Source organism: Apibacter sp. ESL0404 (genome assembly GCF_019469245.1).
In the GTDB taxonomy this organism is placed as follows: domain Bacteria; phylum Bacteroidota; class Bacteroidia; order Flavobacteriales; family Weeksellaceae; genus Apibacter.
The window spans coordinates 1,730,141-1,787,811 of sequence record NZ_CP048267.1 but is presented as its reverse complement, the minus strand read 5'-3'; the positions used below and the strand labels follow the sequence as shown (position 1 = coordinate 1,787,811).

The window sequence follows — 57,671 nt, the reverse complement described above, 5'->3', positions numbered from 1 at the left end:
GACTGCAGGCATCTATAAGGATTTCATCGATCCTTGTTGGCTTAAATGTTATTTTAGAAGGATCATAACTGGCTTTTGCCAGATCAAGCAAATTATTAGATAATTTAGTGATTTTTTTAGCATCTGATAGGGCGTTTTTCAAAATCCTTTGATATTCTTCCGAAGTTTTTTGATGATGTAAAGAAAGTTCCAGTTCAGCAATAATGGCTGCTAACGGGGTTCGTAATTCATGGGAAATATTGGAAACAAAATGTTTTTGCGTTTCAAAAGAATTTTCCAACCGATTCAGCATTTGATTAAATGTAATTGCCAATTCGGAAAGCTCATCCTTATCAGGTTTGGTTTTCAATCTAACCGTTAAATGATTGGCTGATATTTTTTTCATTTCCGTGGTTAGATTTTTAATCGGTTGGAATACTTTTTTAGAAAAATAATATCCGACAAGGATGATAAAAAGTGTGGAAAATATAAAGATAATACATGAATTTCTCAATAAGGACTTGAGTTCATTGTATCCGTATTGGTCATAGGCAGCCGCAGTGATTATGTATTTATTGTTATTATAGGAATAGATAAGTCCTATTACTTGCCAGTCGCCCTGATGAAATTTGATCTCTCCTTTGGAATAAATTTCATGAATCATATCAGGAGTTTCTTTCACAAAATCAATATCTACTGCATCATGATAGAGAAGATGAAATTCTTTATCGTATACAGCTACTTCAACTTCTTGAATTGTTTGATAATTGTTATGATAAATTTGTTGAAGAGTTTGTGGGGGTACTTTCGCTTTAAAATAAAGATTTGCTTTGGTTATGGCTTCTTTTTTTAATAAAGAATAAAATTCATTGTCTCTGTTTTGTTTGGCTGAAATATAAATGATAGTGGCAAATATCAGCAATATGGATGCTGTAATCAAAGAAAACAATAGGGTGATCTGAGTACGAATTTTCATGTATCGGATTTTAATATAAATCCCATACCGGAGCGCGTGTGAATAAGTTTTTTTTCAAAATCTTTATCTACTTTTTTTCGTAAGTAGTTAATATACACGTCTATAAAATTAGTTCCCGTATCAAAATGAGTGTTCCATACTTTTTCGGCAATTTCCGTTCTGGAAATAATTCTGCCTTGATTTTGTAATAAAAATTCCAGGAGTTTAAATTCTTTTAGGGTAAGATTTAATTCTTTATTGCTTCTCTTCACAATTTTCGTCTGCAAATTCATTTCCAGATCACAAAATTTTAAGATAAATCCTAATTTATTTTTGGATGATCTTTTTAACAGAGCTTTTATTCTTGCTGTCAACTCTCTCATTTCAAAAGGCTTGACTAGATAATCGTCCGCTCCGGCATCAAAACCGTCAATTTTATCGTCGGTAGTTCCCAATGCAGTTAACATGATAATGGGAAGTTCCGGTTTTAACATTCTTATTTCTTTACAAAGAGCTATTCCATTAATTTCAGGCAATATAATATCCGTAATTATCAGGTCAAAATCATGGCTGAGAAACAAATCTTTTGCCGATAAACCGTCATAAGCTAAGGTTGCAGTAAATCCTTGTTCCTTAAGACCCTTTTTTATCAGTTCCGAAACTCTTAAATCGTCTTCAACTAATAGAATATTCATAATTGCAAATGTACCTTTTCTTTTTATATTAGATAAGGAATTATTGGCTTAGTAATGTTCTCTATAAAGAAAAGTAGTATCTTAGTTTAGCTTTTATAAATATTTAATTTATTCCTTTTAAAAACAAGAATAAAAGTGAGATAGTAAGATTCTTAGGCTAAATTAGGTTTAAGCCAATATTGTGCGTCTTCAAGTTTTATTTCTTTACGTTTAGCATAATCTTTAACTTGTTCTTGCGTAATTTTCCCTAATCCGAAATAGTTAGATTGTGGATTTGCAAAATAATATCCCGAAATTGAAGAAGCCGGATACATTGCAAGACTCTCAGTCAATTGTACTCCAATACGATCCGTAACATCCAACAATTCCCAAATAGTGAGCTTTTCTAAATGATCCGGACAAGCAGGATAACCGGGAGCGGGACGTATGCCTTGATATTTTTCTTTAAATAGTGATTGATTATCCAAGATTTCATCGGGAGCATATCCCCAAATTTCTTTTCTTACCTTATGATGCATGTATTCAGCCAAGGCTTCCACAAATCTATCCGAAACAGCTTTTATCATAATAGCCGAATAATCGTCATGGTTTGTTTCGTAATGTTTGGCCAAGGCTTCTGCTCCAAAAATAGAAACAGCGAAACATCCTATATAGTCGTGTAAATTTTCTTTGTTTTTAGGTAAAATAAAGTCGGATAGGGCTAAGTTTGGTTTTCCTTCTGACTTTACAGATTGCTGCCGTAAGGTTCGAAATGTATGAATTAGTTTATTGTCATTCGAGTAAATTTCAATATCGTCTTGTTCATTGGAATTGGCTTTAAATAATCCAATTACGGCTTTGGGTTGCAATAGTTTTTCAGCAATTACTTTTTCAATCATTTGTAATGCATCGTGATATAATTTTGTGGCTTCATCGCCGGTTACTTCATCTGAAAGCAAATCGGGATATTTTCCTGTCAGTTGCCAAGTTCTGAAAAAGGGTTGCCAATCGATATATTCCGTTAGATCTTCCAGGAGTATGGAAGAAAAAACCTGTACACCTAGCTGTTTGGGTTTACAGGGAATGTATTGATTCCAATCAATAGTTAGTTTATTTTTACGAGCTTGTTCTAGCGTAAGATATTCTTTTTCAGTACTTCTATTTAAATAGCCTTCTCTTAAATGGGCATATTCTTCTGATATTTTTTTCTTAAAATCCTCGCTTTGTGAAGAGAGTAAAGAAGATGCAACGGTAACAGATTTAGAGGCATCTAAGACATGAACAACTGTATGACTATATTTAGGGGCAATTTTTAAGGCGGTATGGATTTTTGAAGTAGTAGCTCCTCCAATCATGACCGGAAATGAAAGATTTCTTCTTTCGAGTTCTTCAACCACGTGGATCATTTCATCTAAAGAAGGAGTAATTAAACCGCTAAGTCCAATCAAATCCACCTTCTCACGGATGGCGGTTTCGATAATTGTTTCCTTAGGAACCATAACTCCTAAATCTATAATTTCATAGTTATTACAAGCCAATACGACTCCGACTATATTTTTACCGATATCATGAACATCACCTTTAACGGTAGCCATTAGTATTTTACCGTTAGATTGAGATTCTCCGTTTTTTTCTGCTTCAATGAAAGGTTGCAAGTATGCAACAGCCTTTTTCATTACTCGAGCAGTTTTAACCACTTGAGGAAGAAACATTTTACCTGCTCCAAATAACTCGCCAACCGTATTCATTCCATCCATTAAAGGACCTTCAATTACATCCAAAGGTTTATTGGCTTGTAAACGGGCTTCTTCAACATCTTGTTCAATGTAGTCCGCATTGCCCTTTATCAAAGCAAATTCCAATCTTTTTTCAATCGGCCACGACCTCCATTCTTCTATTTTTTGCTCTTTTGTATCCTTATTTTCAACAATAGTTTCTGCATATTCTATAAGCCTTTCGGTAGCTTCTTCATCTCTATCAAATAAGACGTCTTCAATTTTTTTTAGTAATTGCGGTTCAATCTCTTGATAAATGGCCAGTTGGGTGGGATTGACAATTCCCATATCCAATCCGTATTGGATGGCATGATATAGAAATGCTGCATTAATCGATTCCCGAACTTTATTATTTCCTCTAAACGAAAAGGATACATTACTTACTCCTCCCGAAACGAAACACCCCGGAAGATTTTCTTTCACCCATTGAGTTCCTTCAAAAAAATCAAGTGCATTTCTTCGGTGTTCTTTCATTCCGGTACCTACCGGGAAAATATTGAGGTCGAAGATGATATCATAAGGGTTAATGTTTAATTGATGAACCAAAATATCATAGGAGCGTTGAGATATAATTTTTCGTTTTTCCAAATTATCGGCTTGTCCTTCTTCATCAAATGCCATAACTATCATAGCCGCTCCGTATCGTTTGATGATTTTGGCTTTTTTTATAAATTCTTCTTCTCCTTCTTTAAGGCTGATGGAATTAACTATTCCTTTTCCTTGAATGTTCTTTAATCCGGCTTCAATGACTTCCCAATTTGAAGAATCGATAACGATAGGAACTCGTGCTATATCGGGTTCAGAAGCAATCAAACGTAAAAAGGTAGTCATAGCTTTCACGCCGTCAATTAAGCCTTCATCCATGCAAATATCAATGATCTGAGCTCCTCCATCCACTTGATCTCGGGCAATTGAAAGAGCTTCATCAAATTTTTCATTTTTTATCAGATTTAAAAATTTACGCGATCCGGTAACATTGGTCCTTTCACCGATGTTTATAAAATTGCTTCCAGGATAAACAGTAAAAACTTCTAATCCTGATAATTTTAATGTATTCTGCATGGGGTAATTCAAAGAATTAACAAAGTTACGATTATTTGTAAGGATTATAAATCGAATATTTGGAATTTAGCACAAATACTTTATTTTTGGATTTAAAAAATTAACAAAATGAAAATTCTAAAGTGTGTTTTTCTTGTTTTTACAAATTTGTTATTGGCTCAAAATTATATTCCTATTGACACTCTTGATAAAACTGCTAGAGAATTGGCTGCTTCTTCTTTTGAAAATTCAGCCGGTGAGTGGGTAAAATCGATTCAGAATAAATATCCTAAAAAGATAGGAAAATTAATGGCAAAAAATTATGAGGAATTTAATAAAGAATTTGAAAAGAAGATTAAGGAAGGGACATTTATATATGATTCTCGTTTTTCTTCTTACGTGGATTCTATTTTTAATCAATTAAAAAAAGGAAATTCTAATCTTCCTCAAAATTTAATTTTTTTAATTTCTAAGGATCCGAGTTTAAATGCTTATTGTTTACCCAATGGAACCTTTGTTTTAAATATGGGCTTATTTTATTGGTTGGATAATGATGATGAATTTGCATCTGTTTTAGCTCACGAATTGAGTCATGATATGTTAAAACATTCTTTGAAAACAGAAGAAAAAAGAGTCTCTGATCAATTATCTACCAGCACCAAAAATCAAATTAAAAGTATTAAAAAGCAAAAATATAATAAATCCAGTGCAGCTCTTGATCTTTTTAAAGCAAAGCTATATGCAACCGGTGAGATGAGAAAAAATAATGAATACCAAGCAGATTCTTTAGGTTTTGTATTGCTTAAAAATTCACCTTTTAATGAAATGGTTTTTATTGATGCTCTTGAATTAATGGCTGAATACGATTCTGTTAAACTTAAGGGTGTTAAAGAAAATATTTATAGAAAAATATTTAATTTACCTAATCAACCTTTTAATGAGAATTGGTTTAAAACGGAAGATTTTTCAAATTATGATTATTCTTTATATCAAGAAAAAATTAATAAGGATTCAATTTCCACTCATCCGGAAATTGAGGATAGAATTAAAAAATTAAAATCAAGTTTTACTTTTGTTAATAAAAATTCTATAAAGAATAAGCCATCTAAGGAATTTGTTGAGTTACAAAGGATTGCTCATTTTGAACAAATTCCGTCTATGTATTTCTTTGAAGAATACGGCAAAGGAATCTATTTGTCATTAATACAATTACAAAAGAATAGTAAGGATTTTTATTACAGAGAATGGATGGGTAAGTGTTTTGAAAAAATATATGAGGGAAGAAAAAATTATAAATTAAACAGATATTTAGAAAGGGTTGATCCTGAAAATCAAACGAAAAGTTACCAAAGATTTTTAAATTTTATGTGGAATTTGTCTTTAGATGAAATCAAAAATATTTCCGATTATTATAACAAAAAAACATCTACTTAGTAGATGTTTTTTTTAACTATATTATTTATTTTAATAATTAATTTTCTCTAATCGTATCTGATTATATTTGTCTTTTTCATTATACTCCCTTAACATTATATAGCCTTCTTTAGCTACCATCGGTAAAATAGTAAACTTATCTTCTTTGGAATAGATGGTTATAGTTTCTTCTTTTAGTTTTCCATCAATAATTGTATTGACTCCTAAAATCCATGTTTTATCAGATTTTAAATAATCTATAAAAAAGAAAGCAACTCCATGGTCATTTTTGATATATTGGGAGAATAAATAATCTGAAATGTATCCTTTTGAAAGCTCTTTATGTATGGTAGAAATTGATTTATTATTAAATGAAGCGTCCATATTGAAAAGGATAAAATCAGTTGTTTTTTGCCTAGATGTGGTGGCTAATTTTGTTATATCACCAAGAATAGGGATTGGTAAATAAACACCTTCTTTTGCGGGTTTGTATTTTTCAGTTAAAATTGATATAGATCCATCATTAAATATAAAAAATTGGATGGGTCTCAGTTGGTAATTACTTTCCACTCTACCGTTTTTATCAACATCAATTTTGCTTTTGAATTCATCCCATTGGGTATATTTTTTTGAAACCACTTTTCCGGTTTCATTTAAAACTATTTTATAATATCCTAGATTTTTATCTAAATTAAAATCGGTTTTTTTACTGTATTTGGAATAGTTTCCGGTTAATATGAGCTGTTTATTAGCTTCCTTTACATATAATGTATGCGAATATTCACTTTTATTATTTTCTAAAATATATTCAAATTTCTTTTCACCTTTTGTTGCATCTAAAGCAACAATTTTAAATTCTTCGGGATATTTTGAGTTATGTTGGGATTCTAACAAATAAATAAGGTTATTTGAAATACTACGAACTGTAAGTTGTTTGAAATTATTCTCTTTTCCTACAGGATTATATTCATAACTCCATAATAGTTCTAGTTTAGTATTGTAGAAACGTATGTTTTTGTTTGAACCGAATTTAACAAAGGATTTTTCAATGATGAAAATAGAATTGTGTTTGTGGTCTACATAAAATATTCCACTATAATCTATGTGTTTCATCATTTTTCTATAATCTTTAAAAGTTTTAGGTATTTCAACTATATTACCGTTTTTGTACCAGTATTCGGGAGAAATTGTTTTGTTTTTAATAGTGAGTATATTGAAAGAATTGATTGTTAAACTAAATGCGGGATGGTTAAGTTTATATTTGATCAATATTTCATTATCATTGATAAGGGAACAATCACTATATTTTCTTTTTACAAATCTGCTGATTTTTCTAGTAAATGTATTATTAGAAACTTTATTAAGATTTTTATCAAGAATCACATATTCTATTTTTTCATTTTCTTTATCTATTTTTCCTTGATCAAAAAAGTAAATATATCCATAAACTTTACTCTCTTGAGTGTATAAAATCTGACCGTAGACTAATTCTCCATCGGCTAAATTAGCTAGATCTTGAGTTTGAGCAGAAAAATAATAAGTTATAAAAAATAATAATAAGGTAGTCCAAATTTTCTGTTTCATATTTAGTTAATTTATTTGAATTCATTATGTTAAAATATTTTTTTTTAAATACATAATATTTACCAATTTCTTTTTAAGCTGTAAATTAATTTATCATTGAAAAAATATTAATAATTAAGGTTTAGATATTTTTAATGTATATAAATTTAATTTTAACTAATTGTATGTTAATATTGTAACAAATAAATTATATTTAAAATTCAAAAATAATAAAAACTTATTTTAAATATTAAATATTCAATTTTATAAATAGTATTTATTTTGAATAATTATTTTATAAATGGTGATAAATTTGCTAAAAATCAATTATTTTGCTGTAAAAAAATTTCATTATATATTTTAATGTAAATATTTTTAAATTAATGGTATTTTTATGTCTATTTATGATATATTTGATTTTTTTAATTTAACTTATTTATTATTGATTTAAATTGTAATTAAAAAATCAATAAAGTTTCTTTAAGTCCACTGAACGTTAGTTTCCATAGAAAATTAAAAAATGATTTGTCTTTACTTCTTTCTACTTTTTTAATTTTCGACATTTTTAAGGAGTCTTTTGAATTTTTTATTAAGGCAAGATTTGCTAGAGAAGAAAGGAATTTTTTTTCTCTTTCACCATCCTTTTTATATAGGGTAATTTTTAAATTTTTATAATTCATACCGAATGTACCGTTTCCAACTGTATTATTGCCATTAAAATTAAAGGAAACTTTTTGGATATCTCCGTTTGCCGATATATGTAAATAAGGTTTTATAAATGGATTCAATTTATCGGCAGGAAGTCCGTATAAATTTCCTTTAACGGTAAAATTATCCGATTTATTTAATGTATTAAATTTCCAACTGGCAGATAGTTTTCCGGATTTCATGAAAGTACTTTTAAATTCTATGACTACATCGGGTAAATGAGAAACATTATATCCACCGGAAATATTTTTGATTTTTGCATTGATGTTGGTAAAGAAAATTTTTCCAATATTGTTAGTAAGGGATTCTTCTTCATACGTTAAGGAAGAATTATAAAAATGAATTTCTTTAATATTTAACTTAAATTTTAATTTTCTTAGTTTTTCGCTGAAAAAAGGTTTGTAAACAGGTTTGTAAACATTGTCAGGAATGTCGTATTGATGGATAGTGGTTTGCATATTATCAACGATGACTTTAGGAGCAATAAAATCGATTTGTTTATCTAATGAACCCCAATTTATTTTGGGAATTACAATTTTGGAAAGGTTCACCGTATAAGCATCAATACCCTTTTTTTTCATAAAATTCAATTGACTTTTTTTGGGCCGTATATTTATAGTGTTTGCATATAGGGAAGTATGGGAAAGTAACAGATGGTTCATTTGTAACGTATGAGATCCCATATCATGGTAAATATTTTTACCTGTTATATTGAATTTTGAAAAAGAAAAAGGGAAACCGAAGGTATGGATATCGGATGAGTCTTTTACCTTAATGTCGTATAGTGAAAGATTTAAATCTTTTATTGATGTAGTGAGTGTTGTATTGGCCGCATTATATTGATGGATGGAGGATTTGCTGATTAAAAATGTATCTAAACGAATTTCTGTATCCAGGTCGTACGTGTTGAAATGTATATTTTTTGATTTGACTTTAACTTTTGGATTTTGAAATATTGAAGCTTTCATTTCATTTATAATCAGAGAAGAAGCTTGTAAACTGAATTTATTGTTATTCAAATCCCACTTTATCCTCGGGAGTAGTATATGATCCATATTGATTTTATAGAGGTTTTTGCTTACTTTTTGTGCTGCAAATTTTTGTGGAGATATAGTAGGAAGAATGTTTAAATTCTTTGCTTCAAATTTATTGTCAGATAAAATCATTTTATCTATTTTGAAATTATAAAATTTAAATCCCGTATAAAATATATGGTTTGCTTCCAATTGAAAATTTGAGTAGGAGAAAGGAATATATTTTTTTGTATTAGTAAATATCGTATTGATATTAATATCATGAATCGAATAATTAATGTTTCCCATTTCCAATAATGAGTTATTAGCCGAATTATAGTATTGAATATGTGAATTAGCTATGATGAAATTTTTTATCTCAAGAACATCGTCGAATAAATAGGTAAATTTGCCTGCATTGTTTTTAGCTGATTTAGTTTCATAAGGTTGTTTTATAATTAAAAAATTATCATATAATTTTAAACGTTCCAGGGTGATTTTATCATTAACCTTGTTGATTATTTTTAGAATTTCGATATTTACATTATTGCTTGTTAAATGATTATTGAAATTTAATTTCGATTTAAGTATTTGGATGGTATCAATACTCAAATTAAAAGGGATTATACGGTCTATATGCTCCGTAATGTTTTTAGGTTTTGAATTTGAATTTTTTTCAATGATTGCGATATGAGTGGAATCAACTTCAATTTTAGAGGTTTTAAGATAAAAGTAACCGTTTTTATCATATCCCCAATCTAAATTTTTGACCTTTGCGGTCGGGACCTCTATAGAAAGTAAAGTTTTTTGAAAATAATTTCCGGTTTTAAAATTCTCTTCGGATATATTCGGATATAAAAGTATTTGATTGGTTTCAAGAAATCCGTTGGTAAACTTAAACTTTTTTAATTGTAATTGGTGAATTTCATCGAGCTGATAAAATATATCTGATACATCTAATTTTACTTTATCGTAAGTAAGCGGTATACGTTTTTCATTATCCACCATATCCCATAATACCCCGGAAAGATGAAGGTTTAGATTTCGTAAAGATGCTTTTTTAGCTCCGTCTGCCTTGTCGTAAAGAGCTAAATTTCCTTTATTAATTTCAAATTTTCCTATTTGAATTGAATTTCCCAGCTTGTATTTTACTAAATTATTTTTGTGATTTAATGAATCGGCATATTGTTTACAAATGATATCCGGTTGGTCAATTTCGATAAGATCTGCCGCTAAATCTTTAAATAGTAAAAATCGTATAAACTTTACCCCGTGTATTACAATTTTCTTTACTTTGATGGTATAAATCCCCTTTTTGTAGGTCTTGGGAGCAATATTGATATCACTTATGTTCATTTCTCCCTGGAGGAGCGAATAAGTAACATCAGAATAATTAAAATTATAGGGTGTATCATTTCTTTTAGAAATGAAATCAGGTAAACTGTTTTTAATCCAACTATTAATTCCGAAGTTAAGTACAACTCCCAGAATAAAGAGAGAAATTAATCCTAATGAAATCTTTTTCCATTTCATACAATTGGATTCTTTTTTATCAAATATATATAAAAAATAAATCCAATATTAATAAAATAAAAATAAAAGTGAATTATTGGATTAGAAAAGTAAATGATAAGTTGATTTTGATTAGTGAAAAATTTAAATCATTTTGAAATATCAAGATTATATCTGTATTTTTTTTGAATAATTAGTTGTAAGCATGATTATTAACTTAAAATTGATAATTTAATGAACTTAAGATCAATTTTTAAATAATCTAGTTTTTTTTGTGAAATATAAGAAATACATTTGCAGCAAATTTTGCACTAAAAATGAGGGCAGCAAGGTATATATTATTACGCTTACCAAGAAAGTCAAAAGCACTGGTTGGAAAATATGGAAAAGGATCCTTTTTTAAAGGATCATTGAGCGCAATCATTTCATCCATGACCTATGGATTAATTCCTTTATTTAGCATTCCTTTAATGAAAAAAGGATTGAATTTTGATACTGTGTTGTTTTATCGATTTTTATTAGCATGTATTGCTGTTGCAATACTGATGAAAATAAAAAAAGTACATTTTTCAGTTTCCTTGAAAGAATTTAAAGCATTAACAGTTCTAAGTTTACTTTGTAATACTTGTTCACTCTTTTTCTTTCTATCCTATACGTATTTAGGAGGAGGAGTTACCACTACCGTCCATTTTTTATATCCTGTTTTTGTTACCATCATTATGGGAATCTTTTTTCGTGAAAAAATTTCCGTTAAAGGTTTTATATCAATACTATTGGCTGTTGTTGGTGTTGCCCTTTTATCTTTGGGGGAGGGAATAGGTCACATCAATTTCAAAGGAATTGTGTTTGCTCTTTCAGCAGCAATATTTTATGCATTTTTCCTGGTATTATCCGTTAAATCAACGGTAAAAGATATGCCAGTGCTTAGATATACCTTTTATATTCAAGTTATTGGAGTGGTTTATCTTCTTATATTCTGTTTATTGACCGGTTCTTTTCAATGGTTTCCGGTAAAAGATACTTCATGTGTTCTAAATATAACATTATTAGCTTTAATTCCCACCATAGTATCAATTATAACTTTAGTTGAGGCAGTTAGAAGAATAGGATCTACTCTTACCTCAGTTTTAGGTGCATTTGAGCCCATTACCGCTGTTATTATAGGAGTAGTAGTGTTTTCAGAACCCTTTTCCTCAATAATGTTAGTTGGTATTCTCCTCATAATAATGGGTGTTTTTGGGATTATAGTATCTCAAAAAAAGTAATGATATGATTTAATTTATTCTTACAATATTAAACAATACAAGTAGCAGCATCAATTTAATTTATTACTAATCTGTTAAATTTAATAAAAAATCTATTTTCTGTAATCATCATATAAAAAAATCCAATCGGAATGTTTAAAATAATCCCAGCTTACATCTGCTAAATCAATTTTTGGGTCAATAAACCTCTTATAGGGATGAGCATTCACGGATACTTGAGTATCGGCATAAATTTCTACATCTTTATGACGCAATTTGAAATCCTCTTTTATATATTGAGCCGCTTGCCATATAAAGTCAGGGTAACAATTGATTCTAAGTATTTGTTTATCAGTAAATATATCCTGCATACGAAACGGCAGAATTTTTTTAGTTTTTTTATCAATAACAGTAAAATGTGTTGACCCATTACGCTGTCTCAGCATCATTCTCCAACTTAACCGATGCCCCTCTTCAGTCCAAAATACATTTCCTTTAATGAAATAATGACGTATAGGTAAAATCAGTTGAATAGTGAAATAAATTACTAAGAGAAAATACACCGTTTTTTTATTAGAGTAATCATATTTATTTTCTTCGAAAGAAAGTTTTGGGTGCTTTTTGAAAAATATTTTACGGATGGTTTCCGGAGGATAGAAAAAAACGGTAAAGCTTAAGGCAAAATAGGGGAAAATTCCTACGTTTAGAATAAACGAATTAGCAAGATGAAAAATTAAACAGGCAACTAAGGCTAACGTTCGGGTTTTTTTCCAAAGCATTAAAGGAACAACCAATCCGTCAAATATAATTCCAAGATAAGCTATAGAAATATAAAACCATTTTTGGGTGAAAAATTGACCGATTAAAGGGATATTAGTTTTATTGGAATATAATAAACGCGTAAAAGTTCCATCTAACCAATCAGGATAAAGTTTAGCAATACATGCAAAAAAATATAAAATGGATATTTGAAATAATAAAACGAATGAGCACCATTGAGGCATGGTCAAAGATCTTATATTTTTATTTCTTCTTGAGTCCAAAGAATAATAAGCATTCGCAGGTAAAAAGAGCATAATAATACATATTAGAATTAAAAAATAATAATGATTATTATAGGCTGTTTTTTGCATTAAATATTGAGCCGTCCACAATATAGTAAAGCATAAAAGACTTAAACGATATCTATAACCCATCATAACCAAAAGTCCCAATATACCTAAACAAATAAAATATAGATACATACCATATCCCGGTAGAGGGTGTAACCAAGTAAAACCTATAAACGGAAAAAAGACTTTAGGAGTAATTAAATTGATGTTTACCCAACCTGTTAAAATTGCTCCCCAAGTTTCTGCCAATAGCAAAAATCCAAATAGTATACGGAATACAATCAATGGCGAATTATCTATTTTGCGAAATAAACTTTGTCTTGATAGTACCATGCTAATTTTATTTGTTATACAATAAAGATAGTAAATAAAAAGTAATTCAAAATAAATGATCTCGAGTAAATTTAATAATGATATAAGTTCAATTGCTGAATGGATTCTTAAAATAAGAAAAAAATATTTAGTATTAACTACCTTAGGATTTCCAAATAATGATCAAGTAAGGCTGCTAATGCAAAGAAAGCATTTAACTGTTACCAATGATGACCTGGTAAGGAAATTTAATTTTGATTAGATTTTATTATAATATGCATGATTTATTACAATTGAGCACAGCATTTAACTTTTTAAAAATTTAAAGCGGCCATACTATGACCGCTTTATTTGTTTTCACAGCATAGAAAGAATATCTATCTGTGAATGCTCAAAATTATAATTATAAGATAAAATAAATATTAATGCAAATATAGTAAATTTATTTTAATATGCTACAATAAATATTTATTTATATATTTAATTATTATAATTAATAGAATAAATAAATATATTTATTTAATTATTCTATGGTTATTGTACGTTGAATAAGCGGCTATACAATAAATATAAATTATAAATTTATTTTATAAAATTTTAATTATTAATCATAATGATATAAAATAAAAAAAATTAATTTTTAAATTTAAAATTGTATGCCTTTTAAAAATGTATCATAAACAATTAAGGTTGTTCGCTAGTATATATGAGATAATAGGGCTATAGAAAGATGAGTATTTGATAATAATTGTAACTATTTTACTAAAAAATAAAAAATTTGAATGTAGTAAAACTACTGAAATTAGTTCTTTTTGCGTTTTTTCAGTTGTACAAGTTTTTTTCTAAAAATTTGTACATCCTTATATTCAATTTTTAAAGTAAGGTATAAGAAAATAAAAAATAAAATATTACCAACCCCAATTCTCACAGCCATGCGATTGCTGCAATAATAGGCAATAAAGCTTAACAATGAACTTCCGCCTATATAAAAAATCAGTTTTCGATAATTGTAGGGTATAGGATACTCTTTTTGGCCCCAAAAATAGGATATAAGCATCATGGTTAAGTATGACACAAAAGTTGCAATCGCACACGCCCAATAGCCAAGATCCGTATATTTCAATCCAATAAAATTTAAAATAACAGTTATGAATGCGCCAATTCCTGATATAATAGCACCATAATGAGTATTGTCAGATAATTTATACCAAATGGATAAATTGAGATATATTCCCAGAAATGTAGACCCTATTAATAAAACAGGCACAACCTGGAAGCCGCTCCAGTAGTCGGTGTTTCTAATATAAAGACGACCGATCCAATCTAAGTTGGCTACTAAGAATAATAAAATGAAGGCACTAAATATAGCATAATACTTCATTAAAGTAGCATACGTTTTTCCTGAATTTTTGTCGTCAGCATGAGAAAAAAAGAAAGGCTCAACCCCCAACAGGTAAGCAGTCTTAAACAACGTTATAAAAGTAGCAATTTTGTATACAGCGCTGTAAATACCCATTTGAACTTCGGCTATGCCTTCCGGAAGGAGATATTTAATAAATTGTCGATCCATTGTTTCATTAATAATTCCGGCTAGACCGGCAATGGTAATTGGCCAAGCATATTTTAACATCTTTTTCCATAAAGAAAATTCAAAAGCATATTTGCCATCAAGCATGGTAGGAATTAAAGCAAGGAATGTAATAATACTTGCAAATAAGTTTGCAGCAAAAGCATAACCTATACCGTAATCAAAATTGTAAATCTTACTAAAAAAAACAGTGCCAATTCCACCATTTTCAATTTGTTTAGGAATCCAAAATATTAATATAATTGTGGAAAAGAACATGGTTACTGAATTCAGTATTTTTAAAGAAGCAAAATATAAGGATCTGTTTTGAATTCTGAGCTTAGCAAAAGGAACAGCAGAAATAGCATCAGCAGCAAGAATAAATAGAAACCATACTAAAAAAATTACCTCATCAGGGTGTTTAAATGCTGAGGCTAACGGGTGTCTGGCAAGTATGCCAAACACTAAGAATAAAAGAGAAACAATACAAACAGAGGTAAATGAAGTAAAATAAACTGCATTTTGTCTTTTTTCGTGGTCTTTAAATTTTTGAAAAAAACGAAAGAAAGTAGTTTCCATTCCGTGGGTAAGTAAAACAGAAAGTATACCCGCGGCTGAATAAAAATCAGCATATATTGAATATTTAGACGGACCGAAAGCTCGCACTAACATTGGAGTAAGGATAAATGGAAATACTCGGACTAAAACATTGCTTAATCCATATATTAATGTCTGACTAAATAACTTCTTATACAATGAGTTCTTTTTAAATAATTTCTGTTTCAGTTACGATAAATGTAATAATATAATTTTTAATTTTATATTATTGACAAATTTAATAAATTTGATTAGGTTTACAGATGTCAATTTTAAAATAGGGTAAAAGCTTAATGAAATTTATAATGAACTAACAGAGAAGTTTATAAGATTATTAAGTTCGCAATTGATATTGCATAGGCCTATATAAATATAATTATCTAAATAGCTACTAGGCAAGCTAAATTTACAAATGAAAAAAATATATTTTCTTCACGGATATCAAACTTCAGGAAAAAAATTCAATTGCTTACAAAATTTTTATCGCAATAGTAAAGAATTTAGCCTTATATATTGGGAATGGAATGAATTTATGGACATTCCTAAATTTTTAGAAGAAAAAGCAAAAATTTTCGAGGAAGATAAAGGGGATAAAATTATTATGGCAGACAGTATGGGGGCAAATCTTACTTGGAATTTGGTAAATTTCTTCAAAGATATTCATTATGTTATGACTAATCCTGTTTTCTCTTCGGAACAAATTAAAGATCAAAAACGAATTCCTCCCGAAATGAAAGAAAAAATATTTTCGGCTACTTCTGAAAATATTTTAAACAAAAATATACATCTTATTATCTCTAAAAATGATGAGGTTCTTTATCCGGAATATTATAAAAAAGTATTTGGTGAGTCTTTAAAAGTGTTGGAATTGGATGATATACATGCCATTTCTCATATGGCTGAGTATATGCCTTTAATTCATCAAGTAATTTGTGAGGCATTTGAAAAATCCAAACAGTAAAAATTAATATTTATACTAGCTTCATAGAATTTTATTAAAAATAAATATTTGCATTATCGTCCAATAAAGATATTGTTTAAAATTTATCAATATTAGTATACTATTTAATTGAAAATACACATATAATTGCTAATGTTTTTTATAAAAATATACAGATAATTAGTTAATCTTACTTATGAAGTAACTAACAAAAGATGATTATTTAAATTCTATAAAAAGATCTCTATAAGATTTGTAAATCTTTAAGCTTGATTTCAATCAATTACTGAAACGGATTTATACACTACATTATGTTTATAGATATGTGTTTTAAAATTATTTCTTACTAGAATTCATAGAGCTATTTATTAATAAAGAGCAAAACTTTAAAATTATAAAAAACAATACCCTGCTATACAATAGTTTACAATTTGTATAGTTGAAAATTAGCAAAATACAACTTTAAGAATGTATATCGTTACATTCTGAATAAACAAGATATTAAAATTTTTTGATTCTTATAGCAATGAAATTTGAAATGGTAAGAACTTAAAAATTAATATCAGTTAGTTTTTTTAATTAAATTTAATTAAGCATGTGCCGCAAGAATAGCCACCTCCAAAAACAGAAAGACATACAAGATCACCTTTTTTAAAAATATCATAATTCTGAGCAAAAACTAAAGGGGCACTTGCACACCCTGTATTGCCTAATTCTTCTACATTTGTTAGCGATTTACTTTCAGCTAATCCTAATTCATGACAAACATTATTTAAAATTCTTTTATTTGCTTGATGACCGATAAAATAAGTTAGATCAGATATCGTATAACCATTTTTCTTGATTATAGCATCTGTTAGCTTTGTTAAATATATACACGCTTGAGTAAATACATCTTTACCATAAGGCATATGTAAACCATTTTTAGGCTCCATAGTAACCGCTTTAGGTCCATAGCCTATATTACCAAGACCAAGCGTATTAATATCTAAAACTTCAGCTTCATTTGGACGCATAGGTTCTGAAGAAAAAAATAGAGCAACGGCAGCATCTCCCCATAAATGTCCGGATTGAATGTCTTTGTCATCGGAATAGCTGGAATTTCTATCAGCACTTATTAATAATGCTTTTGAAGATATTTTGCTTTTAAAAAAAGAATTAATAATTTCCATACCATTGATGGCAGAAGAACAAGCAGAAGATATATAAAAAGCTTTGGCATTGTTGATGTTAAACTCTTTTTGAACAATATGAGCTGTAGTTCCCACCGTATCATTGGGTGTATAAGAAGCAAATACAATTAAATCCACTTCACTAATGTCGTAGGGCAAATTTTTAACAGCATCCTCAACGGCTTTAATGCTCATGTAGTCTATAGTTTCTTCTTCTGAAGCTCTGGCTCGGGTTAAAATCCCGGTCCTTTTAAAATACCAATCTTCTGATAAATCATTAAGTTTTGCAAAATAACTATTAGTAACTCTCCTAGTAGGTATATAACATCCTTTAGAATTTATAAACATTTTAAAATATTTAATTATTAAAATTTTTGCAAATATAGTCTTCTAATAAGTTATTTTTTAATTTATTTAGCTGAGTTTTATTAAAAGAACGCATATATTAACATATTATTAAGGATAATTTAACATCAAATTTTATGCCATTGCTAATTATTTGTAAAATTAATTCAAAAAAAATGATTATAATTTAACTAATTAATTAAATTTATATTTATAATGTATTTTTTGTTTTTAAGAAAATATTGAATCATCTGCGAATATTTTTTTTAATAATAAGATTAAATTATCTTTATTATTCCGAAAAAATATGGGTTTATATCCTATATATATTCAGAAAAATTATTATAATTGTAGCCTAAAATACCTAATAATAGTATAATTATTTGTGAGTCAATACCTAACTACAAATTTTAACATATAAATGAAATATTTAGACTTGTTTAATTATTTAAAGAAAATTGAAAATTATACAGCGGATGAAATTGAAATAGACGAGAATTTGGTTATTAGAAACTTTTCATTTAAATCAAATTATCGATTTATACTTCCAGGTGGTTTAGGTAATAATGATGATTATGAGTTCTTAAGTAATCCAATTAACGATCTTGATCCGGATGTCATACAAAAGATGCTTAATAAAAAAGATGCAGATATATCCGAGAATATTGAGTTTCGTTATCATATAATAATGCCTAAAAAAGAAAAAAAGGCAAAAGAAATAATTATTCTATTTCATGGGTTTAATGAAAAGTATTGGAGTAAGTATTTACCCTGGGCAACCTATTTAGCAGAAAAAACCGGAAAAGCTATTGTTTTATTTCCAATGGCATTTCATATGAATAGGGCTCCCTTGTTGTGGAGTAATTCCAGAGAAATGTATCGGGTAAGTGAGGAACGAAAAAAAAGAATTCCCATACTTATATGTTCCAGCCTTTCAAATGTAGCAATAAGTACACGTATAAATAATAAACCTCAACGGTTTATTTGGTCGGGTTTACAATCCTATTACGATGTTATAGATTTTGTTGAAGATATTAAAGAAGATCTACATCCGGCAATTGATAAAGATGCTAAAATTGACTTTTTTGCCTATTCCATTGGTGCTTTTTTAGCTGAAGTTTTAAAAATGAGTAACAGAAACGGTTATTTTTCAGATACCAAATGTGCCATTTTTTGTGGAGGTGCCGTATTTAACCGATTAACACCCGTCTCCAAATTTATTTTGGATAGTGAAGCCGGAGTTGGGTTATATTCCTTTATTGTTGAACATATGGAAAGTCATATGAAAAGAGACGAGATTCTTCGACACTATATGTATACTGAACCGGAGGGGCCTAATTTCAGGAGTATGCTTTGTTATAAAAACCTAATTAAAGAAAGGGAAGAAACATTTAGAAAAATCAGCGATCAGTTTTATGTAATCACTTTGGCTAAAGATGAAGTGATCCCTTCCTACGAAATTATGAATACATTACAAGGAACGGCAAGAGATATTCCGGTAAAAATTGAATTAATGGATTATCCTTATACATATATTCACGAAGACCCATTTCCTTGTGGAAAAGAAATCTCAGATGAAGTTGATGAATGTTTTACCTTTACATTTGATAAAATTTGTAATTTCTTAATGGAAAAATAAATTATTGTTCTACCATCTATTTAAAAATATCCTATTTATTTGATATAAAAAATACAAACTATTTTAAATTTAGTAGCAGTTTATCTGGGTTTAGTATAATGTATACTAAATTTGAATTAGAATTTTTTATATTAAATCATATAATATTTAAAAAAACACAATATATTCTGCAAATTGAAATCAATAGATGGTAAGTTTTAAAATTTTCTGTCTAAAAATATATAGGTAGATGCAGAAAAAAAATTCATCAATTTTAAATAACCGATAATAGGTCTATTGTTTTTTAATTACACATGTTTGTTCAGTGTAAATTTTAATTACACTAATTCTTTTATAGATCTTATTTAAATATTTAACGTTTTAACAATCAAGAAGTAAAGGATAAAAAATTTACGAACGTAATTATTAATTTATTACTTTTATGTAAGTATTTTAAAAAATCTTTAAAATTTTATGTATAAAAGGCTAATTAATTGTTAAAAATTTTATAATTTTAAAAAATCCAATTAATAATAATACTATAACTACTAAAATTTGATTATGAGCAAACTCAACTATTTGATTATTTTCTTACTATTTATTTACACACTTAATGCGCAAGTAGGAATTGGAAATGAATTTCCAGATCCCCAAACGATGTTAGATATCTCTTCCCCCAAAAATAACAAGGGAATTTTAATACCAAGACTAAGTCAGAAACAAAGAGATTCAATTGATACTGCTGTTAGCAAAAATGGTTTGTTGATATTTAATACTACTGAAAACTGCTTTAATTACTGGAATAAGATCGAAGCGAGATGGAAAAGTATTTGCGGTAATAAGATAAATGCTGATTTCAGCATTGATTGTTCCACTATTAAAGTGTTAGGAAATTATGTTAATGATGAAACTCTTACCTCGGAAAATAAAATCGCTGTAACGGTACATGTTACTAAACCGGGGCCCTATACAATTAATGCTGTTTCTTCTCCGGATAACAGGTATTTTTTTTCTAAATCAGGAGAATTTCTTTCTACAGGAACTTACACAATTGAAATTCCTGGATATGGTACTCCTATAGATTTTACCCCTGAAAATAATTCAGGAGATGAATTTACTTTAACAACTCAGGAAATAAATGAAGGTAATTCATGTAAATTTAATGTCGTTGTAAAACAGCGGGTAATGAAATCCGCATATAATTTAGATTGTTCTTCTATATCCGTAAAGGGATCTTATACAAGTGGATCTCAATTATCGCCAAATAATTATATTGAAGTAACCATAAGTTTTAATCCGATCAACATTGGAGCTCCATTATCTTTATATACAAATATTGTTGATGGTATTGGTTTTAAGACTGAAAATTTAACATTAGAAGGAGATCAGCAGAACAATAATAATATAATAACTCAAACGGTAAAGCTGCAAGGATATGGAATTCCGGAAGGTTATTCACCCAAAGAGTTAACTATATATTCTAACAGTGAATTATCAACCAGTTGTTCAGCATCGGTACCCATGACTTATTATTATGATTATGTGAAATTATATGCTACCGGTGCGGGAGTATATAATGCTTTGTCAACCGGTCCATATGGTGGTAATTTATCTTTAATGGTAAACAGTTCCGAAAATTTTGGTCCTTCACCAAACAGTATAGTTAAATTTAAAGGATGGATTGATAATAAAAATATATTAGATTCTCCCAAAGAAACAGAGTTAGAAAATTTGTTGCTGGGGGATAATCCACCGGATATACTTATTACCGGGCAAACATCTGAAATCACGCTTAAATCAGCTCCAATTTATGTAGAGTATCTTAAAAGAAAAGGGATTGTGCTTCTTTTTATAGAAGATCAAAGTCGTGTAGAACGTTTTTTTAAAGCTTTATATCCTGATTTACCGATCAAAGGCTCATTATATACTGATCAAAAAGGAAATGGTATTGTATGGGATTTTACAGATGCGGATAGTTCTGTTTTAAATGGTCCTTTTGGAGACATACGAGGAAAAAAATGGGGAGATGATACTAGTCAAACAGCAGTTTTAGAATCATTGCCTAAAGAAGATCTTGAAATATTTTCAGGAACTGAAGATGGAAGAATTTCTGCATTTAAACATAAAAAATATAATTTAATCTTTGTTGGAGATGGAGGATTTAATTCGTCACTTACTAATTATCCTAATAAAATGAATGGAAATGATGCAAGTTCTTATAAATATCCTATGTTAATAGATAAAGTTACAATTAACGATTATACATATCCTTATTATCCAATACCCAAGCCTAATTATGGAAATGTTAATATAGGAGGACCTATTCATACTATATATAATTCAATTTTTACCGCAAATGCAATTGCTTGGGCTATAGAAACAGCTCAAACCAACGGAATTAATTCTCAGTCGAGAAAATAAATTGTTTGAAACCATGTAAAACATTATAGTTTTTTAAGTTTCCGTTTTATATAGTATATAAAAATCAAAAATAAAATTCAGTAAAATCAAGAATATTTAAAAGTATTTAATATTTTAAATAGAAACTTATATAAATATGGGTTGTACTTACATTACACATTTAAATAGGGGAACAGTATTATTAATAAATAATAAGCTAAGAAGCAGAGAAATATAAATATTTATTAATCTCTTAGATACTTCGTAAATAAACTGATATTGTAGTAGATGAAACTATAAAATTAAATTATTGTAAAATTTAATTTTATAGACTCTATAAACTGTTAATTAAATAATCTCTTATAAATATTTATTTTAGACATTATTTTAATTTTTTATATTAAATTAATTTATGATCCAAAATTTTCAATCAATTGAAAAAGAACTGATTATTAAGAAAGGGCCATATAATATTTTATAAATTATAATGATTATTTAGATTATTCTTTATATTAACATAAGTTTAATTAATAATAAAATACATATGGGGAAAATTTTATTTAATGTTATTATAAATTTAAAATATGATTTAATTCTTAAAACAATATATTTATATGAAATGGTTAATTATTTATTAACAAAAGGTCAGTAAACAAATAACAAATTTTATAAATATTACAATATGAATTTAAATGATATAAAATAAAAAATTTCAAGTTGAAAAGATTATATTAATTAAAAATTTTAGTAAGTATATTGACAAAAAAATTTTTCTTATGGGATAAAAAACATGTTTTAAAATATTTAAAATTTAGGATTTCATTGGTATTAGATAGCATTTTTCATTAGTGAATTTTAAATGTAAGAAATATTTTTTTTCTTTATCGAACCAAATATTTTTCTTTATCAATTGATATTTTTTATTTAACATTTCAATGAAATGTTTTTTTTGTTCAATATCTACACATTTTAGAACAAACCCTAAACTCTTATTTTTAATAGTATAATCAAAATTTAGATAATCAATATAATCTGTATATGGAGAAATAAGATCTTGAGTATGAGTTAATAAAAGAATTGAAACATCATATATATTTTTTAAATAGTAAATATTTATTTTATTCGAATAATCGAAAATTCTGTTATTTTTAGTTTCGTATATATATCTAAAAGAACTATCACTTTTACCTAAATTTTGTATAAGATATTCTAAATCTTTAAAAGACTTATTGAAATCATTTTTTGTTAAATCATCAAAATTATTTTCAGATTCTACTTTATCATAATGATTTTTAAATTCTTTAAATAATTTATCTAAATTATGTGTTTTAATATTAGTTCTTGGTAAGTTACTATATCTTTCAAGGTATTTTATATTTTCCTTTAAACCTAATTCAATTGAATGTCTCATTAAGTAAACTAAAGGAAACGCAATAGCATCAATTTTAAACTTTTCACTAAAAGTATGATTTATTAATATATCGACAGCATTTTCATACTGTAAAAATAAATTAATAGTCGAAGAATAACTTCCAACATTAGCCGTTAATTTATATAAGTCTGGAATACTAATTGATGTAGGTAATTTTTTTTTAAACCACATATATTTAAAAAAATGAAATTTGTTGTTTTTACACAGATAATTTTTTAATTACAATATTTTTATCTTTTAGCTTTTGTTTATAAAAATCGTCTTTTCAAAGTATATTTCAACAGTTTTATCTATTGCATTAGGAATTGAATTGTAATCAATTATTTCATTTATTGTTGATTTATCTTTAAAAATTTTATAAAATTATGAGTAGTTTATTACTCATTTTCTTACATGAAAGCTTTAGCCATAACTTTGAAAATTTTAGAAATTTTCTTTAATATACTGTTGCTATTTTAATACCTAATTTAAAGCTAGAGATTCTTATTTATATATAAGCATATATTCTAATTTTTTTATATTTCACCCTTGATGATGTACTTTTTAAGGTGCTGTATCTAGATCAATAACAAAAGTATATTAGCAAAAATAATTAAAATCCGATAAAAAAACCTAAAATTTATTGGTTGAATTATATAATATAAAGGTATTGCCATGACTTGAAAAATTTTTTTTATATGGTTTTTGCTTTATAGAATTATGATAAAGATAAACGCTTTGTAAATATTCTAAAAAATATCTAGAAGTGATTAGTAATTTAAGTAAGGAAAATATTGTTTGATGATTAAAATGGATATTACGTGATTTAGGTCGTTTACTCTATGTATTAGTTATTATATCTCAGATAATCTTTGTAGCTGAATTAAGAAAAGTATAAGAAGTTAAAAGATATTTAATAAAAATAATTTTTTTGAATTTGTATATTAACTTATTCCAATTGCAAGGTTATATTTAGTTAGATATGACTAAAGATATAAGATACATAATATACAATAGAAATCAAGCAGAGTTATTTATTATACGTAAGAATTTTTATTAGTTACTAATAATTTAATAGGTTTAAAAGATAATTTTTTAAAATTTATGAAATATACATCTATATGTTGCTTATTACAAAAAAAATCGTAATAATCTATTATCTAAATTATTACGATTCATTTTTGCGGAGAGAGAGGGATTCGAACCCCCGGACCTGTTACAGTCAACGGTTTTCAAGACCGCCGCAATCGACCACTCTGCCATCTCTCCGGCTACCTTATAGGTAGGTTATTTTTAACGGTTGCAAATATACAAACCTTTTTTCTTTTTCCAAATTTTTTAAATAGAAATTTCCTCCGTAGTAGTTAATAAATCGTCTAAATTTTCTCTTCGTCTGATTAAGTGAGGTTTACCGTTTATTAATAAAACCTCAGCAGGTTTCAATCTTGAGTTATAATTGGAGGACATGGAGAAACAATAAGCCCCTGCATTTTGGAAACAAAGCAAATCACCTTCGTGTATTTCGCTTATCTTTCGATTCGTTCCAAAAGTATCAGTTTCACAAATATAGCCTACCACAGTATAGAATCGGTGTCTTCCTTCAGGATTGGAAAGATTAGTAATGGTATGGTGAGCATTATAAAACATAGGGCGTATCAAATGATTAAACCCGCTGTCAACTTCAGCAAAAACAGTTGAAGTAGTTTGCTTGATGACATTTACTGAAACAATAAAAAATCCGGATTGACTAACTAAAAATTTACCCGGCTCAAACATAAGGGTCAATTCATGAGGATATGTTTTTTGAAACTCATTAAAACGCTCTCCCAATTTTTTTCCCAAATAATTAATATCGGTTTCATGATCTCCTTCCTTATAAGCAACTTTAAATCCGCTGCCAAAATCAATATAATCTAGATCATGAAATTCCTTAGCAACATTAAAAAGTATTTCAGCTCCTTTAAGAAAAACTTCCACATCAAGTATATCGGAACCTGTGTGCATGTGTACTCCCTCCACTTTGATTGCCGTATTATTTACGATTCGCAAAACATGAGGAAGCTGATGAATGGAAATCCCAAATTTAGAATCAATATGGCCGGTTGAAATTTTAGTGTTGCCACCTGCCATAATGTGAGGATTAATTCGAATGCAAACAGGATAATTTTTTATTTCATGACCAAAAGTTTCTAAAATTGAAAGATTATCAATATTGATACGAACGCCTAACTGAACGGCTTGTTTAATCTCTTGAAAAGAAACCCCGTTGGGAGTGTAAATAATTTCTTTTGGTTCGAATCCGGCTCTTAAACCCAACTGAACTTCTTGTATGGATACAGTGTCCAATCCGGAACCAATGCTTTTAATGAATTTTAAAATATTAAGATTGGTATTAGCTTTACACGCATAATTTAACTTGACTTTTTTAACGCTTTTAAATGCTTTAACTAGCCTGTTATATTGATTTTTAATTATATCGGCATCATAAACATAAAGAGGAGTGCCAAATTCTTTGGCTAAATTTTCAAGTTGTTGTATTCTTGCTAATTCCATAGTTTTATAAATATAAACAGTTTGTAAAGTTATAAAAAAGTAGATAGCTAAATAAATTAATAAGAATTTATTTTAAGCGCGTGTACGTATTCCTTTTTTCAACAAAGTATTGAAATATAATGTATTTTTTGTTATAATAATTTTTAATTCCGGCTTTACGTTTTTTTAAAAATTTAGGCAACATTCGATAAACAGCAAAATGAGCCCGAACGATGGCCCAACAATGTTTCCAACCATTTGAAAAAAGAAATCTAATTCCTGCCAATCCATCTAATAACAACCGGAATAAAATAATCCATACCACTTGATCGGACGGTAAATTCTTAATAAGCATCAAAAGATTATTCCTGAAATTAAGATAAGTCTTTTCAGGCTTGTAAACATCCAAAGTGCCACCACCCACATGATATACCGTAGACTCAGAACAATAATAAATAATTTTACCTTTATTTTTTAATCTCCAGCAAAGATCAATCTCTTCCATATGAGCAAAAAAATCGGAATCGAATCCTTCATTTTCCCAAAAATCCTCCCTTCTTATAAATAAACAAGCTCCGGTTGCCCAAAATATTTCGCAGTTGTCATTATATTGTCCCGTATCTTTTTCCAGACTGAAAAAAACTCTTCCGCGACAAAACAGATAACCTAAATTATCTATAAAACCACCTGCAGCTCCTGCAAATTCAAAATAATCTTTTTCCTTGTAACTTCTAATTTTAGGCTGAATAGCTGAAATATTCGAATTGTCTTGAAATAATTTTAAAATGGGTACTGTCCAGTTTTCAGTAACTTGCACATCAGAATTTAATAAACAATAAATATCTTCCGAAATAAATTTTAAACCTTCATTATATCCACCCGCATAACCATAATTTTTATTGTTTTGTATGATTTTTACCGACGGAAAATTTTTTTGCAAATAATATATAGAATCATCCGTTGAGGCATTATCAATTACATATATGGATGAGCCCGGACTGTAATCGATTACCTTTTGTAAAAATTTCTCAAACCAGCCAATTCCATTATAGTTAAGTATAGCAATTGCTAAAGTTGATAATCTATTCCGCTTGTGTATTTCCATCTTTTATGAGACCAAAGCCAAAGACTTGGATTGGATTTTATATTTTGTTCTAATTCAGAGTAAAATTTTTCGACAATTTCGTTTTCCCTGAATTGGTCGCCATCAGGAAGAATACGTTTCAAATGAGCTTCATATTTTCCTCTTTTCACCTTAACCATATCAACATACACAATCGCATAATCTTTTTTTCGAGCAATTTTATCATATCCATTAAAAGCGGGAGTTATTCGATTAAAAAAATTTAATTCATAATGAATTCTACTTTTAAAGGGGCTTTGATCCGCAACAAACAAAAATACATGAGAACCGTCATTAGGCAATTTAATCATGGATCTTACCACCTCTTTAACCGAAAGAGGAATAGTTCCAAATCTGGCGCGAGATTCATGTACTTCCTGATCAAAAAAATTATTTGCCACTTTTTTATATACGGCATACGAATGCTTCTGACTTAAATCCATGGAAATTCCTGTTAACCACTCCCAATTGAACATATGTCCGATAAGCATAATAATATCTTTTTTTTCTTTATGGCATTGTTGCGAAACTTCCAAATTTACAAATTTGATTCTCTCATCATAATCTTCTTCCTTCATCGAAAATGTTTTAATCAGTTCAACCATAAAATCCATAAAATTTCTGTAAAACTGTTTTTGAATTTTCAATCTTTCTTCCTTGGTTTTATCAGGAAAAGCAATTAAGAGATTATTTCTGACAATTTTTTTTCTATAACCAATGATATAATAAATGATAAAATATAAAAATGTTGAGATACCATATAGAACGGGAAAAGATACTTTGGATATCTGAAGTAATATATTCTTAATTAACCTTTTCAAAACAATTGAATATTAAAACAAAAGTAGTAAAGAATTTTATAATTTAAATTTTCTATTGGATAAACCATTGATTAAGATTGATATAAAAAACTGTTAATTTTTTCTTGTAACCAATTAATCCAATTCTCATCTTCATTCAGGCATTTTATATAATGAAATTCTTTGCCACCGCAATCCATAAATAATTTTTTGTCCGTTATCGCAAGTTCTTCCAAAGTTTCAAGACAATCGGATACAAAAGCAGGTGCCACAACCGCTATTTTAGATACCCCTTCAGAAGGAAGAGATTCCAAAGTTTTATCAGTATAAGGTTTTAGCCAGGGATCTCTGCCTAATCTGGATTGAAAAGTTTGCCTGATTTTAGATGTATCTAAACCTAATTTTTGGCGAACTTTTTCGGTAACGTAATAGCATTGATGTCGGTAGCAGTAGGGATGAGATGCCAATCCTTTTTCAAAACAACAAGTATCGTCAATTCGACATTGCTTAGTCGGATCGGTTTTGTAAATATGACGTTCAGGAAGACCGTGATAACTGAATAAAATCAAATCGTAGGATTCGGGCAGCTGTTTTTTTATAGAATTGCTTAAAACCTCTAAATATTCTTCATCATTATAAAAAGGAGGTAGAAAGCTTATTGATATATCCGGGTAATACTTTTTTTGAATTTCTTTAGTCTTTTCTACTACAGTTTCAGTTGTGCTCATTGCATATTGAGGGTATAATGGAATAACCAAAACTTCTGAAACTCCTTGATTTTTTAATTCGAGCAGACCATTTTGAATGGAGGGTTCTTGATATCTCATCGCTAAGGCAATGGGATATTTTAACTTTTTTTGCAATAGTTGAGTAATTCTTTTTGAAATTACAACTAAAGGAGAGCCTTCCTTCCACCAAATATTTTGATAGGCATGAGCAGATTCTTTAGGTCTTTTAGGTAAGATCATGCATTCCACAATGAATTTACGAATTAACCACGGCGCATCAATTACCCGTTTGTCCATTAGGAACTCACGCAAATAAACTCGAACATCTTGTTCTGATGCAGTTTTTGGTGATCCCAGATTGACCAAAAGTATCCCTTTCATCTTTTTTTAGTATATATAATTACAAAAATAAGAATCTATTGGTAAAAAATTTCTTTTTCTCATAATAAGAACTGATTATATTATAAAATAATTAATTAATTCGTAATACACACCTTATAGAAAAATAGAATGATATACTCTTTTTAAAATGATTTTTAAATTGAATTTAACTGAAAAGGTTGGGTTCTGAAATAACAAATTTTTGTAACTTATTTAAAATGAAAAATTTATTACGTATTTGAAGTAAAATTTCAGCATTTATGGTGGATGGTACCATAATTTTTTTTATTTGTTCTACATTTTTTATTTGTGTGTGCAGAGAATAAAAACCGTATCCTTTAAAATGACCGTTTTCAAAAAACAAAAAAGATTTTTCACCGAATGTTCTTCCCTTATCTGTTAATAAAATATACGTATCTTCTTGAAAATTTATTTCTGAAAGTATATTTACACCACTGTCTATTTTTTTTTGTAAAAAAAGTAATGCATCTTCAGCTTTATCCAAGGTTTCAAAAGCGAATAAAGCGTGTTTTTTATTTTTAAAATTGATAAAATCAATGCTTAAGGTGGGTGGCGTAAAGAAAATACCGAATATAGTAGTATAATTTTCTTTAGTAGGCTTATAAAGGGGGCGATTAATTTTAATTTCATTTAAAGCCTTTATGTTTGCAATAATTTCATTTCCGGTAAGCTCAAAACTGATTTCTTTGGTTTTAACTTGTAAAATTCTTGACCTTTTACTTTTTGAAGTTAAAATCTGTCTGGCTTTAGTAGAAATATCTAAACCTTTATCGATGTATATAATTTTGTCATTTTCATCATGAAAATAAAAAACTCCGGTTTCAAGGGGAAGCTTTTCTAAAAAAGAAAGTATTTTTTTATTTAAAGATTGGTAGTTGCTATGCTTTATGGATGATCCAATAATATTTTTATGCAAATCTTTAGCTAATAAAAGCTGAAATAATTTAACGGTAGCGCGAGCATCTCCATGAGCTCTATGTCTATCACTTACAGGAATTCCCAGCGAATCACAAAGTTTACCTAAAGAATAGGAGGTCATACCCGGAATTAGATTTCGGCTTAATGTGATAGTATCCAGGGTGGGTCGTTGATAATCATATCCTAAACGAGAGAATTCACTGCGTATTACACGATAATCGAAACTAATATTATGTCCAACAAGAATGGCATCATCCGTGATTTCAACAATTCGCTTTGCTAATTCATAAAATTTGTGTGAAGTTTTTACCATTTTTTGCGTAATGCCCGTGAGCTTTTGAACATAAAAATGTATTTCCTTTTCAGGGTTAACTAAAGAGCTAAAAGAATCTGTAATTTTTTCTCCATCGAATCTATATATGGCGATTTCAATTAAACTTTCTTCATTAAATTTACCACCGCTGGTTTCCACATCTAAAATTGCATAGTCCATATAAAAATATCTATACTCGTCAAAAATTAGTTTTTTCTTCTTGTATTTTTTTTAACGCCTAAAGCTCCGAAAAACATTTTTGAACCTTCTCGTACAAATGTTCTTCCAATATCTCTAACAAATGGTGAATTCATTATTTTTTCAAATAAAGAGGGTTCGGATTTTTGAGTAGTTGTGTTTCCTTCTTTGTTCGTTTGAGTTCCTGTAGTTGTAGAATTTTTATTATCAGAAACAGCATTCATTCTTTCACTAAGAATTTCATAAGCACTTTCTTTATTAATATCTTCCGCATATTTTTTAACCAAGTCTGAATTATTTACAATCTCATCAATTTCATCGGAAGTAAGTACATCCATACGAGAACTCGGTGAGATCATGAATGTATCTGCCAAAGGTGTAGGGATTCCTTTTTCATCTAATGAAGTTACAAATGCTTCTCCTATACCTAATTGTTGTATCAGATCATTAGCCTTATAATAGGTAGAAGTAGGATAATTTTCAACCGCTTTGTTTATCTCTTTTTTGTCCTTTGCGGTAAAGCCTCGCAATGCATGTTGTATCTTTAATCCTAACTGACTTAAAACACCTTCGGGAACATCTCCCGGAACCTGGGTACAGAAATATAATCCAATCCCTTTGGAACGTATAAGCTTAACCATAGTTTCAATCTGATTAAGTAAAGCTTTAGAAGCCTCATTAAATATAAGATGGGCCTCGTCTATAAAAATGGCAAGTTTAGGTTTGTCAAGATCACCTACCTCAGGAAAGGTCTGATATATTTCAGACAATAAGCTCAACATAAAAGTTGAAAAAAATTGGGGTTGATTTTGAATATCTGTTAAACGAATAATACTCACAACTCCCAACCCGTTTCTAACTTCCAATAAATCGTCTGTATTAAAGCTGGGTTCTCCAAAAAAACGACCGGCGCCTTGTTGTTCCAAAGAAACAATTTTTCTTAAAATTGAACCTAAAGAGCTGGGAGCAATTGAACCATAATTTTGAGCCAATTCCGATTTACCTTGATCATTGTCAGTTACAAATTGTAAAACTTTTCGCAAATCGTCAAGATCAAGTAAGGGAAGTTTTTTGTCATCGCAATATTTAAAAAGTATTGACATGATACTGGTTTGAACATCATTAAGTTCAAGGATTTTACTTAATAATATAGGTCCAAATTCAGTAATCGTAGCTCTGAGTCTGACTCCCTTTTCTTGTGAAATAGTTAATAATTCCACCGGAAATCCTTGTGTTTGGTAAGATAAACCTAATTTTTTATAACGTTCCAGTATTTTGGGGTTATTAGGATCACCGGCTTTTGCAATTCCACTTAAATCACCTTTGATATCCATTAATAAGGTTGGAACACCTTTAAGGGAAAGTTGCTCAGCCAATACCTGAAGAGTTTTGGTTTTTCCGGTACCTGTAGCACCCGCAATTAAACCGTGTCTGTTTATCATTTTTAAAGGAACCGATATTTCAACTTCCGGTACTATTTGGCCATCTAACAAAGCTTTTCCAAGCATTATTTTTTCTCCCTTATAATTATAACGAGAAGTAAGCTCTTTAATAAACAGGTTATTCATTAAATATGATTAATAATTTAAAAACAAATATAATATTAAATATTAGTTAGTAAGCTATATTTATTTCTTAAAAACAATATTTTTAAATTTTAATTTTGATGTTTAACATTCTAAAAATTAATAGTTTATATTTAAATATGGGCTAAGTTTTTTAACTAATTAAAGGTATGTTGTAAAACTAAAATAATAAAATCCATGAATTTTTTTTTAATAAGATAAATTCACAGTTTTTTATATATTTGTTAAACAATTTATAACTTTAATACATATATGGAAAAAAAAATACTATCACTTTTATCATCGTTTATTTTATATTTTATTATTTTGGGAGAAATGTGCTATTCTATAGTTGAATCGCTGGGAAAATTAACTTACCCGTTAGATGATACTTATATTCATATGGCAATTTCTAAAAATTTAGCAGAATACGGTACATGGGGGATCAATCCTCATGAATTTAGCTCTGCTTCATCTTCACCATTATTTACTTTACTTTTAGCGCTATATTTTTTTTTATTTGGAGTTAATGAACTAGCTCCTCTAATTATTAATATTATTATTTCACTATTTTTAATATACTTTGTTTGGGATTTTTTTAAAAATAAAATTTCTAATCTAACAGTATTTTTTTTATTATCCTCTATTATAATATTTACACCTTTACCCAATATGAGTATAATTGCAATGGAACATATATTGCATGCTTTTTTATCTCTATTGTATATTTTTGTTTTATGGAAAATTACTTCCGGTGAATTTGAGAAAAAAAATATAATCAGTTATGTAATTATTTCTTTTTTTCTGCCCATTTCTAGATATGAGGGGCTTTTTCTTATAATAGCAGGAGGGATAATTCTTCTCTTTAAACAGAAATACAAATTAAGTCTTTTAAGTTTTATTGCAGCGGTTTTATCTGTTTCCATTATTGGGGTTTATTTCATTTATAACGGGGGGACTTTTTTCCCATATTCCGTTATAGTAAAATCAAATTTGGCAGAACAAACTTTTTGGGCAAAAATTATTCCTTTTAAATCAATTTTAAATAATTTTATATGGAATAAATGGTCGAGAGTTTATCTGACATGTTTTATAATTTTAATTGCATTTTCTCTGTTTACACAATTTGTAATAATGTTTAGAAAGAAAAAAATTGATGGAGTAACTTATGTGATATTTGCTTTTTTGATAAATCTTTTTCTCTATATATCATTTGCTAAGTTCGGATGGTTAAATCGATACGAGGCATTTTTATTTCCAATGGTGTTGTCATTGTTTTTTTATTCAGTTTATCAGTTATACCCTTTCTTAATTAAAAATATTTCTCTTAAAAAAAAGTTGCTACTGTGTTCGATTATAGGCTTATTTTTACTATATCCCTTAATTAGGCTTACACAAAGATCAGTTTTTAATTATATTTGCATAAAAAGAGGTTCTGAAGAGATTTATTATCAACAGTATCAAACAGCGAAGTTTATAAAGAAATATTATGAAAATCAAAGCGTTGGAATCAATGATATTGGATATCCGTCTTTTTTTTCTAATTCTTACGTTGTAGACATGTTTGGTTTAGGAAATAAGAATATTGCACTAAGTAAGAAAGTAAGTGAAGAATATCTTACTAAAGTAATAAGAACAGAATTAAAGAAAAAAAATGTAAATGTTATTTTTATTTACAAAAATTGGTTTGAACCAAATGTATATAAAGGTTATACAGAAATAGGCTCATGGAAATTAAGTAATTGTTGTTCAATAGTGGCCAATTCCGAAGTTACAGTATATAGTAGTAATGATCCAAAAGATTTACAATATTTAATAAGATCATTAAAAGAATTTAATAAAAAAGAACTGCCAAGTAGAGTTAATTTTATTTGGAATAAATCCTATGATAATTTATAATAATAAATTATTTATTTAAAAATATATCAATGCAAATGAAAATTAAAGTTATAAATAAATCAAAGCATGAGCTTCCCGAATACAAAACGGCCTTTTCCGCAGGAATGGATCTAAGAGCAAACTTGGAAGCTTCTGTATTATTAAAGCCTTTGGAAAGAAAAATAATACCTACAGGACTATATATTGAAATACCTCCCGGATATGAAGGGCAAATCCGTCCAAGAAGTGGATTAGCTATTAAACACGGAATCGGTTGTCCCAATTCTCCGGGAACTATAGATGCTGATTATAGAGGCGAATTAGGGGTAATTTTAGTAAATCTTTCTAAAGAAGATTTTACTATAAATGACGGAGAAAGGATAGCGCAATTAGTGATAGCAAAACATGAAACGATAGTTTGGGAAGAAGTGGGAGAACTGAGTGAAACGGTAAGAGGTACAGGGGGGTATGGAAGTTCAGGAATCAAATAAAATTAATAACACTAAAAAAACTTTTTAAGAACATTTTAATTAGATAAATATGAGAATTATTGTTCCAATGGCCGGTAAAGGGTCAAGGTTGAGGCCGCATACATTGACTATTCCAAAACCGTTGATACCTATTGCAGGAAAACCTATCGTTCAAAGATTAGTGGAAGACATCGCTAAAGTAGTGGATGATAAAATAGAAGAAATAGCATTTATAATAGGCGATTTTGGACAAGAAACGGAAAATCAATTGATAGATATTGCTGAAAAATTAGGAGCTAAAGGTACTATCTATCATCAATTATGTCCCTTAGGAACGGCACATGCCATTCATTGTGCGAAAGAAAGTATGAAAGGCCCCATTATAATTGCATTTGCGGATACTTTATTTAAAGCAGATTTTCAATTAGATAAAAATTCAGATGGAGTAATATGGGTTAAAAAAGTGGAAGATCCGAGTGCTTTTGGAGTGGTGAAATTAGATGAATACGGTATTATAAAAGGAATCGTTGAAAAACCGAAAGAGTTTGTCTCCGACTTAGCAATTATCGGTATTTATTATTTCAAGGATGCAGATAAATTAATGAATGAAATAAATTATCTGATTGATAATGATATTAAAGTAGCTAATGAATATCAGCTGACCAATGCTTTAGATATTCTAAGAGATAAAGGTGCTAAATTTACACTTGGAAAAGTAGATGACTGGATGGATTGTGGAAACAAGGATGTAACGGTAGAAACTAATTCTAAAATTTTAAATTATGAAAAAGATGAATTAGCTTTATATCCTGAAAGTGCTAAAATTGAAAACAGTTTAATTATTCCACCGTGTTTCATCGGTGAAAATGTAGAAATAATTAACTCAAAAATAGGTCCCAATGTTTCTTTAGGCAATGGAACTAAAATTAATAAAAGTAATATAGAAAATTCGTTGATACAAGAAAACACTCAAATCAGTCATGGAAATCTTACCAATTCAATGATTGGTAATTCTGCTAAGTATATCGGTGTCTCTCGATCATTAAGCTTAGGTGACTTTAGTGTATTGGAAACTAAATAAAAGATATGAAAAAATTACTGATTCTATTCTTGGCTTCTGCATTGATATTTTCATGTAAAACCCAAAAAGGAATATCCATCAATGAAAAAGAAATTAAGTATGAAAATGCAAGTGTTGAAAATTTAGTTAAAACTATTGCTCAACCTGTCGATTTTACTACTTTAAAGATAAAAGCCAATGCAGATATAGAATCGGGGAATTCATATCCTTCGGTAGCCTTAACCCTATATATCGATAAAGGAAATCAAATTTGGGCTAATGCTTCTTTAATTCTTCCTTTAGCAAGAGCTTCTATTTATCCGGAAGGATTTAAGATGTACGAAAGATTAGGAAAAACATATGTTGATTCAAATTTTGATTATCTAAATAATCTCTTAAAAGTTGATTTTTTAACCTATAAAAATATTGAAGATTTATTGATAGGTAAATTATTTTTTCCTCTAGATATCAACGATTTTAATTTTTCAATTGAGAATAATTTTTACATACTTACTTCCAAAAAAACTATGAAAGTAGGCAGCGGTAAAGATGCAAGAAATTTTTCAAGAAGACTTACCTTCGATTCCAATTCTAATTTAAGACAGATACGTATGGATGATCCATCAAAAAATACGTATTTACAAATAGATTATGATGATTATATAAATATTGAGAATAAAATTTTGCCAAGAAATATTAAAATTTTCATAAAAGGAGAAAAAGAGATTAAAATTACATTGAATTATAATAAATTTGAGTTCGTTAATATGGAAACGCCTTTTGAAATTCCAAAGGGATATTCGCAAAGAAAAATTAATTAATGGCTATTAATAAAAAAATATATACATTTTTCTTTCTTTTACTAACTGTATTTTTCTATAGTCAGTTACCCTATAAGAAAGAAGATCTTCAAAAACAGAGTGCTCAGTTAAAACAAGAGATTGCCGAACTAAACAAGGCTTTGATTTCAAGTAAAAATGAATCGAAAACATCTATTACCTATATTGCGAATCTTAATAAAAAAATCAGCGTACGGGCAAAATTGATCAACACCACACGGAAAGAAGCCAGAGTGTTAGATGAAGAAATATATTTAAATCAATTAGCAGTTAATAAATTAAGAAGAGAATTAAAAAAGCTCAGAGAAGATTATGCAGATGTATTGATACGATCTTACAAAAATAAATCCGTTCAAAATAAGATTTTATTCATATTATCGTCAGAAAACATATCCCAAGCTTTTCGACGCATAAAATATTTACAGAAATATTCGGAATTTCAAGATGAAAAAGTTGCTGAAATTAATGAAAAACAACAGCAAATTTTGCATACCATCGAATTAAGAGAAGCCGCAAAAAAAGAAAAATTAGAGGTTTTGGCTCAACAACAAGCTCAAATCAATCAACTAAACACAGAAAAGAAAGAAAAAGAAATTTTAGTTGAGCGATATATGAAGGAGCAAGGTGATTTAGCCGAAAAAATAAAGCAAAAACAATCACAAAGAAAGGCATTGGAAAGACAGGTTCAAGCGATTATTGCAGAAGAGCTTAGAGTTGTTAAGGCAAAAGAGGCTGAAGAAAGAAGAAAGGCAGAAGAAGCGGAAAGATTACGAAAAAAAACAATAGAAGAAGAACGAGCTAAAAAAGCAATGGAGGCTCATATGGCGGCAGAAAAAATGGCTGCGCAAAAAGCGGCTGCAGCTAAAAAGGCCGCAGAACAAGCCTTAGCCGCTAAATTAGCCGCTGAAAAAGAGGCTAATGATAAAGCAGCCGCAAAAAGGGCGGACGACGCTAGAAAAGCTGCAGAAAAGGCAGCTGCTGAAAAGTCGGCAGCCGAAAAATTAGCATCCCAAAAAGCACAAGATGCAAAAATTGCAGAAGAAAAAGCAGTTGCAAAGAAAAAGTCCTTAAATATTCCTAACATAAATACGAGTGCTTCAGAAACACTGTCTAGAAATTTTGAAGCCAATAAAAACTCACTACCTTGGCCGGTTGCAGGAACAGTGGTTTCCGGATTTGGTAGAACACCACATCCGGTAGTACCGAATATTTATGTAGAGCATCAAGGTGTAGAGATAGCTGCTGCACCGGGTAGTTTGGCTAAATCCGTATTTAACGGATCGGTAAGCAGAATTTTAATAGTTCCCGGAGGAGGCAAGGCAGTATTGATCAGTCATGGAAATTATTTTACCTTATATTCAAACCTTTCAACCGTTATTGTTTCCGTAGGAGACAAAGTAAAAACAGGTCAAGCGTTAGGTAAAATTTACACAGACGATACGAATACCACCCTTTTAGGATTCCAGGTATGGAAAGGCACTGTTCCTCAAAATCCATCCAACTGGTTATCCGGTATGTAAGTTATTTATAGAAAATGTATTATTGAAGTTAAGAATTTTCAAAAATTCATTAACTTTGAAACAAATCAAAAAAATTATGAGATTATTTGAACATCCTATGTCTATAGTAATAATATTGATTGTAGTATTATTATTGTTTGGTGGGAAAAAAATTCCTGAATTGATGAGAGGTTTGGGAACAGGATTGAAGGAGTTTAAAGATGCTACTAAGTCAGATGATGAAAAGAAAAAAGATTCTCAATCATCATCCAATTCCAAAAACGAAAACTAATCACAAATTAATTATTAGTAAAATAATAAATAACAACATGAAATTTACAGAAAAAGCCTGGGAAATATTTAACCAAAGTATTCAGGATTATCATGTAAAAGATGATGTAAACCAGAAAATTAACAACCCATATCCTCAAGATAGCCTTGAACATTTATTGTATTTAAAAAATTGGATTGATACCGTTCAATGGCATTTGGAAGACCTAATTAGAGATGAAAATATTGATCCGATTGAAGCCTTACGATTAAAAAGGTGGATTGATAAATCTAATCAAGAAAGGACTGATCGGGTAGAAAATTTGGATAGCTGGTTTTTAAATAAATATAAAGACGTTCAAATTCTTCCCGATGCAAAAATAAATACGGAAAGTCCGGCTTGGGCGATAGATCGTTTATCGATTTTATCTTTAAAGATATATCATATGAAAGCTGAGGTTGAACGTCCGGATGCGGACCAAGAACACAAAGAAAGCTGTCAGAAAAAATTAGACGTTTTACAACAACAGTATGTGGATTTGTCTACTGCAATAGAAGAACTTTTAGAAGACTACTCAGCCGGGAAAAAGTATATGAAAGTATATAAACAAATGAAGATGTACAATGATGACGAATTAAATCCGGTTCTTTATAAAAGCAAAAAATAAAATTTATCTTTTAGTTAATATAAATTAGTTACATCATATATAGCTGAATAATAACAACAGCTATATATGATATTGCTCTTATAGTTATTTTTATTTTTTTTGCATTCATGTTCATTTTGATTTTACCTCACTATAAAACACTCTCCATTAATATTTCTATGGAATATTTTTGCGACCAATAAATACTTAAAAATTCTCATTTTTTAACTAGATAATTAGTAAGGTTATCAACAATACGCATATTTAATTTTGAATTTAGATAATATACGAATATATTCGTATATTATTTATTTTAATAAACAAGAAACTTACATAACACAAGAAAAACAATATCAATTCAATCCTTTAATTGATAAATAACGAACTAAAATGTAAACTAATACGTAAATTGAATACTTGCTATATTTAACTTTTTTTAAAACCAATAAATCGATCAAGAATGATGAAGAAAATTTTATTATTTTTATCTGTATCCATCCTTTCACATTTTATTTATGCTCAACAATTAGGTACAGAAAATCCTGTTACAGATACGGTAACTGTTCCCAAAAAAACTAAAAATTGGAAAATTAGTGGAGACCATTCACTTATAGTAAATCAAAGTTCATTTTCACATTGGATAGCCGGAGGAACAAATTCTTTTGGAGGATCAGCAAGAATAAAATATTCCTTAGATTACAAAAAAGGAAAAAATATTTTTAAAAATACAATAACCATCGGCTACGGTCAAGTTAACAACAAAAACGATAAGATGAGAAAAACAGATGATATTTTGTTACTTGAATCGATGTATGGACGTAGCATATCTAAGAATTGGTATGCAAGTATAGATATGTCTTTTAAAACACAAATGTTTAACGGATATGATTATTCTGCCCATCCGGATTACACTTCCAAAGACAGAATTTCCTCTTTTATGTCTCCGGGCTATTTAACGTTAGGGATTGGTTTTGAATATAAACCGGATGGAAATTTTCAATTATCATTATTACCCATAACCTCTAAAAATACATTTGTTCTGGACAGAAAATTGCAGAAAAAAGATAATTACGGATTAAAACATGACGGAGATTGTATGTTTATGGAACTTGGGGCAATGGTTACCGCTAAATATAAAGTTGAAATCATGAAAAATGTTGTTTGGGATAATGCTTTGTCTTTATTTACCAATTACTTATCTCATACCGAAAGGGTTGATGTGAATTTTGGAAGTGTTATAGATATGAAAGTCAATAACCACATATCCACGAAACTAACCTTTGACTTAATTTATGATCACGATCAAATAGAAAGAGTTCAAACAAGACAAACATTTGGTATAGGCCTATCCTACGGATTTAAGTCAAAAAATAAATAGCCGTAAGGAGAATAGAATTAGTTGTCGAAAATAAAAATCAACCTGAATGAATTTTAACATATATTAAATAACTATTGAAGTATAGGCATTTAAGTAAAAAAAATTTTTATAAAACAGGATATATTTTACGGTAAAACTTTTCTTATCTTTTACAATAGGTTTATCTTTGTAGACACACAATTTTAATTAAAATAAATGAAATTACTAGCAGTGGGTACCGTAGCATACGATGCCATAGAAACCCCATTTGGGAAAACTGATAAAATTTTAGGCGGAGCTGCCACTTATATAGGTTTGGCTGCTTCCAAGCTGGGAGCAGAAGTTAACCTTGTTTCTGTAATAGGCGGTGATTTTAAACCTGAATATATAGAGGTATTTCATAAAAATTCCATAGGTATTGAAGGAATAAAAAAAATAGAAAACGGAAAAACTTTTTTTTGGTCAGGAAAATATCATATAGATATGAATAATCGAGACACATTAATCACCGAATTAAATGTGTTGGACAATTTTGAGCCAAAAATACCCGATTCTCAGAAAAATTCTGAAATTGTAATGTTAGGAAATTTACATCCCGCCATACAATTATCCGTTTTAGAACAAATGACTGATAAACCAAAATTGGTAATCTTAGATACTATGGACTTCTGGATGAATACCGCTTGGGATTCATTGCTTCAAATTATTTCTAAAGTAGATGTATTAACAGTAAACGATGCAGAAGCCCGACAATTATCGGGGGAATTCAGCTTAGTTAAAGCAGCAAAAAAAATTCAAAGCATGGGTCCTAAGGTAGTGATTATAAAAAAAGGTGAACATGGTGCCTTATTGTTTAATGAAAATAAAATATTTTTTGCTCCCGCTCTGCCTTTAGAAGATGTTTTTGATCCAACGGGTGCCGGAGATACTTTTGCCGGGGGATTTGCAGGCTATATAACCCAAACGGCAGATTTATCCTATGAAAATATGAAAAAAGCCATTATTGTGGGAAGTGCATTAGCTTCTTTCACGGTTGAAAAATTCGGTACAGAGAAATTGCAAGAGTTATCTTCCTTGGAGTATGAAAATAGACTAAATGAATTCAAAAATTTGACCGAATATAATTACAGCTTTTAATATTTTTAACATCCATAATTTTATCTAACCTTTAATTTGTTAATTAAAGGTTTTTTTTAATTTTATAATTATTAATTAGTTTTTATGATAAAACCAAAAATAATTACGTTAAGTTTAGTCTCATGCTTAACCGTAAATGCACAACACATGAAATATCCTAGTACAGAAAAACAATCGGTGTTTGACGAATATTTTGGAGAAAAAGTTCCGGCTCCTTATAGATGGTTGGAAGATGATCAATCTCCTAAAACTCAACAATGGATAAAAACTCAAAATGAGTTGACATTTGAGTATTTACAAAACATACCGTTTAGAAATCAACTAAAAGACCAGCTTAAAAAGCTGTGGAATTATGAAAGAATTTCAGCACCTTTTGAGGAAGGAAACTATACCTATTATTATAAGAATAATGGTTTGCAATCTCAATCGGTGCTTTATAGAAAATTAACTTCCGGAGGAAAAGAAGAGGTATTTTTAGATCCCAATACCTTTTCTAAAGACGGTACATCTTCTTTAGGTGATATTTCTTTCAGTAAAGACGGAAGCCTAGCCGCTTATCAAATATCGGAAGGTGGTTCAGATTGGAGGAAAGTAGTAGTAATAGAAACCCAAACTAAAAAACAGATTGGAGATACATTAACTCACGTTAAATTTTCAAACATAGCTTGGAAATCCAATGAAGGATTTTATTATTCGAGTTATCAAAAGCCGAAAGAAGGAAGTCAATTATCGGGGAAAACAGAACATCATATCTTGTATTTTCATTCCTTAAAGGAATCTCAATCCAAAGACCCGATAATTTTCGGGGGAGAAGAAACACCAAGAAGATATATCAATGCAAAGGTTTCCGAAGATCAACGATATATAATAATCACGGCAGCAAATTCAACATCGGGTAATGAACTATATATTCTGGACACCCAAAATAAAAATAAAATACAACCCATCGTAACCGGTTTTACCAATAATTACGAAGTAATCACTACCGATGGAGATTGGTTATATATTGAAACCAATGAACAGGCACCCAATAAAAAATTGGTAAGATTGAATGTAACACAATTAGGGCAGAAAGAGCCGAAATGGGAAACGATCATACCGGAATCCGAATCAGTCTTACATGTGACCGGTGCTAATAAATATTTTTTTGCTAACTATATTGTTGATGTACATTCTGAAGTGAAGCAATTCGATTTAAATGGTAACTTAATACGAACCTTACCATTACCCGGATTAGGTCAGGCAACAGGCTTTACAGGAAAATCTCATCAAAAAGAAATATATTATTCCTTTACCAGCTACATATATCCATCAACCGTTTTTAAGTTAGATACGGAAAACGGAAAATCAGAGCTGTACAAAAAACCTGAGATAAACTTTGATCCAAATCAATTTGAGAGTAAACAAATTTTTTATACTTCATCAGACGGAACGAAAATACCGATGACAATTACTTATAAAAAAGGGACACAGTTCAATGGGAAAAATCCAACCCTTTTATATGGATATGGAGGATTCGAAATTAGTCTGCTTCCCGTATTTTCTGTAGCGACTGCCGTGTGGTTACAAAATGGAGGAGTCTATGCAGTTGCTAACCTTCGAGGAGGAGGGGAATACGGTAGAAAGTGGCATGACGCTGGAACTCAATTAAAGAAAAAAAATGTATTTGAAGATTTTATAGCCGCCGGTGAATATTTAATATCCAATAAATATACATCTTCAGAATACTTAGCCTTATCGGGAGGGTCCAATGGAGGATTGTTAGTAGGAGCAGTAATGACCATGCGGCCAAATTTAGCCAAAGTTGCCTTACCGGCTGTGGGTGTTCTTGATATGTTACGATATCATACGTTTACCGCCGGAGCCGGGTGGGCGTATGATTATGGAACAGCAGAAGATAATAAAGAAATGTTTACTTATCTTAAATCTTATTCTCCGGTACACAATGTTAAAAAAGGAATTTGCTATCCTGCAACATTACTTACTACCGGAGATCATGATGACCGAGTAGTTCCTTCTCATTCCTATAAATTTGCTGCAGAATTACAAGAAAAACAAAATTGCAAAAATCCGGTTTTAATAAGAATTGAAACAAGGGCCGGACATGGAGCCGGAAAACCTATTGATTTACTTATTGAAGAAACTGCGGATAAATTTGCTTTTGCTTTTCAAAATTTTGGAATTAAAGAGTTAAAATAGATACAAAAAACCAAAAATAACCCCGAGGGATTGCTTTATTTTATAGCAATCCCTTATTTTTTATAGAAAGATTATTATAAGTAATATATATTGTAAAATCAATAGAGTTTTAAAAAAAAATTTATAATTAAATGATTTAAAAAATAGAAAAATTACATTCAATCAAATTATGCAAAATATAGATTATATTTAAATTAAAAGAATTGGAGCTTACCTAATATTGAGAAAAAAAGGAATTACTTGATATGTGAAAAACTTAAAAACACAATAAAGTTATAAGTATTTTGTTCTGAATTAATTTACCAAAAATTGGATGGAATAATGATAAATTTTAAATTAAAATTTTAATCAAGTTAAATCCATTAAAATCAAAATAAAAACTAATTATAAAAAATTTTGAATCAGAATGTTAAATTGTGAAAAAAATTTTTTAATTTTGCAGTCCGAAAAAATATATAAATAGAACAAATGTCAGGTATTATTGGAAAAAAAATTGGCATGACCAGCTTGTTTGACGAGGAAGGTAAAAACATTCCTTGTACTGTTATAGAAGCGGGTCCATGTACAGTTTTACAGGTCAGAACCGAAGAAAAGGACGGCTATTATGCGGTTCAGCTAGGTTTCGATGACAGAAGTGAAAAAAATGTCGGCAAAGCCCTTTTAGGTCACTTCAAAAAAGCAGGTTCAACACCAAAAAGAAAAATGGTGGAGTTTCGTCATGGGTTTGACGGATTGAAAATTGGAGAAGAAGTAAAAGTTGATTTATTTTCAGAAGGAGAATATGTTGACGTTACTGGAACTTCAAAAGGTAAAGGATTCCAAGGGGTGGTTAAAAGACACGGCTTTGGAGGAGTTATGCAAGCAACACACGGTCAGCATAACAGATTAAGAGCTCCGGGTTCTATTGGAGCAGGATCAGATCCATCCAGAGTATTTAAAGGAATGAGAATGGCTGGAAGAATGGGTGGAAATCAAGTGACAGTGCAAAATTTACAGGTTATAAAAGTGGACAATGAAAAAAATCTTTTAATTGTAAAAGGTGCAGTTCCGGGTCCTAAAAATTCATATGTAATTGTAAGAAGATGGAATTAGTAGTACTAGATAGAAGCGGAAAAGAAACCGGAAGAAAGGTTACTTTAGACGAAACAATATTTGGAGTTGAACCAAATACACATGCTGTTTACTTAGAAGTAAAGCAATATTTGGCATCACAGAGACAAGGAACTCATAAATCTAAAGAAAGATCCGAATTAAGTGGATCAACTCGTAAACTTCATCGTCAAAAAGGAACAGGAGGTTCTCGAAAAGGGGATATCAACAACCCTTTGTTCAGAGGTGGAGCAAGAGTATTTGGACCTAGACCAAGAGATTACAGGTTCAAATTAAATAAATCATTAAAAAGAATAGCAAAAAAATCAGTTTTTAGCCAAAAATTAAAAGAAAACAACTTAAAAGTAGTTGAAGACTTAAATTTTGAAGCACCAAAAACAAAAGATTTTACTAAAGTTTTACAAGATTTAGGACTAGCTAACAAAAAAGCTTTGTTTATTTTAGGGCAGTCTAATAAAAATGTATACTTGTCATCACGAAATTTACAAGACGCTAAAGTATTAGGATATAACGAGATAAGTAGTTATGATGTCTTAAAAGCGAATGAAGTGGTTTTGTTTGAAAGCTCAGTAGAAAAAATACAAGAAAATTTAAGAAAATAGAATTATGTCTGTACTCATAAAACCTATTATATCAGAAAAAGCTAACGAAATCGCTGAAAAAAGAAATCGTTATACTTTTTTAGTAAATACTAAAGCGAATAAGTCAGAGATTAAATATGCTGTAGAACAAGCTTACGGAGTTAATGTAGTTGCAGTAAGAACATTAATTTCTGCACCTGTTGTTAAATCAAAATATACAAAAACAGGTCTTCAAGTTGGAAAAACTAATAAATTGAAAAAAGCAATGGTTGACATAAAAGAAGGTCAAACCATTGATGTATTTGGAAATATATAATTTATAAAGAATCATGTCGGTAAGAAAATTAAAACCTATCACCCCCGGACAAAGATTCAGAATTGTTAACAATTTTGAAGAAATCACTACTTCAAAACCAGAAAAATCCTTACTAAGAGGAATTTCTAAATCAGGAGGTAGAAATAATTCCGGAAAAATGACCATGCGTTATACCGGAGGTGGACACAAGAAACGATACAGAGAGATCGATTTCAAGAGAAATAAGTTTGGCATTCCGGCTACTGTAAAATCAGTAGAATATGATCCAAACAGAACTGCATTTATCGCATTATTGGTTTATGCAGACGGTGAAAAACGCTACATTGTGTCTCCTCACGGTATTAAGGTAGGACAAAAAGTCGTTTCAGGAGAGAGTGTTGCTCCTGAAATTGGAAACGCAATGAAATTAAAAAGCATACCTTTAGGTACTGTTATTTCATGTATTGAGTTACGTCCCGGACAAGGAGCAAAAATGGCAAGAAGTGCCGGAACCAGCGCACAACTTATAGCCAGAGACGGTAAATATGCCGTTCTTAAAATGCCTTCCGGAGAAACTCGTATGATTTTAGTTGAATGTATGGCAACAATTGGTTCAGTTTCCAATTCAGATCATCAGTTAATCGTATCTGGTAAAGCAGGTAGAAGCAGATGGTTAGGAAGAAGACCAAGAACAAGGCCGGTAGCAATGAACCCTGTAGATCACCCAATGGGAGGTGGTGAAGGTAGATCAACCGGAGGACATCCAAGATCTAGAAAAGGTATGCCTGCAAAAGGATACAAGACTCGTTCAAAGAAGAAAGAATCGAATCGTTATATTTTACAAAAAAGAAAATAATCTAGTATGGCACGTTCGTTAAAAAAAGGACCTTATATTCACTATAAATTAAACAAGAAAGTTCAAGCAAATATAGAGTCAGGAAAAAAAGTCGTGATTAAAACATGGTCTAGAGCATCAATGATATCTCCGGATTTCGTTGGTCAAACGTTTGCAGTGCATAACGGAAAACAATTTGTACCGGTATATGTAACTGAAAATATGGTTGGACATAAGCTAGGAGAATTTTCACCTACTCGTGTGTTTAGAGGTCATGCAGGAAATAAAAATAAAGGTAACAGATAATAAGCAATGGGTAACAGAAAACAAAATAGTGCAACAGCACGTAAAGAAGCTAAGAAAAATTTAGCAATTGCTCGCTTGAATAATTGTCCTACCTCGCCTAGAAAGATGAGATTAGTAGCAGATATCATTAGAGGCGTTGATGTTGATAAAGCATTATACATATTAAAATATTCAAAAAAAGAAGCTTCAATCAGATTAGAAAAACTTTTATTAAGTGCTATAGCTAATTGGCAAGTTAAAAATGAAGGTAAAGACATCGAAGAAGCTAAACTTTATGTAAAAGAAATTTTTGTTGACGGTGGATCTATGTTAAAAAGATTACGTCCTGCTCCTCAAGGGAGAGGATATAGGGTTAGAAAAAGATCTAATCATGTAACAATTATTCTAGGAAACAAAAACGAAGTAAATTAAGTATGGGACAGAAAACAAATCCAATAGGTAATAGATTAGGAATCATTCGAGGATGGGATTCTAATTGGTATGGTGGAAAAAACTTTGGAGATAAAATAGCAGAAGATTACAAAATCAGAAGATATTTAGAAGCAAGATTATCCAAAGCAGGTGTTTCCAGAATTTACATCGAAAGAACTTTGAAATTAGTTACTATTACCATCACCACAGCAAGACCTGGAATTATCATAGGAAAAGGTGGTCAGGAAGTAGATAAATTAAAAGAAGAGTTAAAAAAGATTACTAAAAAGGAAATTCAAATAAATATTTTTGAAATTAAAAGACCTGAACTGGATGCAAAATTAGTTGCAGAAAGTGTAGCTCGTCAAATTGAAAGCCGTATCTCATATAGAAGAGCTGTTAAAATGGCTATCGCATCTACAATGAGAATGAACGCTGAAGGAATTAAAATTATGATTTCCGGACGTTTAAACGGTGCTGAAATGGCAAGATCAGAATCTTTTAAAGAAGGAAGAATTCCTTTGTCAACTTTCCGTGCTGATATCGATTATTATATTGCTGAAGCTCATACAACTTATGGTCGCTTAGGGGTAAAAGTATGGATTATGAAAGGCGAAGTGTATGGTAAAAGAGAGTTATCTCCGTTAGTAGGTCTTCAGAAAAAGACTCAGAAAAGAAAAGTTAAAGAAAGAAGATAAAAAAATATCTTAGGTAATTATGTTACAACCAAAAAGAACAAAATTCCGTAAACAGCAAAAAGGACGTATGAAAGGTCTTTCTTACAGAGGAAGTAAATTAGCATACGGTACTTTTGGAATTAAAGCGTTAGATTCAGTATTTATTACTGCAAGACAGATAGAAGCTGCACGTATTGCTGCCACTCGATATATGAAAAGAGAAGGACAATTATGGATTAAAATATTCCCGGACAAGCCTATTACTAAAAAACCTGCTGAGGTTCGTATGGGTAAAGGAAAAGGTGCTGTGGAATATTGGGTAGCAAGAGTATCACCGGGAAGAATTTTATTTGAAATAGGGGGAGTTCCTTATGATGTTGCAAAAGAAGCATTACGACTTGCAGCTCAAAAATTACCGGTGAAAACTAAATTTGTTGTTGCTAACGATTTTGTGCAATCATAAATAATAAAATCGATGAAAGCAGTTGATATAAGAAATTTAAGTCAAGAAGAAGTTAAAGCAAAATTAGCTGAAACAAAAGCTGAGTATGCTAAACTAAGATTATCACATAAAGTGTCTCCAATTGGAAATCCGATTCAATTAAGAGAGATGAGAAAAACAATAGCAAGGTTGTTAACAGCCTTAAAGTAATTTAAAATCCGAAAAAGAATTTAATTTCAATTATGGAAAGAAATTTAAGAAAAGAAAGAATCGGAGTAGTATCTAGCAATAAGATGGATAAAACTATCGTTGTTAGTGAGACAAGCAGAATGAAACATCCCATGTATGGGAAATTCGTTTTAAAAACTAAAAAATATACTGCTCACGATGAGAAAAACGAATGCAATGAAGGAGATACCGTTCGCATTATGGAAACTCGTCCATTGAGTAAGAGTAAAAGATGGAGATTAGTAGAAATATTAGAAAGAGCTAAATAATTTAGAGATGCTACAAACAGAATCAAGATTAAAAGTTGCAGATAATACTGGAGCAAAAGAGGCTTTAGTTATCAGAGTGTTAGGAGGTTCAAAAAGAAGATATGCATCTGTAGGTGATAAAATAGTTGTTACTATAAAAGATGCTACTCCATCAGGAAATGCTAAAAAAGGTCAAGTATCCAAAGCAGTAGTGGTTAGAACTAAAAAACCTGTAAGAAGGAAAGATGGTTCTTATATTAGTTTTGAAGATAATGCATGTGTATTGTTAAATGCAGCAGGAGAAATGAGAGGAACTCGTGTTTTTGGACCGGTAGCCAGAGAATTACGTGATAAAGAGTATATGAAAATTATATCATTAGCTCCTGAGGTATTATAAGGTAAATTAAAAAAAATGGCAAAAGTTAAAATAAAAAAAGGAGATAAAGTTCAAGTTCTTGCCGGATCATACAGAGGAAAGCAAGGACAAGTTTTAGTAATTTATCCTGAAAAAAACAGAGCGATAGTTGAAGGAGTTAATATAGTTAAAAAACATAGAAAACCCTCAGCAGAAAATCCTCAAGGAAGTATTATTGAAAAAGAAGCTTCTATACATATTTCTAACTTAGCTCTATTGGATCCAAAATCTGGAAAACCATCAAGAGTAAGTTATAAAATGGATGGTGAGAAAAAAGTTAGAGTTGCAACCAAATCAGGAGAAGTGATTTAATTAAATTTGAAAGATTATGCAATACATAGCAAGACCGAAACAATTATATAAAGATAAAATCATCTCTGCTCTAAAAGAGGAATTTGGTTATACATCTGTGATGCAAGTTCCAAAACTAGAAAAGATTGTGATAAGCCAAGGATTAGGGGCAGCAACAGCAGATAAAAAAATTGTTGATTATGCAGTTGAAGAAATTTCTTTAATTGCAGGACAAAAAGCAATACCATGTCTATCTAAAAAAGATGAAGCCGGTTTCAAACTAAGAAAAGGAATGCCAATCGGCGCAATGGTTACCTTACGTGGTGATAGAATGTATGAGTTTTTAGATAGATTAATTACTGCTGCTCTACCTCGTGTTAGAGATTTTAATGGAATAAAATCGGATGGTTTTGACGGTAGAGGTAACTATACATTAGGAATTACTGAACAAATCATATTTCCAGAAATAAATATTGATAAAGTGAAGAAAATTCAAGGTATGGATATTACCTTTGTAACTAATGCAAAAACCGATAAGGAAGCAAAAGCATTATTAACCCACTTTGGATTACCATTTAAAAAGAATTAATTAATAGTATGGCTAAAGAATCAATGAAAGCGCGTGAGCGCAAAAGAGAAGCACTTTCAGCTAAATATGCCGCTAAAAGAAAAGCTTTAAAAGAAGCCGGAGACTACGAAGCACTTCAAAAGCTTCCTAAAAACTCTTCTCCGGTAAGATTACACAATAGATGTAAGCTTACAGGAAGACCAAGAGGATATATGAGAGTTTTTGGAATTTCCAGAGTAACTTTTAGAGAAATGGCTAACGAAGGATTAATACCGGGAGTTAAAAAAGCTAGTTGGTAAAAATTAAAAAATAACAGATTTTAAAAGTAGAATTTAAATTCTATACTCTAAAATTAAATAAATATGGTTACAGACCCAATTGCAGATTACTTAACAAGAGTAAGAAATGCCATGAGAGCAGGACACAAAGTTGTTGAAATTCCTGCATCAAAAATTAAAAAAGAGATTACTAAAATTCTCTTCGATCAAGGATATATCCTTAACTACAAATTTGAAGAAGGTAGTGTACAAGGAGTTATTAAAATTGCTTTAAAATACGATAAAGCAACTAATCTTCCTGCTATTAAAAAAATTCAAAGAGCATCTAAACCGGGCTTAAGAAAATATTCCGGTTGTAAAGAACTTCCAAGAGTTTTAAATGGATTAGGTATCGCTATTATCTCAACTTCAAAAGGAGTAATGACAGATAAGAAAGCTAGACAAGAAAATGTTGGTGGAGAGGTAATTTGTTATGTTTATTAAAAAATTGAAGAAATGTCAAGAATAGGAAAAGCAATAATAAATATTCCAACAGGTACTACCATTGATTATAAAGATAATGTAGTTACAGTTAAAGGAAAAAACGGTGAGTTAAAACAAGAACTTACCGGAGGAATAACTATAAATATTGAAAATTCTGAATTAGCAGTTCAACGTCCATCCGACAGTAAAGAACATAAATCTTTGCATGGATTATACAGAGCCCTTATTAATAACATGATAGTTGGTGTATCTGAAGGATTCACCAAAAAATTGGAATTAGCGGGGGTAGGTTATAGAGCATCTAATCAAGGCCAAAAATTAGAATTGGCTTTAGGATTTTCGCATTTAGTAGTTATAGAGTTACCTCAAGAGGTAAAAGTGGAAACTTTAACTGAAAAAGGTAAAAATCCAATAATTACTTTATCTTCGTATGATAAACATTTATTAGGGATGGTTTGTGCAAAAATAAGATCACTTCGTAAACCTGAACCTTATAAAGGTAAAGGAGTTAAATTTGTAGGAGAACAAATCAGAAGAAAAGCAGGTAAATCTGCATAAAAAATTAAGTTATGGCATTAACTAAAAGAGAAAAAAGAATAAGAGTTAAAAGGAGAGTACGTAAAAATATATTTGGTACAGCTGAAAAACCTCGTTTGTCAGTTTTTAGAAGTAATAAAGAAATTTACGCTCAACTTATAGATGATAATTCTGGCAAAACTTTAGCTTACGCATCTTCGCGTCAAAAAGAAATTGCCGGAGTAAAAGGAACTAAAACTGAAATTTCTGCTTTAGTAGGTAAGAAATTAGCTGAAAATGCTAAAGTAGCCGGTATTGAAACTGTAGTTTTTGATAGAAATGGCTTCATATATCACGGAAGAGTGAAAGCCTTAGCTGATGGTGCTAGAGAAGGAGGTTTAAAATTTTAATACATTAAAAAATTATGTTAGGAATAAATAATATTGAAAGAGTAAAACCAGGTGGGTTAGAACTTGTAGATCGTTTAGTAGGTGTACAAAGAGTAACAAAAGTAACCAAAGGTGGTAGAGCATTCGGATTTTCAGCTATTGTGGTTGTAGGTGATGAAAAAGGAGTTGTAGGATTTGGTTTAGGTAAATCAAAAGAAGTGGCTAGCGCTATTTCAAAAGCTGTAGAAGATGCTAAGAAAAATTTAGTTAGAGTACCGATATTAAACGGTTCACTTCCACATGAACAATCTGCAAAATATGGCGGTGCTGATGTATTTATACGTCCGGCATCTCATGGTACAGGTTTGATTGCTGGGGGAGCTGTTCGTGCTGTATTGGAATCTGCAGGAGTTAAAGATGTGCTTTCAAAATCTAAAGGATCTTCAAATCCACATAACGTAGTAAAAGCAACAGTAAAAGCACTATTAAACTTAAGAAGTGCTGAAACTATTGCACAACAAAGAGGAGTTTCACTTTCTAAAGTATTTAAAGGATAAGAACATGGCAACGATAAAAATAACTTTAAAAAGAAGTTCAATTAAAAGACCGAAAAATCAAAAGCTTACTTTAGAAGCATTAGGTTTAACTAAATTGAATAAGACCGTTGAGCATGAAGCAACCCCACAAATATTAGGTATGGTTGCAGTAGTAAAACATTTAGTAACTGTTGAAGAATAATAAGATATGAATTTACATACTTTAAAACCTGCACAAGGTTCAACACATAATAGTAAGAGACTAGGTAGAGGTCAAGGAAGTGGTAAAGGAGGTACTTCTACTAAAGGTCACAAAGGAGATAAATCTCGTTCAGGACATAAAGATAAAGTAGGATTTGAAGGAGGTCAAATGCCTTTACAAAGAAGAATTCCTAAATTTGGCTTTAAAAATATCAATAGAAAGGAATATGTGGGTATTAATTTAGACACAATTCAAAGTTTAATTGATAGTAATAAAATTTCTACTGAAATCACTAAAGAAACTTTAATCCAAAATGGATTAATTTCTAAAAATGATTTAGTTAAAATTCTTGGTAGAGGAGAATTAAAATCAACCGTTACTATAACTGTTGATAAATATACTAAATCAGCAAAAGAGGCTATAGAAAAAGCCGGAGGGAAAGCTAACATCTTATAAAATAGCATGAAAGGATTTATACAGACATTAAAGAATATCTGGAGTATAAAAGAGTTAAGAGATAAACTTATTTTCACTTTTGTTCTAGTATTGGTATACAGATTTGGTACGCATGTTTCACTTCCTGCTATCAATATGGTTGAAGTAGATAATATTCTTGAAATCTACAAAAACAATGGTGGAAACCAACAGGCTACCGGTCTGTTAGGGTTATTATCTTCATTTACGGGAGGTGCATTCAGTAAAGCATCAATTTTTGCTTTAGGTATTATGCCGTATATATCTGCTTCTATTGTGGTGCAATTAATGGGATTAGCTATACCTTATATACAAAAACTACAAAAAGAGGGAGAAAGCGGTCGTAAGACGGTTAATCAGATTACTAGGTGGTTGACAATTTTAATATGTTTAATACAAGCTCCTGCCTATTTGACATCTATTACACAAGTCTTTCTACCTATTGAGCAATTTAGAACAGCCTATTTAGTAGATCCCAATAATATTTTCTTATTTTGGGTGCCAAGTATTATAATCTTAATTTCAGGCACAATTTTTGCTATGTGGATGGGGGAAAAGATAACTGACAAAGGAATCGGTAATGGGATATCTATTTTAATTATGGTTGGTATTTTAGCAGGTTTTCCAACAGCATTTGTTCAAGAAGTTGGTGTACAAATGGGAGATACCGGAAAAGGACTTATCATGATGTTTGTAGAAGTAATTGCTTGGTTGTTAGTTATCATATTATGTATTATGTTGACTGTGGCCGTAAGAAAAGTTCCTGTACAATACGTGAGTAGGACAAAATCTGGATCATTACGTTCCATAACGAATGCGGCTAGGCAATATATACCATTAAAAGTTAATGCAGCCGGTGTAATGCCTATCATTTTTGCACAAGCACTAATGTTCATACCGGGTTTATTGGTTCGTTCTGAAACAACTACTAATACTTTTTGGGCAGGATTTAGTCAAGTATTTAGTTGGCAATATAATTTATTATTTGCCCTATTAATAATTGTCTTTACCTTTTTCTACACAGCTATTACAATTCCTATAAATCAAATGGCTGATGATTTAAAAAGAAATGGAGGATTAATTCCACGTGTAAAACCAGGTAAAGAAACAGCTGATTATTTAGATGATGTTTTATCTAAAATTACACTACCTGGAGCTATTTATTTAGCTCTTATAGCAGTTCTTCCTGCAATAGTTAAAATTATCGGTCTCACCGCAACCGATAAATTTGCTTTATTTTTTGGTGGAACTTCTTTATTAATTATGGTAGGTGTATTATTAGATACTGTACAACAAATTAATACTTATTTATTAAACCACCATTATGATGGTTTAATGCAGTCAAGATTAAGTAGAAATCCGAATTAATATATGGCAAAACAAAAACATATAGAACAAGACGGAACTATTATTGAAGCATTGTCTAACGCAATGTTCAGAGTAGAATTAGAAAATGGCCACATTTTAACCGCACATATTTCTGGTAAAATGAGGATGCATTATATTAAACTATTACCTGGAGATAAAGTACGGTTGGAAATGTCACCCTATGATTTATCAAAAGGAAGAATAACTTTCAGATATTAAAATAGAAAGAAAAATGAAAATTAGAGCATCACTTAAAAAAAGAAGTTCAGATGATATTGTTGTAAGACGTAAAGGTCGTCTATACATTATAAACAAAAAAAATCCTAAATTTAAACAAAGACAAGGTTAATACTATGGCTAGAATTTCCGGTGTAGATTTACCAAAAAATAAAAGAGGAGTTATAGGCCTTACCTATATTTACGGTGTTGGTAAAAGTACTGCAGCTAAAGTTTTAAAAGATGCAGGAATTAGTGAGGATAAAAAAGTTTCTGAATGGAATGACGATGAAGTTAATGCTATCAGAAAATTCATTTCCGAAAACGTTAAAGTAGAAGGAGAATTACGTTCTGAAATTCAATTAAATATTAAACGTTTAATGGATATTGGATGTCAGAGAGGTATCAGACATCGTCTGGGTTTACCACTTAGAGGTCAAAGAACTAAAAATAATTCTCGTACAAGAAAAGGTAAAAGAAAAACTGTAGCTAATAAGAAAAAAGCCACTAAATAATAAATAGAAACATGGCAAAAACAGCATCAAAAACAGCTAAAAAAAGAAAAGTTAAAATTGAAGCAGTAGGAGAAGCTCATATCCAAGCCTCATTTAATAATATTATTATCTCTTTAACTAATAAAAACGGAGAAGTAATATCATGGGCATCTGCTGGAAAAATGGGTTTTAAAGGCTCTAAAAAAAATACCCCTTATGCAGCTCAAATGGCAGCTGAAAATTGTGCGCAGGTTGCGTATGAATTAGGATTAAGAAGGGTAAAAGTTTTTGTGAAAGGTCCGGGAGCTGGAAGAGAATCCGCTATTCGAACTATTCATAATGCTGGTATTGAAGTTAGTGAAATCGTTGATGTAACTCCTATACCACATAATGGATGTAGACCACCAAAAAGAAGAAGAGTTTAATACTATTAATATCATTCAAATTTTATAATGGCAAGATATATTGGTCCAAAAACGAAAATAGCTAGAAAATTCGGACAAGCTATTTATGGGGAAGATAAGTATTTTGAAAGAAGAAAATACCCTCCAGGACAACACGGTCCGAACAAGAGAAGAGGTGCTAAAAAATCTGAATATGCAGTTCAGTTGGCTGAAAAACAAAAAGCAAAATATACTTACGGTATATTAGAAAGACAATTTGCAAATTTGTTTGACAAGGCACAAAGAAGTAAAGGGATTACCGGTGAAGTATTATTACAATTATGTGAATCAAGACTAGATAACGTAGTTTATAGATTCGGTTTGTCTAATACTAGAGCAGGATCTCGTCAATTAGTATCACACAAACATATCACAGTTAATGGAGAGATTGTAAATATACCTTCTTATCTATTAAAACCGGGTGATGTGATTGGAGTTAGAGAAAAATCTAAATCATTACAAGTAATTAAAGATGCTTTAGCTAATAATTCTCATAAAACTTATGAATGGTTAGTATGGAATGATGAAAAACTATCAGGAGATTTTAAAGTAGTTCCTGAAAGAATTCAAATTCCTGAAGATATCAAAGAACAATTGATAGTCGAATTATATTCTAAATAAAACAAAAAATTAGCTAAGATTTATATGGCAATTTTAAACTTTATAAAACCTGATAAGGTAATTTTAGTTGAATCAGATGATTTTAAAGGTCAATTTGAATTCAGACCCTTAGAGCCTGGATTTGGATTAACCGTTGGAAATGCTTTAAGAAGAGTTTTATTATCTTCGTTGGAAGGGTATGCTATTACATCAATAAGAATTGAAGGAGTTGAACATGAATTTTCAACTATTCCGGGTGTAATAGAAGATGTGACTGAAATCATATTGAATCTTAAAAAAGTTAGATTTAAAAATCAAATCAATAAAGGTGGAAATGAAATTGTAACAGCTCAAATATCTGGAAAATCAGAATTGACAGCCGGAGATTTAGGTAAATTTATTTCATCTTATCAAGTTTTAAATCCTGATTTAGTGATTTGTCATATGGATAAATCAGTTAAATTTAATATAACTTTTAATATAGATAAAGGAAGAGGGTACGTACCTGCAGAACAAAATAAATCTAATCACGCTCCAATAGGAACTATAGCAATTGACTCTATTTATACTCCAATCAGAAATGTTAGTTATAGCATTGAAGATTATCGTGTAGAACAGAGAACTGATTACGAAAAGCTTATTTTAGATATTCAAACAGATGGTTCAATAACTCCTCAAGAAGCTTTAACAGAAGCAGCTAAAATATTAATTCATCATTTTATGTTATTTTCTGATGAGAGAATAACATTAGAAGCAGATGTTGTTTCATCCGCAGACACTTATGACGAAGAAGCTCTTCATATGAGACAGTTATTAAAAACTAAACTAGTTGATATGGATCTATCTGTTAGAGCTCTTAATTGTCTTAAGGCTGCAGAAGTTGAAACTTTGGGAGAATTAGTTTCCTTTACAAAATCAGATTTAATGAAGTTTAGGAATTTTGGTAAAAAATCTCTAACCGAATTGGAAGATTTAGTTTATTCTAAGAATCTGACTTTTGGTTTGGATGTTTCAAAGTATAAATTAGAAGCAGAATAATAAGAAATCATGAGACACGGAAAAAAGTTTAATCATTTAGGGAGAACTGCATCACATCGTAAAGCTATGCTTTCCAATATGGCTACTTCCCTTATTCTTCATAAAAGAATTAACACAACTGTTGCTAAAGCTAAAGCATTAAGAACGTATATAGAACCATTATTAACTAAATCTAAAGAAGACACTACTCATAATAGAAGAACTGTTTTTAGTTATCTTCAGAGTAAAGAAGCGGTTACTGAATTATTTAGAACAGTAGCAACTAAAATTTCTTCTAGAAATGGTGGTTATTGTAGAATAATTAAAACTGGTTTTAGATTAGGAGATGGTGCAGATACAGCTCTTATTGAATTAGTGGATTTTAATGAAACCTATAATTTAGGAGAATCTAATAAAAAAGTAACTAGAAGAAGTCGTCGTTCAACCAAAAAGGTGGATTCTGCAGAATCAACATCTGAATCTGTAGTTAATGAAACTAGTGAAGTAAAATCTGAGAATAAATCAGATGAAACAAAAGAATAAAAAATAAATTCAATCTAAAAAAAGCAGGTTTTTAAACCTGCTTTTTTTATTTTATAATTGTCAAATTTACAAGATATACAGTAATCGGCTTAAATTATAGATACACTATTAGTATCATATTAATTAAAGGCTTTCTAAAAATTATTTTAATCTATAATTTTATTTATAAACGTTTAAAAATGATCATATTTCAATAAAATAGATTTAAAGATCATTTATGACTAGTAATGAATTAAATTTTATTAAAATATAATACTCTAATACAGGTCAAAACTGAATGTTGAATGTAATAGTTTTATTTAAGTTAAAATGTTTAAATTATAAATTTATAAAATCAAGCTTTATAAGTTGGTTATAGAGCTTTAAAAATTATATTAAATACTTAAGAGCTAATAGTAAATAGAAACTGAAAATATATC

The 57,671-nt window shown here is 29.8% G+C and carries 59 protein-coding genes and 1 tRNA gene (1 of these 60 cut by a window edge); 44 read left to right on the top strand and 16 right to left on the bottom strand.

Annotated features, from left to right (window positions below; translation table 11 throughout):
• From GYM72_RS07600 to metH, 3 genes are all read right to left on the bottom strand, one after another.
• Window positions 1-955: the 5' portion of a HAMP domain-containing sensor histidine kinase gene (locus tag GYM72_RS07600; RefSeq protein WP_220263981.1), read on the bottom strand. The gene continues 404 nt to the left of window position 1, outside the view; only the first 955 of its 1,359 coding nucleotides appear in the window; the start codon lies at window positions 953-955; the stop codon falls past the left edge of the window.
• Window positions 952-1,629 carry a response regulator transcription factor gene (locus tag GYM72_RS07595; protein WP_220263980.1) on the bottom strand — a complete coding sequence of 226 codons (678 nt, stop codon included), beginning with the start codon at window positions 1,627-1,629 and terminating at the stop codon, window positions 952-954. Before GYM72_RS07595 ends, GYM72_RS07600 begins: the two co-directional genes overlap by 4 nt.
• Before the next feature lie 152 nt (window positions 1,630-1,781).
• Window positions 1,782-4,445: a methionine synthase gene (metH, locus tag GYM72_RS07590; RefSeq protein WP_220263979.1), complete on the bottom strand. Its 2,664-nt coding sequence runs from the start codon at window positions 4,443-4,445 to the stop codon at window positions 1,782-1,784.
• A gap of 108 nt (window positions 4,446-4,553) precedes the next feature.
• Between metH and GYM72_RS07585 the strand changes: the two genes are divergently transcribed.
• Window positions 4,554-5,858, top strand: coding sequence for a M48 family metallopeptidase (locus GYM72_RS07585; protein WP_220263978.1), 1,305 nt, complete (start codon window positions 4,554-4,556; stop codon window positions 5,856-5,858).
• Between the two features lie 30 nt (window positions 5,859-5,888).
• On the opposite strand, the gene GYM72_RS07580 is transcribed toward GYM72_RS07585, so the two are convergent.
• Window positions 5,889-7,421 (bottom strand): DUF6770 family protein, encoded by a 1,533-nt coding sequence (locus GYM72_RS07580; protein WP_220263977.1) that lies wholly within the window; start codon window positions 7,419-7,421, stop codon window positions 5,889-5,891.
• A 437-nt stretch (window positions 7,422-7,858) separates the two neighbouring features.
• On the bottom strand, window positions 7,859-10,654 hold the full coding sequence (locus GYM72_RS07575; protein WP_220263976.1) for a hypothetical protein: 2,796 nt from the start codon (window positions 10,652-10,654) through the stop codon (window positions 7,859-7,861).
• A 296-nt stretch (window positions 10,655-10,950) separates the two neighbouring features.
• Between GYM72_RS07575 and GYM72_RS07570 the strand changes: the two genes are divergently transcribed.
• Window positions 10,951-11,898: a DMT family transporter gene (locus GYM72_RS07570; protein ID WP_220263975.1), complete on the top strand. Its 948-nt coding sequence runs from the start codon at window positions 10,951-10,953 to the stop codon at window positions 11,896-11,898.
• Between the two features lie 92 nt (window positions 11,899-11,990).
• Here the strand turns inward: GYM72_RS07570 and GYM72_RS07565 are convergent, their stop codons facing one another.
• Window positions 11,991-13,322: an HTTM domain-containing protein gene (locus GYM72_RS07565; protein ID WP_220263974.1), complete on the bottom strand. Its 1,332-nt coding sequence runs from the start codon at window positions 13,320-13,322 to the stop codon at window positions 11,991-11,993.
• A 55-nt stretch (window positions 13,323-13,377) separates the two neighbouring features.
• Here GYM72_RS07565 and GYM72_RS07560 point away from each other — a divergent pair, with 55 nt between their 5' ends.
• Complete coding sequence (locus tag GYM72_RS07560; protein ID WP_220263973.1) at window positions 13,378-13,563, top strand: hypothetical protein; 186 nt, start codon at window positions 13,378-13,380, stop codon at window positions 13,561-13,563.
• A 540-nt stretch (window positions 13,564-14,103) separates the two neighbouring features.
• Here GYM72_RS07560 and GYM72_RS07555 read toward each other — a convergent pair.
• Window positions 14,104-15,624 (bottom strand): lipopolysaccharide biosynthesis protein, encoded by a 1,521-nt coding sequence (locus GYM72_RS07555; protein ID WP_220263972.1) that lies wholly within the window; start codon window positions 15,622-15,624, stop codon window positions 14,104-14,106.
• 253 nt (window positions 15,625-15,877) lie between these two features.
• Between GYM72_RS07555 and GYM72_RS07550 the strand changes: the two genes are divergently transcribed.
• Window positions 15,878-16,426, top strand: a complete 549-nt coding sequence (locus tag GYM72_RS07550) for a hypothetical protein (RefSeq protein WP_220263971.1) — start codon at window positions 15,878-15,880, stop codon at window positions 16,424-16,426.
• A 554-nt stretch (window positions 16,427-16,980) separates the two neighbouring features.
• Here the strand turns inward: GYM72_RS07550 and GYM72_RS07545 are convergent.
• Window positions 16,981-17,925: a 3-oxoacyl-ACP synthase III family protein gene (locus GYM72_RS07545; RefSeq protein WP_220263970.1), complete on the bottom strand. Its 945-nt coding sequence runs from the start codon at window positions 17,923-17,925 to the stop codon at window positions 16,981-16,983.
• A 418-nt stretch (window positions 17,926-18,343) separates the two neighbouring features.
• Here GYM72_RS07545 and GYM72_RS07540 point away from each other — a divergent pair, with 418 nt between their 5' ends.
• Entirely contained in the window at window positions 18,344-19,561 is a 1,218-nt protein-coding gene (locus GYM72_RS07540; RefSeq protein ID WP_160569104.1) for a DUF6051 family protein, read from the top strand.
• Between the two features lie 540 nt (window positions 19,562-20,101).
• Window positions 20,102-21,961 carry a hypothetical protein gene (locus GYM72_RS07535; protein WP_220263969.1) on the top strand — a complete coding sequence of 620 codons (1,860 nt, stop codon included), beginning with the start codon at window positions 20,102-20,104 and terminating at the stop codon, window positions 21,959-21,961.
• 790 nt (window positions 21,962-22,751) lie between these two features.
• On the opposite strand, the gene GYM72_RS07530 is transcribed toward GYM72_RS07535, so the two are convergent.
• From GYM72_RS07530 to GYM72_RS07495, 8 genes are all read right to left on the bottom strand, one after another.
• Window positions 22,752-23,543, bottom strand: a complete 792-nt coding sequence (locus GYM72_RS07530; RefSeq protein WP_220263968.1) for a hypothetical protein — start codon at window positions 23,541-23,543, stop codon at window positions 22,752-22,754.
• A 992-nt stretch (window positions 23,544-24,535) separates the two neighbouring features.
• Window positions 24,536-24,620: transfer RNA gene (locus tag GYM72_RS07525), tRNA-Ser, on the bottom strand.
• A 69-nt stretch (window positions 24,621-24,689) separates the two neighbouring features.
• Entirely contained in the window at window positions 24,690-25,904 is a 1,215-nt protein-coding gene (lysA, locus tag GYM72_RS07520; RefSeq protein WP_220263967.1) for a diaminopimelate decarboxylase, read from the bottom strand.
• A 67-nt stretch (window positions 25,905-25,971) separates the two neighbouring features.
• Complete coding sequence (locus GYM72_RS07515) at window positions 25,972-26,988, bottom strand: glycosyltransferase family 2 protein (protein WP_220263966.1); 1,017 nt, start codon at window positions 26,986-26,988, stop codon at window positions 25,972-25,974.
• Entirely contained in the window at window positions 26,952-27,827 is an 876-nt protein-coding gene (locus GYM72_RS07510; RefSeq protein ID WP_220263965.1) for a lysophospholipid acyltransferase family protein, read from the bottom strand. The genes GYM72_RS07515 and GYM72_RS07510 overlap by 37 nt, the downstream gene beginning before the upstream one ends.
• A 71-nt stretch (window positions 27,828-27,898) precedes the next feature.
• Complete coding sequence (gene hemH, locus GYM72_RS07505) at window positions 27,899-28,915, bottom strand: ferrochelatase (RefSeq protein WP_220263964.1); 1,017 nt, start codon at window positions 28,913-28,915, stop codon at window positions 27,899-27,901.
• Between the two features lie 166 nt (window positions 28,916-29,081).
• Window positions 29,082-30,347, bottom strand: a complete 1,266-nt coding sequence (locus GYM72_RS07500) for an exonuclease domain-containing protein (protein WP_160564313.1) — start codon at window positions 30,345-30,347, stop codon at window positions 29,082-29,084.
• Window positions 30,348-30,373: 26 nt separating this feature from the next.
• Window positions 30,374-31,933, bottom strand: a complete 1,560-nt coding sequence (locus tag GYM72_RS07495; protein ID WP_220263963.1) for a helicase HerA-like domain-containing protein — start codon at window positions 31,931-31,933, stop codon at window positions 30,374-30,376.
• Between the two features lie 270 nt (window positions 31,934-32,203).
• On the opposite strand from GYM72_RS07495, the gene GYM72_RS07490 reads away from it, so the two are divergent.
• The 38 genes from GYM72_RS07490 to rplQ all read left to right on the top strand — a co-directional run bounded on the left by GYM72_RS07490 (window position 32,204) and on the right by rplQ (window position 57,252).
• Window positions 32,204-33,829, top strand: a complete 1,626-nt coding sequence (locus tag GYM72_RS07490) for a hypothetical protein (RefSeq protein ID WP_220263962.1) — start codon at window positions 32,204-32,206, stop codon at window positions 33,827-33,829.
• 35 nt (window positions 33,830-33,864) lie between these two features.
• Window positions 33,865-34,299 (top strand): dUTP diphosphatase, encoded by a 435-nt coding sequence (dut, locus tag GYM72_RS07485; RefSeq protein ID WP_220263961.1) that lies wholly within the window; start codon window positions 33,865-33,867, stop codon window positions 34,297-34,299.
• Window positions 34,300-34,348: 49 nt separating this feature from the next.
• Entirely contained in the window at window positions 34,349-35,359 is a 1,011-nt protein-coding gene (locus tag GYM72_RS07480) for a sugar phosphate nucleotidyltransferase (RefSeq protein ID WP_160557065.1), read from the top strand.
• A 5-nt stretch (window positions 35,360-35,364) separates the two neighbouring features.
• Complete coding sequence (locus tag GYM72_RS07475; protein ID WP_220263960.1) at window positions 35,365-36,159, top strand: DUF4292 domain-containing protein; 795 nt, start codon at window positions 35,365-35,367, stop codon at window positions 36,157-36,159.
• Window positions 36,159-37,697: a murein hydrolase activator EnvC gene (locus GYM72_RS07470; protein WP_220263959.1), complete on the top strand. Its 1,539-nt coding sequence runs from the start codon at window positions 36,159-36,161 to the stop codon at window positions 37,695-37,697. The genes GYM72_RS07475 and GYM72_RS07470 overlap by 1 nt, the downstream gene beginning before the upstream one ends.
• 76 nt (window positions 37,698-37,773) lie before the next feature.
• The gene (gene tatA, locus GYM72_RS07465; protein WP_160557068.1) at window positions 37,774-37,968 is read left to right on the top strand and encodes a twin-arginine translocase TatA/TatE family subunit; all 195 of its coding nucleotides are present in this window, start codon (window positions 37,774-37,776) and stop codon (window positions 37,966-37,968) included.
• A gap of 37 nt (window positions 37,969-38,005) precedes the next feature.
• On the top strand, window positions 38,006-38,614 hold the full coding sequence (locus GYM72_RS07460; protein WP_220263958.1) for a DUF4254 domain-containing protein: 609 nt from the start codon (window positions 38,006-38,008) through the stop codon (window positions 38,612-38,614).
• A 439-nt stretch (window positions 38,615-39,053) separates the two neighbouring features.
• On the top strand, window positions 39,054-39,971 hold the full coding sequence (locus tag GYM72_RS07455) for a DUF3078 domain-containing protein (RefSeq protein ID WP_220263957.1): 918 nt from the start codon (window positions 39,054-39,056) through the stop codon (window positions 39,969-39,971).
• Window positions 39,972-40,166: 195 nt separating this feature from the next.
• Complete coding sequence (locus tag GYM72_RS07450; RefSeq protein WP_220263956.1) at window positions 40,167-41,087, top strand: PfkB family carbohydrate kinase; 921 nt, start codon at window positions 40,167-40,169, stop codon at window positions 41,085-41,087.
• A gap of 84 nt (window positions 41,088-41,171) precedes the next feature.
• Window positions 41,172-43,286, top strand: coding sequence for a prolyl oligopeptidase family protein (locus GYM72_RS07445; protein ID WP_220263955.1), 2,115 nt, complete (start codon window positions 41,172-41,174; stop codon window positions 43,284-43,286).
• Window positions 43,287-43,754: 468 nt separating this feature from the next.
• Window positions 43,755-44,378, top strand: coding sequence for a 50S ribosomal protein L3 (gene rplC / locus GYM72_RS07440; RefSeq protein WP_055425373.1), 624 nt, complete (start codon window positions 43,755-43,757; stop codon window positions 44,376-44,378).
• Window positions 44,369-44,998 carry a 50S ribosomal protein L4 gene (gene rplD, locus GYM72_RS07435; protein ID WP_220263954.1) on the top strand — a complete coding sequence of 210 codons (630 nt, stop codon included), beginning with the start codon at window positions 44,369-44,371 and terminating at the stop codon, window positions 44,996-44,998. Before rplC ends, rplD begins: the two co-directional genes overlap by 10 nt.
• Before the next feature lie 4 nt (window positions 44,999-45,002).
• The gene (gene rplW / locus GYM72_RS07430) at window positions 45,003-45,293 is read left to right on the top strand and encodes a 50S ribosomal protein L23 (RefSeq protein ID WP_105298128.1); all 291 of its coding nucleotides are present in this window, start codon (window positions 45,003-45,005) and stop codon (window positions 45,291-45,293) included.
• Window positions 45,294-45,306: 13 nt separating this feature from the next.
• On the top strand, window positions 45,307-46,128 hold the full coding sequence (gene rplB, locus GYM72_RS07425; RefSeq protein ID WP_105298127.1) for a 50S ribosomal protein L2: 822 nt from the start codon (window positions 45,307-45,309) through the stop codon (window positions 46,126-46,128).
• Window positions 46,129-46,134: 6 nt separating this feature from the next.
• Window positions 46,135-46,413, top strand: a complete 279-nt coding sequence (rpsS, locus tag GYM72_RS07420; protein WP_055425369.1) for a 30S ribosomal protein S19 — start codon at window positions 46,135-46,137, stop codon at window positions 46,411-46,413.
• 6 nt (window positions 46,414-46,419) lie between these two features.
• Window positions 46,420-46,824, top strand: coding sequence for a 50S ribosomal protein L22 (gene rplV / locus GYM72_RS07415; protein WP_220263953.1), 405 nt, complete (start codon window positions 46,420-46,422; stop codon window positions 46,822-46,824).
• Window positions 46,825-46,826: 2 nt separating this feature from the next.
• Window positions 46,827-47,522 (top strand): 30S ribosomal protein S3, encoded by a 696-nt coding sequence (gene rpsC, locus GYM72_RS07410; protein ID WP_055425367.1) that lies wholly within the window; start codon window positions 46,827-46,829, stop codon window positions 47,520-47,522.
• A 19-nt stretch (window positions 47,523-47,541) separates the two neighbouring features.
• Window positions 47,542-47,964 (top strand): 50S ribosomal protein L16, encoded by a 423-nt coding sequence (gene rplP, locus GYM72_RS07405; protein ID WP_055425366.1) that lies wholly within the window; start codon window positions 47,542-47,544, stop codon window positions 47,962-47,964.
• A 12-nt stretch (window positions 47,965-47,976) separates the two neighbouring features.
• Window positions 47,977-48,153: a 50S ribosomal protein L29 gene (gene rpmC / locus GYM72_RS07400; RefSeq protein WP_105298126.1), complete on the top strand. Its 177-nt coding sequence runs from the start codon at window positions 47,977-47,979 to the stop codon at window positions 48,151-48,153.
• 32 nt (window positions 48,154-48,185) lie between these two features.
• Window positions 48,186-48,440, top strand: a complete 255-nt coding sequence (rpsQ, locus tag GYM72_RS07395; protein ID WP_055425364.1) for a 30S ribosomal protein S17 — start codon at window positions 48,186-48,188, stop codon at window positions 48,438-48,440.
• Window positions 48,441-48,447: 7 nt separating this feature from the next.
• On the top strand, window positions 48,448-48,816 hold the full coding sequence (gene rplN / locus GYM72_RS07390) for a 50S ribosomal protein L14 (RefSeq protein WP_055425363.1): 369 nt from the start codon (window positions 48,448-48,450) through the stop codon (window positions 48,814-48,816).
• 15 nt (window positions 48,817-48,831) lie between these two features.
• On the top strand, window positions 48,832-49,146 hold the full coding sequence (rplX, locus tag GYM72_RS07385) for a 50S ribosomal protein L24 (RefSeq protein ID WP_220263952.1): 315 nt from the start codon (window positions 48,832-48,834) through the stop codon (window positions 49,144-49,146).
• Between the two features lie 16 nt (window positions 49,147-49,162).
• Window positions 49,163-49,714 carry a 50S ribosomal protein L5 gene (rplE, locus tag GYM72_RS07380; protein WP_105298123.1) on the top strand — a complete coding sequence of 184 codons (552 nt, stop codon included), beginning with the start codon at window positions 49,163-49,165 and terminating at the stop codon, window positions 49,712-49,714.
• Window positions 49,715-49,722: 8 nt separating this feature from the next.
• Window positions 49,723-49,992: a 30S ribosomal protein S14 gene (rpsN, locus tag GYM72_RS07375; protein ID WP_055425360.1), complete on the top strand. Its 270-nt coding sequence runs from the start codon at window positions 49,723-49,725 to the stop codon at window positions 49,990-49,992.
• A 63-nt stretch (window positions 49,993-50,055) separates the two neighbouring features.
• On the top strand, window positions 50,056-50,454 hold the full coding sequence (rpsH, locus tag GYM72_RS07370; protein ID WP_160541867.1) for a 30S ribosomal protein S8: 399 nt from the start codon (window positions 50,056-50,058) through the stop codon (window positions 50,452-50,454).
• Between the two features lie 12 nt (window positions 50,455-50,466).
• On the top strand, window positions 50,467-51,012 hold the full coding sequence (gene rplF, locus GYM72_RS07365) for a 50S ribosomal protein L6 (RefSeq protein WP_105298121.1): 546 nt from the start codon (window positions 50,467-50,469) through the stop codon (window positions 51,010-51,012).
• 11 nt (window positions 51,013-51,023) lie between these two features.
• The gene (rplR, locus tag GYM72_RS07360) at window positions 51,024-51,380 is read left to right on the top strand and encodes a 50S ribosomal protein L18 (protein ID WP_220263951.1); all 357 of its coding nucleotides are present in this window, start codon (window positions 51,024-51,026) and stop codon (window positions 51,378-51,380) included.
• A gap of 14 nt (window positions 51,381-51,394) precedes the next feature.
• The gene (gene rpsE, locus GYM72_RS07355) at window positions 51,395-51,916 is read left to right on the top strand and encodes a 30S ribosomal protein S5 (protein WP_055425356.1); all 522 of its coding nucleotides are present in this window, start codon (window positions 51,395-51,397) and stop codon (window positions 51,914-51,916) included.
• 4 nt (window positions 51,917-51,920) lie between these two features.
• Window positions 51,921-52,097 (top strand): 50S ribosomal protein L30, encoded by a 177-nt coding sequence (gene rpmD, locus GYM72_RS07350; RefSeq protein WP_055425355.1) that lies wholly within the window; start codon window positions 51,921-51,923, stop codon window positions 52,095-52,097.
• A gap of 6 nt (window positions 52,098-52,103) precedes the next feature.
• Window positions 52,104-52,553, top strand: a complete 450-nt coding sequence (rplO, locus tag GYM72_RS07345) for a 50S ribosomal protein L15 (protein ID WP_220263950.1) — start codon at window positions 52,104-52,106, stop codon at window positions 52,551-52,553.
• A gap of 6 nt (window positions 52,554-52,559) precedes the next feature.
• The gene (gene secY, locus GYM72_RS07340; protein ID WP_160557076.1) at window positions 52,560-53,939 is read left to right on the top strand and encodes a preprotein translocase subunit SecY; all 1,380 of its coding nucleotides are present in this window, start codon (window positions 52,560-52,562) and stop codon (window positions 53,937-53,939) included.
• A 3-nt stretch (window positions 53,940-53,942) separates the two neighbouring features.
• Window positions 53,943-54,158: a translation initiation factor IF-1 gene (gene infA / locus GYM72_RS07335; protein WP_055425352.1), complete on the top strand. Its 216-nt coding sequence runs from the start codon at window positions 53,943-53,945 to the stop codon at window positions 54,156-54,158.
• Window positions 54,159-54,171: 13 nt separating this feature from the next.
• The gene (ykgO, locus tag GYM72_RS07330; protein WP_073961215.1) at window positions 54,172-54,288 is read left to right on the top strand and encodes a type B 50S ribosomal protein L36; all 117 of its coding nucleotides are present in this window, start codon (window positions 54,172-54,174) and stop codon (window positions 54,286-54,288) included.
• Window positions 54,289-54,292: 4 nt separating this feature from the next.
• Complete coding sequence (gene rpsM, locus GYM72_RS07325) at window positions 54,293-54,670, top strand: 30S ribosomal protein S13 (protein ID WP_105298117.1); 378 nt, start codon at window positions 54,293-54,295, stop codon at window positions 54,668-54,670.
• An 11-nt stretch (window positions 54,671-54,681) separates the two neighbouring features.
• A complete protein-coding gene (rpsK, locus tag GYM72_RS07320) occupies window positions 54,682-55,074 on the top strand; it encodes a 30S ribosomal protein S11 (RefSeq protein ID WP_105298116.1) in 393 nt (130 codons plus the stop codon).
• Between the two features lie 27 nt (window positions 55,075-55,101).
• Entirely contained in the window at window positions 55,102-55,713 is a 612-nt protein-coding gene (rpsD, locus tag GYM72_RS07315; RefSeq protein ID WP_105298115.1) for a 30S ribosomal protein S4, read from the top strand.
• Window positions 55,714-55,737: 24 nt separating this feature from the next.
• Entirely contained in the window at window positions 55,738-56,730 is a 993-nt protein-coding gene (locus tag GYM72_RS07310; protein WP_160541870.1) for a DNA-directed RNA polymerase subunit alpha, read from the top strand.
• 9 nt (window positions 56,731-56,739) lie between these two features.
• Complete coding sequence (gene rplQ, locus GYM72_RS07305) at window positions 56,740-57,252, top strand: 50S ribosomal protein L17 (protein WP_220263949.1); 513 nt, start codon at window positions 56,740-56,742, stop codon at window positions 57,250-57,252.
• Window positions 57,253-57,671: the final 419 nt, after the last annotated feature.

Coding starts and splice junctions, on each gene's coding strand:
- rplW (WP_105298128.1), top strand. CDS start 45,003: ATGTCTGTACTCATAAAACCTATTATATCAGAAAAAGCTAACGAAATC.
- rpsD (WP_105298115.1), top strand. CDS start 55,102: ATGGCAAGATATATTGGTCCAAAAACGAAAATAGCTAGAAAATTCGGA.
- GYM72_RS07475 (WP_220263960.1), top strand. CDS start 35,365: ATGAAAAAATTACTGATTCTATTCTTGGCTTCTGCATTGATATTTTCA.
- GYM72_RS07515 (WP_220263966.1), bottom strand. CDS start 26,988: ATGGAAATACACAAGCGGAATAGATTATCAACTTTAGCAATTGCTATA.
- GYM72_RS07455 (WP_220263957.1), top strand. CDS start 39,054: ATGATGAAGAAAATTTTATTATTTTTATCTGTATCCATCCTTTCACAT.
- GYM72_RS07585 (WP_220263978.1), top strand. CDS start 4,554: ATGAAAATTCTAAAGTGTGTTTTTCTTGTTTTTACAAATTTGTTATTG.
- GYM72_RS07575 (WP_220263976.1), bottom strand. CDS start 10,654: ATGAAATGGAAAAAGATTTCATTAGGATTAATTTCTCTCTTTATTCTG.
- GYM72_RS07495 (WP_220263963.1), bottom strand. CDS start 31,933: ATGAATAACCTGTTTATTAAAGAGCTTACTTCTCGTTATAATTATAAG.
- GYM72_RS07530 (WP_220263968.1), bottom strand. CDS start 23,543: ATGTGGTTTAAAAAAAAATTACCTACATCAATTAGTATTCCAGACTTA.
- rpsM (WP_105298117.1), top strand. CDS start 54,293: ATGGCTAGAATTTCCGGTGTAGATTTACCAAAAAATAAAAGAGGAGTT.
- rplX (WP_220263952.1), top strand. CDS start 48,832: ATGGCAAAAGTTAAAATAAAAAAAGGAGATAAAGTTCAAGTTCTTGCC.
- dut (WP_220263961.1), top strand. CDS start 33,865: ATGAAAATTAAAGTTATAAATAAATCAAAGCATGAGCTTCCCGAATAC.
- rplE (WP_105298123.1), top strand. CDS start 49,163: ATGCAATACATAGCAAGACCGAAACAATTATATAAAGATAAAATCATC.
- GYM72_RS07560 (WP_220263973.1), top strand. CDS start 13,378: ATGATCTCGAGTAAATTTAATAATGATATAAGTTCAATTGCTGAATGG.
- metH (WP_220263979.1), bottom strand. CDS start 4,445: ATGCAGAATACATTAAAATTATCAGGATTAGAAGTTTTTACTGTTTAT.
- rplB (WP_105298127.1), top strand. CDS start 45,307: ATGTCGGTAAGAAAATTAAAACCTATCACCCCCGGACAAAGATTCAGA.
- infA (WP_055425352.1), top strand. CDS start 53,943: ATGGCAAAACAAAAACATATAGAACAAGACGGAACTATTATTGAAGCA.
- GYM72_RS07460 (WP_220263958.1), top strand. CDS start 38,006: ATGAAATTTACAGAAAAAGCCTGGGAAATATTTAACCAAAGTATTCAG.
- rpsH (WP_160541867.1), top strand. CDS start 50,056: ATGGTTACAGACCCAATTGCAGATTACTTAACAAGAGTAAGAAATGCC.
- rplP (WP_055425366.1), top strand. CDS start 47,542: ATGTTACAACCAAAAAGAACAAAATTCCGTAAACAGCAAAAAGGACGT.
- tatA (WP_160557068.1), top strand. CDS start 37,774: ATGAGATTATTTGAACATCCTATGTCTATAGTAATAATATTGATTGTA.
- secY (WP_160557076.1), top strand. CDS start 52,560: ATGAAAGGATTTATACAGACATTAAAGAATATCTGGAGTATAAAAGAG.
- ykgO (WP_073961215.1), top strand. CDS start 54,172: ATGAAAATTAGAGCATCACTTAAAAAAAGAAGTTCAGATGATATTGTT.
- rpsS (WP_055425369.1), top strand. CDS start 46,135: ATGGCACGTTCGTTAAAAAAAGGACCTTATATTCACTATAAATTAAAC.
- GYM72_RS07450 (WP_220263956.1), top strand. CDS start 40,167: ATGAAATTACTAGCAGTGGGTACCGTAGCATACGATGCCATAGAAACC.
- GYM72_RS07550 (WP_220263971.1), top strand. CDS start 15,878: ATGAAAAAAATATATTTTCTTCACGGATATCAAACTTCAGGAAAAAAA.
- GYM72_RS07565 (WP_220263974.1), bottom strand. CDS start 13,322: ATGGTACTATCAAGACAAAGTTTATTTCGCAAAATAGATAATTCGCCA.
- rplF (WP_105298121.1), top strand. CDS start 50,467: ATGTCAAGAATAGGAAAAGCAATAATAAATATTCCAACAGGTACTACC.
- rpmC (WP_105298126.1), top strand. CDS start 47,977: ATGAAAGCAGTTGATATAAGAAATTTAAGTCAAGAAGAAGTTAAAGCA.
- rplO (WP_220263950.1), top strand. CDS start 52,104: ATGAATTTACATACTTTAAAACCTGCACAAGGTTCAACACATAATAGT.
- GYM72_RS07570 (WP_220263975.1), top strand. CDS start 10,951: ATGAGGGCAGCAAGGTATATATTATTACGCTTACCAAGAAAGTCAAAA.
- rpsN (WP_055425360.1), top strand. CDS start 49,723: ATGGCTAAAGAATCAATGAAAGCGCGTGAGCGCAAAAGAGAAGCACTT.
- GYM72_RS07445 (WP_220263955.1), top strand. CDS start 41,172: ATGATAAAACCAAAAATAATTACGTTAAGTTTAGTCTCATGCTTAACC.
- rplQ (WP_220263949.1), top strand. CDS start 56,740: ATGAGACACGGAAAAAAGTTTAATCATTTAGGGAGAACTGCATCACAT.
- GYM72_RS07540 (WP_160569104.1), top strand. CDS start 18,344: ATGAAATATTTAGACTTGTTTAATTATTTAAAGAAAATTGAAAATTAT.
- rpsE (WP_055425356.1), top strand. CDS start 51,395: ATGTTAGGAATAAATAATATTGAAAGAGTAAAACCAGGTGGGTTAGAA.
- rpsQ (WP_055425364.1), top strand. CDS start 48,186: ATGGAAAGAAATTTAAGAAAAGAAAGAATCGGAGTAGTATCTAGCAAT.
- rplC (WP_055425373.1), top strand. CDS start 43,755: ATGTCAGGTATTATTGGAAAAAAAATTGGCATGACCAGCTTGTTTGAC.
- rpsC (WP_055425367.1), top strand. CDS start 46,827: ATGGGACAGAAAACAAATCCAATAGGTAATAGATTAGGAATCATTCGA.
- GYM72_RS07580 (WP_220263977.1), bottom strand. CDS start 7,421: ATGAAACAGAAAATTTGGACTACCTTATTATTATTTTTTATAACTTAT.
- GYM72_RS07535 (WP_220263969.1), top strand. CDS start 20,102: ATGAGCAAACTCAACTATTTGATTATTTTCTTACTATTTATTTACACA.
- rplR (WP_220263951.1), top strand. CDS start 51,024: ATGGCATTAACTAAAAGAGAAAAAAGAATAAGAGTTAAAAGGAGAGTA.
- GYM72_RS07310 (WP_160541870.1), top strand. CDS start 55,738: ATGGCAATTTTAAACTTTATAAAACCTGATAAGGTAATTTTAGTTGAA.
- rplV (WP_220263953.1), top strand. CDS start 46,420: ATGGGTAACAGAAAACAAAATAGTGCAACAGCACGTAAAGAAGCTAAG.
- GYM72_RS07480 (WP_160557065.1), top strand. CDS start 34,349: ATGAGAATTATTGTTCCAATGGCCGGTAAAGGGTCAAGGTTGAGGCCG.
- lysA (WP_220263967.1), bottom strand. CDS start 25,904: ATGGAATTAGCAAGAATACAACAACTTGAAAATTTAGCCAAAGAATTT.
- rpmD (WP_055425355.1), top strand. CDS start 51,921: ATGGCAACGATAAAAATAACTTTAAAAAGAAGTTCAATTAAAAGACCG.
- GYM72_RS07595 (WP_220263980.1), bottom strand. CDS start 1,629: ATGAATATTCTATTAGTTGAAGACGATTTAAGAGTTTCGGAACTGATA.
- GYM72_RS07490 (WP_220263962.1), top strand. CDS start 32,204: ATGGAAAAAAAAATACTATCACTTTTATCATCGTTTATTTTATATTTT.
- GYM72_RS07500 (WP_160564313.1), bottom strand. CDS start 30,347: ATGGACTATGCAATTTTAGATGTGGAAACCAGCGGTGGTAAATTTAAT.
- rplN (WP_055425363.1), top strand. CDS start 48,448: ATGCTACAAACAGAATCAAGATTAAAAGTTGCAGATAATACTGGAGCA.
- rplD (WP_220263954.1), top strand. CDS start 44,369: ATGGAATTAGTAGTACTAGATAGAAGCGGAAAAGAAACCGGAAGAAAG.
- rpsK (WP_105298116.1), top strand. CDS start 54,682: ATGGCAAAAACAGCATCAAAAACAGCTAAAAAAAGAAAAGTTAAAATT.
- GYM72_RS07470 (WP_220263959.1), top strand. CDS start 36,159: ATGGCTATTAATAAAAAAATATATACATTTTTCTTTCTTTTACTAACT.
- hemH (WP_220263964.1), bottom strand. CDS start 28,915: ATGAAAGGGATACTTTTGGTCAATCTGGGATCACCAAAAACTGCATCA.
- GYM72_RS07545 (WP_220263970.1), bottom strand. CDS start 17,925: ATGTTTATAAATTCTAAAGGATGTTATATACCTACTAGGAGAGTTACT.